This window comes from Oribacterium sp. P6A1, assembly GCF_000702885.1.
Lineage (GTDB): Bacteria > Bacillota > Clostridia > Lachnospirales > Lachnospiraceae > Oribacterium.
Window position 1 is genome coordinate 1 of sequence record NZ_JNKO01000005.1, and the last position, 57671, is coordinate 57671.

Consider the following 57671-nt stretch of genomic DNA (forward strand, 5'->3'; position numbering starts at 1 on the left):
TAGGTTTCCAACCTCAAATGTTGAAATAAAATCTGAAATTGAACAATTTATTTCTTCCTCTGTGTGCTGTCCCTGTGGTAAGATATGCATATGGCGTAAGTCCTTTCATGGTAAATGTTTTGTAGCAAATCCATTATACCTTATTTGAAAGTGACCTATGCCTATTTTATTTGTCTAAAGTATAGAGTTTTCAAGGTTCATCACACCTTTTGGGTGTGGGAAGTTTGAGTACCTAATAAATAGCCCTGAAGAACTCTTGATTTTCCGCCCAGCCGGCATGATTAAAGTTGCTACTATGGGTTTTGTTTTGACTAATAAACGATTTATTATTATTGATTCTGGTTTAATTTGTGAATTATCAAAAATCGAAAATACTTTAATTGAATATACTGCGTTCGGGTTCAAATATTTTATTATAGCTTATAATAAAAAAATTAGAGTATCAATTGATGGAATGAATGAAGAACAGTTACGATGTTTTGACTCATTTTTAAAAGCATATATCAAGAGATTTACTATCCCCAAAAATAATGATAATAAATCTTCGACAAATAAAATCAAGACTATAATACCGTCTTCTAAGGTAGAATCAAAAAATAATACAGTAAACAATTCTTGTTCTGCAAGTAGCAATTCATCAACATTATGGAAGTGTAAATGCGGAAAAGAGAACAATAGTAATTTTTGTACGGAATGTGGACAGCCTAATCCTATTTCTAACACATGGGTTTGTACAAAATGTGGAAATAAGAACGATAATAATTTTTGTACGGAATGTGGACAATCCAAACCTGCTTCTAGTACTTGGATTTGTACAAAATGCGGAAAAGAAAATGATTCGAATTTCTGTACAGAGTGTGGAAACAAAAGAAATGCTTAACTAACTGTATAGCACGGAGGAAGAAATGATTTGTAAAAAATGTGGTGCTGAAATAAGAGATGGAGCCCAGTTCTGTGGTAAATGTGGAACTTGTGTTTCCGAAACAATAAACCCGGTGCAAGCTACCGAAAAACGATCAGGCGTAGCATTTATTTGGATTGTTGTATGTGCACTTGTGGTAGTAGCGTGCGGAATCGGTGCTTTTTTATATTTTGATGGACAAAGTAAACCCGATACAAGTGAAGATATAATCGACATTTGGTACAAACTTAATAATGACACCGTTACTGACGATATAAAAGCTCGTTTTGATTTTGTTAACAGAAAGGACACATTAAAACCTAGATTCGGCACATCTAACGAGGTGGTAGAAAAATACAAAGAGCTCGTAAAGCGTGCTGAAAATGAGAATTGGAATACGGATACAGGCTATTTTGTTTTGGTATTGGATAATTCTGATCTATTAACAATCAATGAGGAAGAGGGCATAAAAAAGGCTATGATCCCGGTAACTAAATATGGTAATGCTGTTTTCATAACAACTGACGATAATTCATCAAGCGCTTCCGACTTTGCTGAGAATACATACTTCAACCTTATGGGGATAGATAGTGGTGCTTTATTCCTCATAGATATGAATAACAAAGAAATCTATATGCATATGGATGGAAAAATCTATAAGGAAATTGGAATTGAAGGTGCCGGTCGGATTATAGATAGTGCTTATATATCCGCAGATAAAGGGGAGTATTTTACTTGTGGTGAAAAAGCATTTGAACTTGTTTTGGAGGAATTAGAGAATTAAATAATGGTACACGGTACTTATTACGTTATGGGATATTTAATTATTTGATTTTTGGAACGCAGCATTATTTAGACCAATGTACTCTGCCCGGATAAAGAAGGAGCTTATAACCAATTATAAGAATATTCTTTTTTACATTCTTCCTCGTGAAAAATAAAATTATAGAAAAAAACAGAGGAGGCAACAAAATGGCAGAGTACAAATTATGGAATGCATTAAATGCAGCTAAGAATTACAAATGGATAGAGCTTTCACATTCATTGAACAATGACAGTCCATATTGGGCAGGGATTCCGGATGGATCGGTGGAACTTGCCAAAACAGTTTGGGACTGGGGAAAGCCTGAACTTGAATGCCTGATCCAGACGTTCAAATTTCCCGGACAGTTTGGAACTCATATAGATTTCCCCGGTCATTTTGCAAAAGGAAAAGACCTCTCAGAAAAATATGATGTTCAGAGTCTGATATTTCCCCTTGTGGTAATAGATATTTCGGAAAAGGCAAAACATAACCAGAGATATGCAGTCACAGTCGACGATATCAAAGAATATGAAGAGGAATATGGACAGATTCCGGATGGAGCATTTGTGGCGCTTAGAAGTGACTGGTATAAAAAATGGCCCGACATCGATGCCATATCCGGAATAGATGAAGAAGGAAAAGAGAATGCGCCAGGGTGGTCACTGAAGGCACTGGAGTACATCTACAAAACAAGAAATGCAGCTGCCAATGGTCATGAGACACTGGATACTGATTCCTCTCAGGTTGCTGAAGAACATCAGGATCTTATTTGTGAAAGATATGTTCTGGAAAATGAAAAAATCCAGGTAGAACTGCTCGCTAATCTTGATAAGGTCACTCCTGCAGGGGCTGTCATACTTGTTTCTTATCCAAGAATTGAAGGTGCCACAGGACTTCCGGCAAGAGTCTGGGCTATTTCCGAGTGATTTCTCATGAAATATAACATATAAGACGTTTATAAAAGACACGCCGGAGAAATGAATTTGACATTCTCAGACGTGTCTTTTTGTGTATTTCAGAGGAGGAAGAGACGTTATACTTAACGTAATAATGCCGATAATTTTTCTATATAATTAATTATCTTGAAAAATGGTCATTGATTTAATAGGAGGAAAATGATGAAAATCACAAGCTTTAACCCGCTGATATGTACGAGACACGCAGATGAAATTGTCAAAATATTTGAGGAACTGGGATTTGAGACGACCCACGTGAAAGAAAAGCTAAATGACGAGGATATTACAGAATTCCGCATGAAGGACGCAAATGGTTTCCATGTCGATGTCTCTTCGGCCGGCGATAAGCTTCCCATGCCGAATGACATTACGGTGATTCGTATCAATGTCGATGATTTTGACGAAGCAATGAAATATTTTACGGACAAAGGATTTTTTAATCCAATGGGAAACAGAATCATCGATGGTGGATCTTCAAAGGATGCGATTCTGTTTGCACCATCCGGGTTTGGAATCAGGCTCATTCAACATATCAAGAATCACGATTGAGGAAAGAAACATCATAATAGGAGGAGAATATTATTGTTATGTATGAGTTTTAACCGGAGTGCTTTTTTATATTCTCAGACGTGATCCAAATAAAAGCTACCGATGGAACTGTCTATCTTACCCACTCTGCAAACGTAATCCTCAGAACAAAATGATATAAGCAGATGTATAGCTTCAGCTTGCATCTGCTTCTTTTATATTGATGAGCTCAATCACACTGTAGTATCATTAAGTTAATGATACAATCCAAGAGGAGGGCTCTATGGATTTACGAAAGAAATGGATCACCAAAGAAGAAGAAAAAATGATCATCCGTACTTATAGGCTTCATAATCGAGAAATTGTTCCTTGGGGAGACCCCAGGGATCATCAGTATGAGATTCTACCTATTCGTAGGACCGGAAAAGACAGAGCCGCGATAATATCCATAAGAACCGAGTTTAACCCAGAAAAACCCTTTGAAGAAAAATCAAGAATCATTGTGTCTCATAGTGATTCATTTGGTAAAGTTACTTTTAGAGATATATGGGATAGGGACTCTTCTGGCAAACTATACTGGAGGTTCAGAAATCCTGTGAACGTTCCAATTTCCGACCGTGAAGAGATTGATAATCTTGAGTTCACCATAGAACAATTAGCCGAAAAGGTTGACTTCTGGGAAAAGAAATATCGCCATCTTTACAATACAATGATGGAGACTAAGCCAGCTGGAAGACCACCACATCCGGAGAAATTGGATGAACAAGCAGCGAAAGTCAAAGAGCTTCTCAATCAAGGACTTGGAGAGAAGGAAATAACTGAGCAGCTACAAATAAGCAGAGCGACTTTTTATCGGATGAAGAAAAGAATCTAATATATTTGGACTATCTCTAATTGAGGTATTCCTCTTTTTGTTTTGCAAGACTTAATGCTCATCTTTAAGGAAAAGGCGGATGTTTAGTCTTTTCCGATACATCATTTGCAACAGCAGTGCAACAGCTCTGATAAAGGCTGTCTATATAGGGGAGATCCAGTAATTGCAATACCGGCTTTACAGTCTCTTTTGATTCGTGAGACACATCCTTCTTATCCTTCTTTCTCTCGACCATCTGCAACAGGCACTCTTTGCATATTGGGAAGCATTTGTTCGCAAAACGATCATCGGAATAATATGCCTTAGATGACTGGAATTTTCCGCATTTCGGACAATACATGTAATCCTGATTGACTATCTTGGTGTAGTAATCAGCTATAGAGATATAGTCTTTCCTGATCTGAGCGACACCGGCTTCTTTAACTCCTTCTGGGGATTTAGCTTGTGGTAAATGTGCCATAGCAAATCCTTTCTTTTGTCATGTACCGTAAAGCACGATCACGTGAGAAACCCTGATACATGACTTTTGTTGTTAGTTTCCATTAGGGAATATATTAAGAGAGTTAGATTTCTTTTTTGCCGGATTCTTCAATAGGGACATCTTCTCCGGACTGAACAGCAGCTGTGAGAGTAAAAGGGATGTCTCCGAAAGCTACCGGAAAGATATCATCGAACTTGTATGAGTTTCCGTCGGCATCAGTGAACAATCCGTCACCGACGTAAATAATATCCTTAAGAGTTACGACGGACTTCCGTGTATTCTTTACTGTGATCATTCGATTCTACGTTTCATATTTTTGCATACTAAAAGACCCAGAGCCACACAGGACATCTGAGTTCAAACTATATAATATGGTTTTAAAATAGCTGGGATTGTGCTAGAATTTGGCAAGGTGCTTGCCAATACGGTAGCGGTTAGCCCTCCATCCGGAGGGATTTGTAATGCCCTCCAGAAAGGAGGACACCATGGTAACTTATTCTGATTTATTCCAGTTTGGAATTTTGATCGTTGCTATCATCGGTCTTGTATATAAGATTGCAAAAAAATAACCGCCTGTCCTGAGAAAACTTGCGGTTATTTTTATAACTAATTATGTTTGAGGGCTAACCGTCTATCGGCAAGCACTCTTTGTATGTTTATCTTAGTTTAGATAATGCAAAAATGCAATACCTATACAGCAGATTGTTTTCTACATTTTTATCTACAATAAACGTTTTTTCAAGAAGAGCTTTCGTGAAATAGATATGTTACTCTTCCCAAAACAAGTCATCCAGCGTCCTATCCAAAGCTTTACATATGGATATACATAAGGCGATGGTTGGATTATAATCTCCTTTTTCGATGGCACTGATAGTTTGTCTCGATACGTTACATATATCTGCCAGCTGTTGTTGAGAAAGATCCTTGGCAGCTCTTGCAGATTTCATTTTAAGGTTTTTCATGGATACCACCGAACTTATCTATAGCAAGCTTAATGAAATATGCTATCAGTACTAGACTAAAAGTAACAGTTATCAGAGCATTTACTGAGCTTCTGGTGACTAATCCATTAACAATAAAACCCTGTTCACATCCTCCGCTTATTGCGCAGTAACCATTGCTAATAATGACAAATAGAATAAGAGCGATCCACTTTGTCATCTTCTGTCCGACCTGAACATAGGCGTCATTAAAGATACAGTAAATAGTGTATACCAGTATTCCTATAAATACTATTGCAATCACTGCAAACTGAGGGGACACTATGTCTTTTGTTGGACCAAAGAAAAACAAGGCGTATAACAGGTTCAGTAAAATAACAGTGATAAAACTGATTTTATAGCCGGTTCCTCTGACCATATTCTGTCTTTCATCGTAGTGTCCGGAATTCTTTCCGGATTTTCTACTGCGAAAAAGGCAGCCTGTCAGAACAAGTGAAACAAACAAAAAGCCGAATATCACACCGTAGGTATATTTTCCCATCATTAACCTCCTTACAAATATATGTCTGCATAACTCCCAAAATGTTATGAAGCCATAATAAGTTGATTTTCTTTGTGCTGATAACGGATGGGCCTTGATCCTTGGAACAGATAATAATTTCTACTTTGTCTGTCAGGACTATCTTTCAGAAGAGAAGCCTCCTATGTATTCAGATGACGACCTTTACTGCTTAGCACATATTATAAATGCTGAGATGGGGTGTGAATCCTGGGAAGACAAGATCTATACCGGATCAGTGGTGCTTAACAGAGTTCATGGGGACCTTTGGTGGAGTAATGGCCAGCGGACAATAAGGGCAGTAGTCTTCAGAACAAAAATGACTCGGGCAGCGGAAAGTCCGGTGATTCTGCAGACAGTAACAAGGATTCCGGTTCAGGAAACTCAGGAAGTAATGGTGACAGCACTTCCGGTGATACTGAAGCAGGATCAGACAATGAAGATGATGCGAACGGAAATGTTTCCGGTGGATCAGGCGATTCATCAGGCAATAATGAAAAAGCTTCAGAAGATTCATCTGGAAACAATAAATCAGACAATGAAGATGATGTTAATTCCGGTGATAAAAAGGATTCAGATTCCGAAAATGAAAATACAGATAAGGATAATACAGATTCCGATTCAAACATAAAGGAAGGACAGGTATCTGATGAGTCTGAGAACCCGGAGGAAAAATCCGATGAAGATGAAGTTGTCGAAGGAGAAACCGAGGACAAAACAACAGAGGCAGAAGAAGTAAAGGAAAGCGAAACAGAACCGGAGGAGTCACTTCCCGAGGAGAGTCTGCCTGAAGAGACAAAGCCGGTGGAGACATTGCCTGAGACAACAGCGGCAGCTGCAAAGCAGAAGGTGAAGGAAAAAAGAGTATCTCACCATGGAAGACATCGCCGGAACGTGGACCATCGACGATATCACCACATATAGCTTTAAGGCAGACGGTACAGGAGCTCTCATTTTACCTAAGAACAAGTACAGCTTCAAGTACACTCTCGAAGAAGACGATTTGAATCAAAAGACAGCCATGTAATATCTATATCACTTTGGACAAATTTACATGGTTGTCTTTTCTTATGCTCTGATTTAACGTGACTTAGATTCATTATTTATAAAATAATTACATACTGTATACAGTGAAGTGAAGTGTGTTTACAAAAACGTTTTATGCGCGAAGCTCAAGAGCTTTTTACTATACATATTGCTATTAATTGAGAGACAGACTGAATTATGCTAGTATTAAGACATGTATATGAACGTAACGGAAAGAGGTGTGTTCGCATGCTAAAGACAGTTGGACTGGGTTTACAAGATTACGAAAAGGTCATAACAGAAAATGCTTTTTACATAGATAAAACTGATTTTATATCTGAATGGTGGAACAGCAAGGATGATATCACATTGATCACCCGCCCCCGCCGTTTCGGAAAAACTCTGATGCTGAGTACAGTAGAAAAATTCTTTTCTGTAAGACAAGGAAACAATGAGGAACTTTTTAAAGAATTGAATGTTTCCAAAGATATGGAAATGATGAAAGAGTGCGGTAAATGGCCGGTACTCTTTGTTTCCTTTGCTGCTATCAAAATGAACAATTTCAAAGGAGCTTTGGTACAATTCAATCAACTGTTTACTGATATAGCCTCAAGTTTGTCATTTCTCAAGGAAAGCCTTGACGAGAAGGAAAGAGAATTCTACGATTCCATATCAGATAACATGAATATGGATATAACAGTGAAATGCCTGAATCGGTATTCATCATGGCTTAGAAAATATTATGGAAAAAAGTTGATTATCCTTATTGATGAATATGACACTCCTATGCAGGAGGCATATGTAAATGGCTATTGGGATGAAATCTCCGGTTTCATGCGGAATATGTTTAATTCCACTCTAAAAACCAATCCAAACCTTCAGAAAGCCCTTTTGACCGGTATCACACGCGTAAGTAGAGAGTCATTGTTTTCAGATCTTAACAACTTGAAAATAGTAACTATTTCTTCTGATAAGTATGCTGATTGTTTTGGATTTACTGAGAAGGAAGTATTTGAGGCATTAGATGCTTACGGATACAGTTCTGAAAAGAAAAAGGTAAAAGAATGGTACGATGGATTTAAGTTTGGAAATACTGAAGATATCTATAATCCATGGTCCATCATTTCTTTCCTTCAAGAAGGAAAATATGAACCGTATTGGGCCAATACAAGCTCTAATTCACTTGTGTCAAAGCTCGTAAGAGAAGGGAGTGTTGAGATAAAGAAGGATTTTGAAGATCTGCTTAATGACGGAGTGATACAAACAAAAATTGATGAACAGCTTGTCTATGGCGAGATGACAGGTAATCAGAATGCCATATGGAGTCTATTATTCTCAGCGGGCTATCTAAAGCCGGTTTCTATAGATGGCGAAGGAAACATGGCGGTGTATAGCCTTAAACTCACAAACCACGAAGTTAAGGACAGCTTTAGTCTGCTTGTAGAGAGATGGTTTGAGAATGCAGGGGAGAATTACAGTTATTTCGTAAAAGCACTCCTGGAAGGCAACATAGATGACATGACGGATACATTGTCAGAAATCTGTGAAAGTATGATCAGTACTTTTGACGGAAGTGGTAAAGCGGCTCCGGAAAACTTCTATCACGGTCTTGTAATTGGGCTTCTTGTGGAACTCCGTGACAGATATGAGATAAAGTCAAACCGAGAAAGTGGCCTGGGCCGTTATGATGTCATGCTCCGTCCGAAGGATAAAAAGGATAATGCTGTAATCATCGAGTTTAAGTCCAAGCGTCGAAGCGATAATGGCAAGACTCTTGAAGAGCTTTGCGATATAGCACTTAAACAGATCGAAGATAAGAAGTATGAAATCGAACTTCTTGAAGCGGGATATAGCAAAGACAGGATAATAAAGCTTGCTTTTGCTTTTGAAGGAAAGGAACTTCTGATAAAACGTCAAGATTAAATGTAATCTGCCTCCATTGCATACTGTATACACACGAACATATGTTTGCGCTAAACTCAGGTTTAAAGAATAAATCGGCAATATTTAAATGTTGCCTGTTCCTAAATTGAAGAAGTTAACGAGACTTTTCATGTTTTTTTATGGCAAAAAGGTCTCATTCTTCACCAATCAAAAAGGACCCCATGGAGGGATCCTTTTTTGGTTGAATTAAACGGAAAGAATGGATATCCATATTACGTTCCGTAATGATCATCAACTATCTGATCAAGCAATTCGAAATTACGGAAATCACTGTAATCTGTTGTTCCGTCTGTATTCTTCTTTGTAATATCATAATCTGGTGATACACCGGCTTCTACATTTCCTCCATTCTGATAGTTAAATACTCTGAATGCTGATGCTGAATATTGAACACCCTGATTCATTTTAAAGAAAACAAGATTGCATGTTCCGCCAGCACTTTTCTCTCCTATTATCGGAATTCCGGCTTCCTTACACAGACAAGGGAACAGATTGCCGCTTGAAAATGAACCCTGGGAACACATAACGGCATAATTAAAGCCATAATCAAAGTCTTCATCGTCCCCTTCAAATTTACCATCCTGATCCATATCGTAATCTAACTTTTCATATGTCGCATTGCCGGTCATTGCACTTTCATAGTAGAATTCATCTCGCTTATCTTTGGTAACGGCATTAAGCATATACATACATGATTCTGTAGAACCTCCGCCATTATCCGAATCATCAAATATGAAATTCTTCATGCCATGCTCTTTCGCAAGATCAAGCGCTTTCTTAAAGTTCCTTACAGCATTATCGTCATAATTTGTATATACAAAGATTCCGGTGTCATCAAATTCATAGTAACGATAGCGTTGTCCTTCTTCTGTCTCTTCATCAAAAACAGCCTGATATTTATCAAACTCACTGCCGTACTCTTTGATTATCATCTTGGCTTCCATTTTACTTATATAATCGCCGTACCACTTCCGATAAAGAACAGTCCTTATATTGTCGGGTTCCTCTTTTACGATCCTGCCAAGTTCAGCAAACGCCGTTGTCCCATCAAGGTCAGTGAGAATATCCGTAGAAAGATCTGTATGACCGCCATCATATAACATAGTTGACAAAATTATGGTACCAAATAACAGATCAACAGTCTTATCAGAATTAAGAAGCTCTTTTACCTGCCTTGTCTCATCACTGTAGCTTTCAAGCGTGGCATCAAATCCTTTATCCATGATAGACTCAGCTAATATACAATGCGGTGCGTTGCCATATATATTATCCATAACAAAGCAAAGCTCCCCATAGGTATATGCTATCTCACCGGCATCCCTGACTTCTTTATTGAAATAGTCCTCCCAGTTAACAGTAGGTTTGTCGGAACTGTAATTCAGATAAATCTTATTATCATAATAAACAGTATTCAAATAAGAAACCCCTGTAAAATCAGCTGCTGTTGTAAGCGGAAAATATACTTTGTCGTCTTCTTCTATGATATCTATTCCGTAATTTGAAAGATCGATATCAAGGGCGTAGGGATCTTTTCTGTAATCAGTAGCAATGATATGTTCATATACATATTCTGTATCATCTGTCGGATTCAGCCTCTGATCGTTATATAAGAACTGCTCTATTTTATCAGAATGTAGTGTATCCTTAACCGTATCAACTGTCATATTGCCTTTGGCATTACTTATCTTATACACTCCACTGCCTTGTGATGATAAAGAGAATACATTGGCCGTATCATATACTTTATTCATATATTCAACAACATCAACATAAGGAACCGGAATGCCTTCTTTCATAAAGCCACTGATAGTTGAAGCTTTACCATCCGGATCGACTACTTCAAGCTGCGCCACATCATAAGCACCTGTCTCCTGCGCTTCATTCACTTCTTCCGGTGATTTCGTAGATTGCTTCGTTGTAGGTTCTGTCGTAACCTGTGCATCTACTACATCCGATGCTTCTATGGATGCGGAAGCCGTTGTTTCGTTTGAGCCTGATGATCCGCAGGCGACAAGGTTTATTGACAAAGCCGATACCAATGTCAGTGAAATCAATATTCTCTTCATAAAATCCTCTTGTTAAATCAGAAAAAATCATTGGGTGACAAATGATCAACTCCCAAATTTACCAGACAGTGATACGATCTTCAGGAGCAAGATACATGCCGTCCCCTTCTTTAATATCATAGAAATTCAGGAAATCATCGTAGTTCTGTAGCGGAACATTGGCACGATATGCTTCCACAGGATGATCATTGGTATCAACGTATTCTTTTTCCGCTTCCTCATAACGTGCCTGCTTCTGAATGATGGCAATCTGTTTGAAGAATGTGTCGTAATCGAAATCCTCCTGCTCCTTCGCAATGGAGAGCAGGCATTTTAAGGATCCAAGATCCGAAATGGCTTCTCCCTGAATCAACTGCGCGCCCTCTTCTCCGTAGGTGGCATCGGAAACCTGCGGCATAGGCGCCAGCTCACTGTAATACTTGAGCAGTTTATCCACCCGTTCCTGGAAAGCCTTCCCGTCTTCATCTGTCCACCAGATCGTCTGAGCTCCGTTTTTATCATAATTGGCACCGGTTGTATCAAAGGCATGGGTGAGCTCATGGCCAACTATCATGCAAAGGCCGCCCATCTTCTTTTCCAAAGGCCAGCTTTCATCATAATAGTCGCCACCGCAGATACCGGCTAAGATATTCATGGAATTATCCTGCGGCATATATATTGCCCCCAAAGTGCTGTAATACGTATCATATCTCCAATAGGTTCCGTCATTTTTACAGGATAACGGAGCCGCCTCTGACAGCCTGAAGTATCTTCTTCCCTTGATAATAGCGCTGAGTGCCGTTTCGCCTTCGGCAGCGGTTCCGATGGCATCGCATTTGACATCATACACTTTTTCCGGATAGCAGATATGCAGTTTAATGTTATCCAGTTTTTCGATGGCGATCGCCTTTGTCTCATCAGAAAGCCAATCCTCTTCCATAAGCATCTTACGGTAGGCTTTGACCATCATATCAGTCAGCTCCTCCACCTGGGGCTTGATGCTCTTATCAAAGCAATAATTGACGTACATCTGATCCACCATGGATGGCACAGTATCTTCCATCACTTTCAACGCATAGGTATCAGCATCGTTTATAGTCTTGGAGCCGTTCAATTTTGCTGTCTCTTCATATGTTTCAAAATCACAGTATTTCGTGAAATCCAAAAGTGTATTTACAAGCGTCCACGCTTTGATACCTTCAATATTTTCATCCGAATAATTCTCATCAAAGCTGTCAACAATCTTTGTATACCCTACCATGATCTTTCCTTTGAAATCGACATCATAACCTAAAGACCTGAAGATATCCGCAAAAGGAAGTTTTTTGTATTTCTCCTCAAACTCTGCGATTGTAAGCGTGCTTGTGGGATCTCCCGAAATGTCCGCCATGATGGCTTCTATCCCCGGAAGGAATTTACGTTCAAACCCTTTTGCAGTATCAAAGATATCGTTCGCCTCGCTTTCAGAGTATCCGAGACGTTTCAGCATGTACTCCGCAGTCTTATGCTTAATGGCAAGTCCATCGGTTTCCGGGGCTCCCTCCTGATAGTCATCGGGTTCATCCGACAGCAGAGAAACATTCTGAATACACAGCATATTAACAAAGGGATCCAGCGGTTCCGGTATAATTGAGACACTCACCATCGGCGTTCCATAGAGATTGCGTCCCGGATCAGAGTAGTATTTCGTCATCTCCTCAACAGAGGAAATAGACATAAGATCCTCCACATAGGGCTTTAATGGGTCAAGTCCTTCTTTATTTCTGGTATCCCAGTCCGTAAGCAGTGCGTAATAGTTTTGGAGTGATGTCAGATCCTGATCATCCTTTTTTTCGCCAGTCAGGACTGCAAGCTTTGCTTCGTTGATATTATCAGTCTGCTCTGTTCTTGCGGAAACATTTTCTGCGCCCTCTCTTATCTTTACGTTCTCAGCCCAGTCCCGGTTAATGGCTGCCGCAAAATCATCCTTAAGGCTGATATCGCCCATACCCTCATAGGTTCCGTAAATTCCGGAGTCAATCCACTTTGCACCGGGGCGATCAGCTACAGGTTTATATTCAGCTGCAGTTGTTTCCACTGAAGTATCTATCGGTTCAGATTCTTTGTTTTCATCACTCTCAGTCATGGTGCTCTGCTGTTCATTGGCACTGCCGGATGTTACGTTGGTAGTCCCTGTGCTTCCACATCCGGTAAAAAATGTACCAGCCACTATTATCAATGACAAAATACTACTGATCAGTCTCTTTTTCATAGGTAGCCTCCTGCTTGCATAAAAGAACGAAGGTATTTAGCTCATCCGGTCTTTTTGTTTAAGTTATATTCCCAGCAATCCATTGATGTATGTTGTGAGATACTGCCTGTCGTAGAACTGTTCTGGTTTGGGGATTACAAAGTCCGGTGTCACTCCCTGGTCTATATCATAGAAGGAACCGTTTTTCATGTATGCCAGGCGCTTTAAGCCCGATATCTGGAAAGGACATCCATCGGCGGTAGTGAGGTTCTGGACCACACATGCTCCACCACCTGAGGTCTGTCCGAGTATCATTACCCTGTTGGAATTCTTGAATACGCTGGGCACAAGATTGCCGCAAGAAAAGCTCTTGGATGTGGTCAGGCAGAACAGATTGTAGTTTCGCAGGCTGTCCTTCTCGTCAAACTTGCGGTCCAGGTTTGCATCAATCTTGAAATTTTGGGATACCAGAGCGCCGGAAAGAGGATTCATCATGCAGATGGATCCATCACCCAAAAACATACCTATCACATATGCGGCGGCATCCGCCATACCACCTCCATTGTTGGACAGATCCAGGACAACATTCTCAATGGGGCTTCCTTCTCTGGTGATCTCATTATAGGCATGGATCATCAGCCCCACCGTATCCTCCGGGTGATCCTCAGGTTTTTCTCCGCTGTAATAATCAACATCAGCAAAATAGAACTCGTCAAAGGTAATATAGGCCGTGTTTCCAACTTCCTCGTATCCGGGGATCTCGTCAGGATAGTATTTCTCCCTGGCTTTTGTATATCTTTCTTTGTCATCTCTTCTGTTGATTATAGATGGACCGAAATTCCTTTCAGGTTCCTGTTTCATCATATAGGATTTTGAAATAAAACCGCTGTGGCTGTCATCGAAATACTTGATAGTAAGATCCGCCAGCGCCTGACCCGCCACCTGTGGATCCGTACTAAGCATATCCACCGCCAGACCTGTCATCTGGAAGAGATTGTTGAAATTCTTGATATTATGCTGTTCTTTTAAGCCATAGAGAGCGTCCAGGGCGAAGCAGAGCTCCTTATAGTTAAAGGCTGCCAGCTCTTGGCTTCTTTCCGCAGGCGGGTTAGAGATATAGTATTTGTCTGCGATGGCATCCAGATTTCCCCCGGCCTGAGCAAAGACAGCCTCCCCATTGTAAAGCGTAGTGACACTGTACTGAGACAGGATGATATCGCTCACCAGCTGCAGAGGCAAATAGTATTCGCCGCCCTGAGCCACCAGGTCTATGCCGTACTCTCCGGGACTGAAGGTCACCGGATCACCGTACCGTTCGAAAGAGGAATCGCTCTTCTGGAACAGATGAGGCTTTCCGTCCTCATTGAACCCGGTGGAAGCGATGACGTCTAGCAACGGATCTGAATCTGATATTCGGATGAATGCATCGTAGTCATAGAATTTGATCGTGTCTTTTGCAAAGTCAATCCTTGCAGGATATTGGGTCTCCCTGGTCAGGGTTACCGTATCAGCGTCCTTTTCAATCTCCAGGGAATATTTCTCCCCTCCTTGTGCTCCATAAAACAGACCGGTCACCCTGGCAATCAGACTCTCCATGGTATCTAACGTGATATAGGGGATATCCGTCACTCCGTCCATAAACGCTACTTCAATTTCAAAGGTATTCTCCGGATCCGTGTCACCGATATATAGGGGCAGAGTCTTGGTCTCAATCTGATACTCTTTTTCCTTTACGGTAAAGAGCTCTCCTTTTCCCCATAAGGACAGTGCCGTCTCTTCTTCTACGGCTTCAGCATTATCCGGAGCTTCTGTAGTTTTTTTGACTTCAGATGTTCCTGCGTCTGCAGTTGTTTCTGCAGCTTCAGCTTCCTTAATGCCGGTAATGCTTCCCTCCGTGGAATCTGGTCCTTTTTCTTCACCTTTAGTCTCCGTAGTCTCTGTTACGGACGCCGCTTCGGGTGTGTCGAGAGCGCTGCATCCGGAAATGACCATACACACAACCAACGTTGCAGTCAGTAAACGGCTCATTGTTTTCTTCTTCATAATTTTAATCCTTTCGTTACCAAGGGCGGAAACCTGCTTGCTTTAGCAGGTGGAGCATCCCTGTGAATTGATACTCACAAACATATGTACCATACTGTATTAAGTGAATTTTAATAATTCCACTTATCTTCAATATATCGACAACTATGTATAAATAGTTAAGTTTTGGAGAGATAATGAACCTTTAGAAAAGTGCACCGGTTTCCTGGAACCCTCAGACATTTGAAAAAAGCCGGAGGTTTTTGCCTCCGGCTCATTTGTATACTTTTTTAGTTCTTAATATGCTGTATGAGATCAATGATAAACCCGGATGGAGATTTCATTATAGCGTACTTGCTTGACTCAGTGCTATTACCAAATCCCTCTACTTCTCTGAATCCCTTTTCCTTTAACAGTGCATATGCCTCATCAAAATCATCAACATTCATACGTATGGCTGTTATTTCCCTCGGTGTACCGGGTGCTTGCACTATATCAATATGAAATCCGTTAGAATCTTTCATACGATGTGTAGAAAACTCCACGTCTGAGCCTATCTTATTATGTGTCTGCTCAAATCCAAGTTCCTTAAACAGTTTGATAGTAGGCTCAGCATCTTTGGTATAAATCATCGGGTTGAATGTTGTTATTTTCATAATGTACTCCTTTTTATAATCTACTGTGGACCAATATAGGTTGAACCTCCAAATCCGATAATCAACGTACCAAGATTCGGAATAAGCATCGTAAGGATACGCATACCTACGCCGCAGCCAAAAGACTTGGCCAGTTTCCATAACATGATATACATTATTACAACATTTATAAGAGGAATGAGCATCAGCAGAAAAAGCCATCCGTTTCCCATAGCAATTTTGAAAAGATAATAAAAATCCACGATCGGGATCAGGCTCTTCCAGCCGGCTTCGCCGGCTTTTACAAAAATCTTCCACATTGCTATAACTAAAAGAAGATATACGATAAATGATACCAGCAAACTAAAATTATTTTGATCTTCCATTTCACACCCTCCTTTTCTTTCTATAAAAAGCATCGTCCTGAAAAATGTCGACAGATTCTTATCAGGAAATAAGCATTCAGCTTATTTAATATATAAAAACCCAAAACGTCCTCCGCATAATATGTCTCGTTTTCCGGGGCCACGTCAAAATACAGTGTCGGACGGTAAACAAGGATGCTGCCGTCGGGCTGAAGGATACTATCTTGCTATGCCAGAATAATATAAAGCCGGAGGCTTTTACGCCTCCGGTCTTTTTGATTCTATAATTTATCCTTCATCCTTCTTGATATGCTTAACGAGTGCGATACGGAACCCAGACGGAGAAACCATAGTCGCTGCTTTTGAGCTTTTAGTATCCAATGTATCATCTCCACGTGTATTTGTGAATCCGTGAGATTTCAGGATATTATACGCCTCCTCAAAGTCATCCACATTCATACGAATAAGCGTGTAATCTTTCGGAACACCCACCTGTGCAACATCAACGTGGAATCCTCCCTCATTTTTCATGCGGACAGTGGAAACATCTCCAGTTTCCGTTAATGTTACCGGGGCATGTGTCTTTTGAAATCCAAGCTCCTCGAAAAGCTTAATAGCTGCATCTGCTTCCTTAGATACAATAATTGGGTCAAAAGTCGTGATTTTCATGGTTCTCCTCCTGTAAAAAATAATCTCATTTCAATTAAACATCGACACGGTCTTATCGAAGCATAACCAAGAATTTTATTTCAGAGCCTCATCTATCCCTCTGATTCTAATGTCATTAATAATTGCTCGCTGTTCCGCATCTGGTCTATCCTTTATTATGTGCATCCATGTGTTTCAGGTGCACCTTTCGTATGTAACGGCTGCCCTTCCAGTACATCCCAGACCTGCCATTTCCCGAAGTTCAGTTACGATGCCAAGATGGCTCAGCAGGCCTATGAGGATAAGCTTAAAGAGTCCATAGAAGGCATTTCCATCTCTACTGAGGATATGACGGAGCTAGACAATCTTGTATCTCCGCTTTTGATGAATGGGCATTCTATATCCTCTGTATTTACCAATCACGAGGACGAAATCCCCGTCTCTGAGAGGACTTTATACTCTTTATTGCTGATCAAATGATTTCTGATCATCGATAATTTACCGGAATCGGTAACATCCAAAATTCAGTAATTTCTTACTCCTCCATAGGAAAGCTTATATATTCGTTTAATTTTTGCGGATATTATGTGTTGACAAATTGTACAAATACCCGTACAATGTAATCAAGTTAAAGAGATGTGGCGAGTGCTTCACAGATCTAAGATTATTCGTAAAGAACTAAGAACGGTAGATGATATGGCGTGTGCTTCATGGATTCGAGGTTCTTTTTTTGTACCCCTAATATCTTCCCTGTATTGAACCGAGTTATCTTATATGATAAAGAAAAACAATTTTAACGGAGTCGATTTATGGATACATTTCTTATGATTATCTTCTGCTTATCTCTGATAGCATTTATTATATTATTCACACTATTGATTCTTAATGTCGTTCGCAAGAAGCCTATTACAAAGGTTATTATCCCTCTTGGCATTTCCTTTTGGATTGCAGTTATTTCCTTGGTAGTTGCAGCACTATTAGACCCTGATTCTAGTTATAAAGGGATCTCTGTTGATGGAGTCAGGGTTAAGTAATCTTAGTTAGGAGGGTTTTATTATGTTTATAGCGAGTATCGTATCGTTCTTCATTGGTATTATCTTTATCATCTCATATCCGATCAACAAAGCTAAGAATGCCCGTTGTACAGCTCAGACCCAGGGAACACTCACTGAAGTTCGTGGGCGGTATAACTCTCAAGGCAGCCTCAAAGATATGCATGTTTATACCTACTATGTAAACAGCATTGAGTATAGGCTTGAAACCCTGGACCATAGCCTCCAAGTAAATAATATCGGAGATACTTGTACCATATGGTATGACCCTTTAAGGCCGGAGTACGCTCAAGCTTTTCATGGCTCTGATAAATACTTGTTGACTCTTCTATTTATTGGAATGGCTATGATTCTATTAGGCATAGTCCTCTTGTGCACAGGTTTCATACAACAATTTATTCTGTAAATATTGCTAACAATTACATTTCATCCATGCATTATTGAACACATCATCTCGTCTGTGTCTAATAATATATTCCTATTATTAAGATGCTATCATAATATTCTAGTGGCTTTCTAACACGTTACTTTGTTAAAATACCGCGCAGGGTTATCGTAGTGTGGATGGAAGGATATTTAATCATATGGCGAGAGAAACAGAAAGAAAATGCGATACTTGTCGACATAACATGCGTGACTATAGAGGCACCTATTGCGGTTGTCTTCAGAATTCAGAATATGGATTATACTCAATCTACGGTTGGTGTGAGCACTATGAGAAATATGTTCGATTTGGCGGAATTGATACAACAAGTCCTCGCAAAGAATTCTATCTTAACGATATGAGCATCACTTTCAAGGATTCACTGACTCATCAGCAGATGAAAGATTTATTTGAAAAGGCCCTGCAAACCATCGGTGTTATTCACCAGAAGGGTTGTCCAATGTAATATGGGTTTATTAAGTCGGTACTTTTTGTACCGGCTTTTTATATGACTTTTTTCTATAGCCTCCCACTTTTTTTCTATAACCTTTATGCAATGTTTCGATAGACAAGTTTGTACACCTACGTGTAATATTATGTGGCATCAGCAATATTATCAATGCATTTAAGCGTTTTTATAAGCCGTGTATCTGTTATTTGTACTTACAGAGGTAAACTATGATTCAGTTTGACGATATTCCATTTTCGCCCAAAATGTCCGCAGCTTTATCAGAACTTAAAATCAACTATGTGTTCCAGTCCATCTTCTATCCTGACGGGAAGACTGTATTTGCAAGAGAAGCTCTAATGAGACCTCTCAATATGACCGTCACTGAGCTGATAAATGAATATACCCATAGAAATGAGCTATATACCCTGGAGGTTGCCACTCTGTTTGGGGCTATGAAAGAATTCAGGGCTCGTGGATATTCCGAATTGCCTTCTATAAACTCATTCCCTTGCGAAACCTTTGCTGACGAGGAAATACAAGCTTTTGGGGATTATTTCTCCGCAAACCTTCCTCACTTTATTGTTGAGACTTTAGAATATCCTGAATTCGATCCTGTTATTTCCGCTCTGAAAAGAAAACATATATCTTTATGTGATAACTTTCTTGCATTGGATGACTTCGGATCTGGATTAAACACTGAAGAGATTGCTGAATTTATGAAACCTAATATCATTAAGCTGGATCGCTCTCTTTTGACCGGAGTAGATTCTGATGAGGCTAAACAGATGAATTGTAATAAAATCATAGAAGCTTCTCATAAATGCGGAGTTAAGATCGTTGCTGAAGGTATTGAGACTAAGGGCGAGTTCGATTGTATGAAACAGCTCGGTGCTGATTTCTTCCAAGGATACTACTTAGAAATGCCAGCATAAAAAAATCCACTTGATTTCTTAAAGATGGCGATATTCTGAATTAATATCTATAAATTCATTTCCATGTGAATTTTTCACTGATGAAGATTCCAAAACATTTTTCGACTATTTTGAAGGGCAAAAGATACCATCATGTATAGTTGAAACATTAGAGTATCCTGTATTTGACCATGTAGCCTCTGCATATAAGCGTAAACAAACTTCTCAATTCAATAATCTTCTTTCATTGGATGACTTTGGTTCAGGACTAAACACATGTGAAATCGCAGAATTTATGAAACCAGATATAATCAAGCTTGACCGCTCTCTTCTGATCGGTATTGATTCCAATAAAGAGAAACAAGCTAATTGCGATCATATTATTTCCGCTGCTCACAATCACGGTGTAAAGATTGTCGCTGAAGGTATTGAAACTAAGGCTGAGTTTGAGTGCATGAAGCAGCTTGGTTCTGATTTCTTCCAGGGATATTATCTGGGGATGCCAATTTGACTAATAGGTTTTATTTATATATAAAGACTTAAGACTGCGGAAATGCATAAGGTTATGGTCGGGTTGTAGTCTCTTTTTCGATGGTACTCATGTTGATAGATACATCGATACCTACTAATAATTCTCTTCTAATTAACCGATATAATACAATATGAGCGTAAAAACATCTTTTAACAGACTCATATTTCCAAAAAGATAAATTCACGAAGAGATGAGGTAATAATCTATGGAGAGAAAAGAACTGTTATTCGCAGTTAACCCTGTGTTTGCCACAGCAAAAGGATGTCTTGGACTGTTAAGTCACACCGGCATCAAGGAAGCAGCTGATCTTGCAAAGGTTATTGATTTAACAGTACCGCGATCTTCTGATACACCGTTTGAAATTATCAGAGCCTATATGGTGTCAAACGAGGCACGTTATCATATCGGTAATAAAATGGCCGAACAGTCTGGCTGCGATGTTGTTATAGATCTCCCTTGCGGATATGTTCCAAGGGGACTTGCCATATCTAAAGCAGGCAAACAGTTTTATGGCCTTGATCTGCCTGCAGTTGTTGAAGAACTTGAGCCGGCCATCCGTGGACTTGCATCCAAAGAGCAAAATGAACTGATGCATTATCACGCTGTTGATGCAACGAATCTTGATTCATTAAAAGAAGCTCTTAAAGATGCTAGCGGAAAGATATGTATCCTGATGGACGGACTTCTTGGATATTTCAACAAACCTGAGCTTGACACTGTATGCCATAATATCCGCGAACTTCTGAAAGAGCACGGCGGGATGTGGATCACTGCAGACAAGTACAGCAAAGAACTTGGAGCTGTAACATTCTCAGCATTAACAGACTCAGATGGAGAGATTGTGAAGGAGATGATGGAAAAAGGCGGCACCAGAGTCGCAGACATTCCCATCAATCATACAGTTATGCAAGGTTCTGTCCCTGAAGCCAAAAAGTATTTTGCTGACCTTGGATTTGAAATAAAAGAAGTCACCTATAAAGAAGTATTACCTGATCTTATGAGCCTTAAAGATCAACCGGAAGACATGGATAAACTCCGTAAGGCATATGATGATATTATACTTTGGGTGATGACTGTAAAGTCATGTAAAAAAACTGATACAGAAAATACTAAAAAGTTCGATGTCAACTTCCGCACAGATGGCGATCAACTTCAGTGCGGTATCGCAGGACGACTGGATACCATCACTGCCCCGGAGCTTCTGTCAGGATTCGAGGCTCATAAAGGAACCGATCTTAACGAGATCATAGTTGATCTTACAGATACAGAATATATCTCATCAGCCGGGCTCAGGGTTCTGCTCATCATGTGTAAATCTCTTCCGGATAAAAACAGATTCCATCTCAAGAATCCGTCAAAGGATGTACTTGAAATATTGAATGTCACAGGCTTTGCAGATATGCTGAATATTGATTGATCACCAATAAAATATTAAACACAATATTTCACATATGAAAAAGCACGAGTGGATGTATGTCCATCTCGTGCTTTTCAAACATACCGGCTTTTAGATATATTAGACGTGCCTATAAAATTATACACGTGCTAAAATATCAGTTTCATCAGATCTCTTTCACAGTATTTTCTCCTGCAACTTAACCTGTATGATAGTCACCGACAAACATGTACATTACTGCCAACACAGGTGTAAATAGGCATGATTTGTTCCTTGAATACACGCTCCTCTTTCTTGGAATCGAGCAGCGTAACACAATCATGTTTGATCTTGAAAACTTGGTAGGGACAAACCGATTACCGATCCTCTTAAACAGCTGAATGCTTAATTCATTTTCAATACGGGACAGATACATTTCATTTATAGTAGCAATTTAAAAGCAGATGTAATCCTACGCGATACATCTGCTTTATTTCATTTCAGTATTTAAATGTAGTATTGCTCTTTAATTAAACTCATTTTCCGGAAGTTCATCCAGAGATTTGAATTTATATCCTGCACTTTCCCATCCTGTGAGCAGTTCATCCAAAATTGAAGCATTGGTACTTGAAGTGGCATGCAAAAGCACGATGGCGCCGGGATGGATTCGCTTATTCAGAGTGGCAAGAGCGCTATCACGGGATGGCTGTGCTTTCTCGTCATAGTCCTTGTAGGCAACAGACCAAAGCATGGTCTTATATCCCATTGCCCTTGCTAACATCAGCTGTGCCTGGGAGCTTTTTCCTTCAGGCGGGCGATAATATCTGTTCATGGGATGTCCCGTCAGCGCCTCATACTGTTCCTCAACAGTATTAACTTCTGTAAAAAACATCTCCTTTGTGGTGACAGTAGACATGTTTTTATGATTCAATGTATGATTTCCTACTGTAAAGCCGTTCTTCGCTATGGCCAGTACTATCTCAGGGTTAGACTTAATGCAGGCTCCCGTCACAAAGAAAGTTGCCGGAGCATTATGCTTCTTAAGTGTCTCCATGATGGATACCGTATGTCCGTTTTCATAACCAAGATCAAAAGTAAGATAACATACCATGTCAGAAGTATTTTCCCTGGAATAAGTATCCAGGCTTCTAAGCCATATTTCATCTGCATTTCCAACCGGAACAGAGTTTGCCGAAGGATAATAATTCCCCCAATCCATGTTTGCTCCTCCGCCCGAAAGCAATGCAAAATCAGCCTGTATTGCTTCATCCGACTTGATCACGGCGGGCACACGTATACCGTCAATTATCGTAACTTTGCCGGTTTCTTTTTGGGTACTGTCTGTCTCCTGAACTGTACTTTCCGGACTTTCAACATTCTGTACACCGGGTCCTAAAACCTCTGAAGAAGCCTCCGATGGATTGTTTACAGCATCTACCCCTTTAAGAGTGGCGCCTGCAAAAGAAGATACAGCCACTGTCCCTGTAAATAAAAATGTCATCAGAACCCCGGCAACATATTTATCAAATTTCATGATTCCCCTTCCCTTCGTTTTTTTGAATGAAATTTTTTATACCATAATTCTATTTTACACTCGTCTTACTATATTTCCAGGCTTTTCAGTTTACCTTAAAGTCAATCGCTTCATCGGCACACAGTGGCTTGGAGAAGTAGTATCCCTGAATAGTGTCTGCATTAAATTCGGCAAGTTTTAAATATTGCCATTCATACTCAACGCCTTCTATGGTTATGGTCTTTCCGATATCATGAACAAGTAGAATTACGTCACGGATAAAATCTTCCTTACCATCCATAAGGTAGGTATCAACCAAAGACTTATCAAGTTTGACATCATCCACCGGTACATAGGTAAGATATGCCAATGATGAATAACCTGTTCCGAAATCATCAAGAAGAAGTTTGATGTTCATGTTTTGGAAACATTTGAATAGTTCTGAGGTTCTTGATGATTCTTCCAGTAAAAGAGATTCTGTGATTTCAATCTGTACATACTTAGGATCTACCTTGTACTGAAGCAAAAGCTTCTTCAGATAGTCGCAGTATCCCTGATCATGAATCTGCCTGCTGGAGAAATTTAATGAAATCGGATGAATGGTTTTTCCTTGTTCCGTCCACTGATGCAGCTGTTCCACAACCAGCTTTGTAATCAATCTACCCAGCTTTATGGTCCAGCCGCTTTTTTCGATTATAGGTATAAAGACTGCAGGTCCGTATGGGGAATCTTTAAGTCTGACCAGTGCCTCATAACCGATAACTTCCTTTGTTGATGCCGAGATCTTAGGCTGATACATCAGATAGAATCCATCCGAATCAAATGCACTGAGAAATGCAGTTTTGATATTGGATTCAAGTATGAGCTTGTTCTTCATATCCTCTGCATAAACAAAGACCATATTTTTACCTCTGACCTTTGCTTCATACATGGCTATCTCTGCATTGATGACATGTTGTTCAGGAGTCGTTTCTCCGTCAGAATTGGATATTCCTATACTTGCAGACAAAATAACATTGACAGTGTCTGCATTAAAAGGCTGGGTGAACAATGTCACTATATTTTTCACGGCCGCAGAAGTCTGATCCAGATTTTTACCTCTGTAAAGCATCAGGAATTCGTCTCCGCCGTATCTGCCTACTACCATGTTGTTTGCCAATGCATATCGCTTAAGAGCATTTGATATATTGACTAATATCTTATCTCCTATCTGATGACCGTAATTTTCATTAATGTCTTTGAAACCGTCTATATCAATCATCAGAACGGAATAGATATCATCGGATTTCAGATTATTGTTTAAAAACCTGACTATGGATCCTCTGTTCAGAAGTCCCAGTAGCTCATCATGATTTGCCAGATACATAAGCTTGTTCTGGGAGCTTACTATCTGTTCCTTGGATCTTCTCAGTATCTTAACCTGATCTTTTTCATTAATGAAGGCTGACAGTGCTGCAAGAATAAATGAAAGAAGTGATGTTGCCATGATGAATACTATAGGCAGCATATTCTTATAAAGCTCATAAAAAGTCACAGGCTTACCAAAGTATACGGTGTCCTCCGGCAGCTGCTTTTCTGTGATTCCATATCTTTTCATAAGCGGGTAATTGAATTCTGTTATCCCGGGAGTGTACATCGAAAGTGAATATGTGGATATATCCGCTCCATCATTTAAAACTTCTGATATAGTATGTGCAGCCTGCTTTGACTGTTCATAAAAGTCCATGTAAGTTCCGCCTAAAACGCCGGCATCTCTTCCCTCTGCATAATTTCTGAAAACAGGCACATTTACATTGTTTACTATAAGACTTGTGGAATCATATATCGAATGAACATTGCCATTTTTATCGTTGTAGCATGTCATGTAAAACAATAGCGTATCCGGTGAAAGAACCCTTAGATTTTCTACAACCTCTCTTTCGGTAAGAGCTTCTACATCTATATCATCAAAAGTGTAATCATTATACTGACGTTCCATTGCATAGAACTGTTCAACGTCTGCCATTCCTGCGGGGGATTCATCATGTACCGCCACAAGTTTTTTTGAGTCGGGAAATAAATCCATGGCAGTAATCATAGTCTGATGAAGATAATTCAGCTCATAAAAGCCCGTTATGTAAGGATTTTCTTCAGCTTTATAGGCCAGTCCCAGATCATTTACACCAAAAAATACCATAGGAAGCTTACTAAAAAGCTCATCCTGATGTTTCATTGCAAAAGCCAAAGCATCATCATCACCTAACAGTACGGCTTCATACTGCAGTTTGTTTTCCTTATATCTGTTTTTGAAAAACTTATAAAACTCATTTATGTCTTCATCGGACCTGAAATTCTTTGTATCCATGTAAATAACATCAAATTCGATGCCGTTGGAATATAGTTCATTTTCCAATCCGGCCATCTGATATCTGTATGTATAGAACATAGGTTCATATGAACAAAGAAAAAGAATCTTATGATTGGTTTCACGGGGTTTATTGATACGGAATGTATCTTTTTCATAAATCTCATATGCAAGCATAACAAGGGTGGTGAAAAAACAAACTATTCCGATCAGAAAAAATAAACCTCTTGCTATGGTTAATAACTTTCTTTTTTTCATAAGCTCTATCGGTAGAATAAAAAAAATACACCTACAAAAGTCGCTGCCCGGATTCGATGATGGTCTCATCGATTATTGGCATGGAATAAGGTATCAAAACCTCATATCTTATTAAACGACATTTGTGGTGTATTTTATTAGTATTTTAGGCAATATCCAAAGGAGATATACTGTTTATGATCAAATCATAAATCCCTGAAACAAGATTGCTTTCATATCTGCAATTAACATTGGTTCTCCGTGAGTTTATAGAGATACATATCTCACCGTTTGAATCTAAAAACGGATAAAAACGGCATATTTCATAACCGGTTGTATGGGAATTGATGTTGTAGGCACAAAAAGGTTCCAATGCTCTCATATCAGGTTCAACGGACCAGTGTCCTTTGATGCTTTTACTGATATTGTTGGCTATCTCCATAAGGGTAACTCTCAGTTCATCCATACCTACCCCATTGTTTTTTTGTAAATCTTCAAGTCTCATTATAGTTCTACCTTTCATTGGGATCGTCTGCGAATTGAATTACGCTCTGCAGCAGCTTGCGGCAAATATTACTGAATTTCATAAAACCGCAAAAACCATATGATTGTATCACAAAACATCTTAAATGTGTATTCTATTTTGATCCGAATGGCCATTTTGAATGGCCATTTTTGTATAAAAAGAGAGGGAGATACCGATACTCCCTCTCTTTTTATGCTGATATAACTTCAATTAAACTTGTCTTACAATGACGTGAGTATCAAAAGTATTGCCCCTCACTAATGATGTGCATCCCCACACACATCGGTGTGTAATGAATCAAAGAGCCGCTTTGTAAATCTTCTCAACATCCCCGGCAGAAAGCGGACGGATTCTCGAAAGCTTAACGGTATCCTGCATGGTTGCATCCATGGCAAGCTCCCTAATATCACTATCTGAAGGATTTACTCCCATCTCACTGATTCTTACAGGCATTCCTATGCTCTTGAAGAACTCTTCTGTTCTGTCAATGCCTAAAACCGCAGCCTTCTCGTCATCAGCTTCATCAATCTTCCATACATTTCTTGCATATCTTGCAAATCTCGGAACAGCGCCTTTGTAGAGCTCTCTTGCCCAGGAAGCCCAGACTGCAGCAAGTGAAGCTCCATGAGTCACATCATATTTTGCGGATAATGCATGTCCTATCTTATGAACCGAGAAATCCTTTCCTCTTCCGCACTCTGTAAGATTGTTATGTGAAAGGCTTGATGCCCAGAATACTTCACACATTGCATCATAATCTGCCGGATCCTTCAGAACCAGCTCACCGTTCTTTATAACTGTTCTAAGAAGACCTTCAGCAATCTCATCTGTCATGTCTGCCTTGATATCAGGGATGAAATATCTTTCCATGGTGTGCATCATGATATCGGTCACACCGGCTGCAATCTGATTCTTAGGGAGTGTTGCAGCAAGAGCAGGATTTACTATAGCGAAGCTGCATCTGTTCATATCTGTATTGATTCCGGCCTTCTTACCTATGGCCTCATTTGTAAGAACTGCGGAATCACTCATCTCACTTCCGGCAGCAGCTATGGTAAGAACCGTACCTACGGGAATTGATTTAACGAGATCCACTTTTCTTGTCCAGATATCCCAGAGATTTTTATCGGGATTTGCAGTTCCGTGGGCGATGGCCTTGGCAGTGTCAACTGTACTTCCGCCGCCAACTCCGATTACCATATCCGCACCGAAGGCAAGTGCTTCTTTAACACCCTCCTCCGCATGTGCAAGTGTCGGATTAGGCTTGGCTCCTCCGAAATCCTTGAACTGTACTCCGGCTTTCTCCAATGAAGCCTTAACTCTGTCCAGAAGTCCGCTCTTAATAACGCTTCCCTTTCCGTATACCAGTAATGCCTTTGATCCGTACTTTTTTGCTGTATCTCCGGTCTTGTTCTCCGCATCTTTTCCGAAGACTACCTCTGTGGGTGTGAAATACCTGAAATCATTCATTGTTTTGTGTCCCCTTCCAAAATAATTATGAAAATATCATAATATATTTACAGTTTTCAAATCAATCCTCAGGGACAAAAAATTCCTGTATTTTCTGAATGGCATAATCCATGTACTTTGGATTAGAGAATGGATGGTCTGCATTTTCGACCTTTATAAGCTCTATCACATTGTTCTCGGAAAATTCTTCTGCAACACTTACAGGTGCCATCTCATCCTTTGTTCCGTGAATCATGATGATGTCGTCTGCATAATCCATGTAATCATAGGTGCTGACATCATTGTTTTTCAGATCCTGCAGGAATTCCAAAGAGATCTTTATCTTTCTGTCATAACCCCGAAGGATTTCTTTACCTTTATTCAGATTGTTCCAGTCATCTTCTGTTACGTGAGCAGCCATGGAATCATACATCTTAATGGCCGGACAGCGGAATGCTGTCTTTCTGAAAGGATTTTCATGATCGTGGAGATAACGGAGAGTGACGTATGCTCCGAAGCTTGAAGAATAGTTATATATGTCTTCCGCCCCCATTTCATTCTTTATATGTGAGATGACAAGATCCATATAAGTCAGGCACTCGTCAAGAATAAGCTTGTTACGGGCATCTTTTCCATGGCACGGCCAGTCAAAACAGACAACACCGAAACCTTTGTATTTGGTTGTTATTCTGTCTGCAAATTTTTCAATGGCCTTATTATCTTTATTTCCGCCGAAACCATATGTGGCGAGGACAATGTGCTTTAAATTATGTATATCTTTTTCAAAATAGACCTTACATCTGATGCTGAATCCCTGTTCATTTAGATCGAAATATTTTTCCATTAGCCTGCCTTTCCTGTCGCCTTAAAACCTTACTTCCCTCAGTTGATCCGGGAAGCTGATATTAATCTGAAATCATTCAGAGATACCTGTATCTTTTGACCGAAGATTATAGCATAAATTAACTTAAGGTGCTAAACTTAATTTTATGCGACGTAAAATAACATTCAGGAGGTAATATTATGGCAGACGAGATGTCAAAGGATTTTGATGCGGTAAAGGAGCTTGGACTTTGCGTACTTCATGTAGGTATCAATGCAGACGGCGAGGAAGATGCATTACGCATTGCTGATGAATTCCATACTCTTATGGCATTCATTCCAAGAGTAGGAAACAGTTCTATTTTTGCTTCAGATCTTATCGAGATTATGAAGAAGGACGGTCCCGGAGAAAAGGGCCACATCGCCATCGGTGCTCATGATGTAGCAAAGGCCGCTCAGTTCTTTGAGAAGAGAGGCATGGGATTAAAGAAGGAAACTGCCCAGTATAACGAGGACGGCAGCATGAAGTTCATCTATCTTGATAAGATGATCGCAGGCTTCGCTATCCATCTCAAGCAGTATTGATAATTCTTTTTATAAAAAAACTGCTTAAGTAATGAACTTAAGCAGTTTTTTATTATCTATTGTCAATCTTCTCGGGATACATGTCGTGCTGTGTCAGTCTGTCCCATGCGACCTTCTCCCACGCAGTACCGGGCTTTCCGTAATTGCAGTAAGGATCGATGGAAAGACCGCCTCTAGGCAGAAATTTTCCCCATACTTCGATGTACTTAGGATCCATCAGTCTGATAAGATCCTTCATGATTACATTGACAACATCCTCATGGAAATCTCCGTGATTTCTGAAGGAAAAAAGATAGAGCTTCAGGCTCTTGCTTTCTACCATCTTCTTGTCCGGTACGTATGAGATGTAGATGGTTGCGAAATCAGGCTGTCCTGTAATAGGGCATAATGATGTGAATTCCGGACAGTTGAACTTTACAAAATAATCATTTTCCGGATGCTTGTTGTTGAAGCTCTCAAGAACAGACGGATCGTACTCATATTTATATTTTACCTGCTGGTTTCCAAGCAGTGTTAAATCTTCGTTTTCTCTCATGGTTTCTCCTTTTTCAGTTATCATTTTTCATGACACAGGTATCAAAAACCGATAGTGGACCTCTTTAAAAGGTCTGTTGCTGTATTCCAAATTCCCGGGAGCCGGTTATGTCACTTCAGTGCCGGATCCTCTACTCCGTTCGCTGCAAATGCTGCAGCCCTGTCGATACATGTTCCGCATTTTCCGCATGGCTTTTCACCGCCTTCGTAGCAGGACCATGTAAGCTCATAAGGAACCTTCAGATCGAGACCCATCTTTACGATATTTGATTTATTCACCTTTACAAAGGGAGCTTCGATCTTTAACTGATGTCCGGAGCCTTCCCAAATGGCTTCGTTCATAGCATTAACAAAGGCATCGGAGCAGTCGGGATATGCAAAACCTGCAGCATCATCCGCATGAGCTCCGTAATATATAAGACTGCAGCCTTTACTGAGGGCAATGCTGGCTGCGGAAGAAAGGAACAGGCCGTTTCTAAACGGTACATAGGTACTTACAGGAGTCTCACCCCCGGTTTCCTTTATCTGTTCAGCATAGGAAATCTCAGGAATAGCCTCGTCAGACTGCTTAAGCAGTGAACAGTCACTGTACTGAAATATCTTGCTGAGATCGAGATAAAGATGCAGAACACCGTAGTGCTTTGCCACAGCTTCTGCTGCTCCGATCTCCTTGTCATGCTTCTGACCGTACATAACAGAAAGTGCGATGACATTGTCCTTTCCATATTTATCAACTGCTATACCGAGAGCGGTTGTGGAGTCAACTCCTCCGCTCAGTAGAACCATAACTTTCATCATTGCCTCCATGATTTTAAAAAACTATTTGAGATACAGCTGAAGAGCCGGGTCTGTCTTGAAGCTGCCACGGAGTTCAGCCGTAAAAGTTTTTGTATTTGTCTTTTTAATGCCTCTTGCGGTCACACAGCTGTGACAGCCTTCGATGGTCACGGCAACATCCTCGCTTCCGGTTATCTCGGTCATGATATCTGCTATATCCTTTCCGATTTTTTCCTGAAGCTGCAGGCGTCTTCCCACCATGTCACATACTCTTGCCACCTTTGAAAGTCCGATAACTTTTCCCTTTGGCACATAGGCCACATTGACCTTCATGTCATACATAAGAGCAAGGTGATGCTCACAGTATGAGAAAATGTCTATGTCCTTCATAACCACAATGCTCTGGGAATCAACATTCCTGTCAACACCATCCTCAAAAGTCTTGTCGAACATTTCGGCTATTTCATGATTTGTGTAATTCATACCCGCAAAAACTTCCTCGTACATCTCGGCAACACGCTTTGGGGTTTCCAAAAGTCCCTCCCTGTCAGGATCATCTCCAAGCGCGATAAGAATACCGCGGATATGCTCTTCTATTGCTTTTTTATCTATCATCAGACACCTCGTTTATCCGGATCCCAGATGACTTTATGCATCTGTATCTGCAATCTGACATCATTCATTTTATGTTCAATCATATAATCAACTATGTCTTTTGGCTCAATGCTTCCGAACACAGGACTTATGTAAACATGGCAGCGCTCTGTAAGCCGGTACTTTTCCGTGAGACATCTTGCACGTTCAAGATCCTCACGGCTTCCGGATACGAATTTCACCGTATCCCTGTCATCCAGAAGTTCAAAATTCACAAGAAGCATGCCGGCTTCACAGTTACTGCCAGGCAGTTTGTAGTCCATAGTGAATATAGGACGTCTTCCTTCTGTAAACGGAGTAAGATCTACGCTTCCGTTTGTCTCTATCTCTACAGAAAGTCCTTTTTCCAGAAGAAGCTGTATGAGCTCATGAACTCCCTTCTGAAGCAGCGGCTCGCCGCCTGTAAGAGTAACATTTTTAACCCCGGTTTCCATGATATATGCAGCTATCTCTTCCCCGGACATTTCGGTATAGGGACAGTTACCTTCATTCGCCCACCCGGTGTCACAGTAGCTGCAATTTAGATTACAGCCCTTAAAACGGATAAATACGGCAAGCTCTCCGGCTCTTGTGCCTTCTCCGTTGATACTTACAAATTTTTCTACTACTTTCATTTCTGCTCCTCAACACAATCGCCTGTCCATCAGGAAATGTTATTCTGAAAATACAGTATGTTGTAAATTTCAGAATTTCTCACCAAATGCCTTAGTCCATTGCAAAGCTCGCACAGTTATTGGGAGTTTCATAGACATCAACTCTGTGAACATTAAAACCTTTTTCCCTGAGACTTGTGAAAAAGAACTCTGAAAAATTCTCAGCCGTAGGACGGAAAGGAACTTCATTTAATCTGAAGTTTTCATCTTCAAGGGCCTTTATGGTTGTTTCCTTCAGAGAGTCCTTTTCATATATGAGGCTGTGATCAAAGAAATCGCACGCATCCTTAACAGCCTTCTTTAAATCTGAAAAATCTATCAGCATGCCTCTTGTCTGGGTTTCTTCGCTCAGAGCTTCTCCCTTAATCTCAACAACAACTCTCCATCTATGTCCATGAATGTTTCGGCACTTTCCCTCATAGTCCTTCAAAAAATGAGCGGCATCGAAACTTGCTTCGGATTTCAAAAAATACATGTAAAATACCTCGATGTTTTTTTGTAATAAAAAAGCTCTGCCAACGCAGAGCTACACTAACATAAATATGATGCCTTGATCTAAAGACCATCTTAAGCATCGTATCTCAAAAGAATCCTATCTTTTTATGTATATGCAGTCCTGGTTTTATTTAGTGACAGGAAGGTACAAATGAACTGTCATCGGTGATTCCCGATAATCAGGAATCACACTTATTAAATTAAATGCCGGATAATATTATCACCTAATTCTGCTGCACGCAAGATAAAATATGATGATATGTGTGTTGAAAGTAAGCTGCAAATACTGATGACACTCACTTTCATCGACCCGGGGTTATCTGTTTACTTCAATGCCGAATTCCTGAGGCATGAATCTCGGGCAGACATTGTCTGTGGTTGAGATAACAGAGTTTGCAAGTCTGGTTCCGATCTGGCAGGCCTCACCGAGAGACTTTCCGTAGGTGAGACCGATGGCAACACCTGAGAAAAAGGCATCTCCGGCACCTGTGGTATCGATAACACCTACAGGAATACTTGGACAGTATCCGGGTTCTCCCTCCATTGAAGCGTAAACAGCTCCCTTTGAACCCATGGTGACTACCATACGGGGATACTTGGCGGATTTAACCTGTCTGTCGAGGATATGCATGAATTCTTCAGGTGTCATGCTGCAGTAGTCATCTGAAAAAAGCATGCCTGCTTCCTGTTCATTACAAACTATCACACCTGTACGCTTGAGGAGATCCCGTCTCTGCATAGCGATGGACATGTTTGAAACAACTGCATAAACCTCTTTATGATACTTTTCGGCCAGCTCGAAAATCTGCTTCAGAATAGATGAATCCATATCTATCTCAACTACCACACTGTCAGCATTGCCTATCAGTTCATCACCCTGCTCCTTAAGGATACTGGAAATCTCACTGAGGTCCGGTCTTCTGGAAATAGATGCGATAACATCACCCTCATTTGAGAAAATTGCAAGCCATGTTCCGAGACCGCCTTCAACTCTGCGGATATATTTTGTATTTATCTTATGACGAATGAGTTTGTTGACAACATCGGTGCTTGTTCCGCTGTTATCTACGATGCTGACAAATGTAGGCTTAAGCTCAACATTAGCAATATCCTCAGCTACATTACGGCATACACCGCCATGAACTTCCATTACAGTACCGGCATTTCTGCCGTTCGGTACATATACCTCCAAAGGATAGCCCTTTATATCTACGAATGTTGCTCCTATAACCACGATTCCATTTGTCATGCTATGTGTCCTCTTCAAAAAAGATTTTATATTACCGGTTTCCGTATTCCACTATATTAGGATAAAAACAGTGAATTAAAAACCAGGTCACTTTATAGAAATGTTTTTGCATTATACAACCATGTAAGGACTGAGACAAGATGCCGTAACTTAAATCCATGTATTTTTCTGAGTTTTTTAGAAAAATTTTATCAGCTTTCCCGAAGCATCAAAATAGTAGTTCTGACCATCCAGATAAAGATAGCCTGTTTTCATGGTTCCGTCAGGATTGAGATAGTATCTGTCTCCTGTTGCAGTATCCACGAACCAGCCTGTATCCATTACACCGTTTGTGAAATGATACCAGTCCCCATCCTTAAGCTTGAGCCAGCCGTTGTTCATGCTTGGAAGAGAATACATAAGACCGGAAGCATTGGCAGTATTATAACCGGGTTTGATACGGGCGTAGGCCGGCATGGTCATAGACTCCATAACTGCAGTAAAACACATAAGTACCATAAGCAGTATTCCGGCAATCCGTACATTAAAAATCATTTTTTCTTTATCATTATTTCTGCTTTCAAATCTCATATCAATTCTCCTATTCCAAGTTCCTTCACATATAGTTTCGATCTTTACCTTCGGTCAGCCATAGGGATGGAAATGATGACATATTACTAAGCCCGGTTACGATCTGTATATTCAATTCAGATTCATGTCCGGAATGCATCAGCCCTCAACAGGAAGCAGGATTTCATATTCTGTACTGTGGTCAGTTTCGGAACGTTCTCTCAGGTGTATGTAACCTCCGTGTGCCTCAACTATTTTCTTTGAAATCGCAAGTCCGAGACCTGAACCCTTTCCGGATTTTCTGGATTCGTCTCCTGTAACAAAAGGATCAAATATGTTCTTTCTCACATCATCTGATATCCCGACACCGTCATCACTGAAAAGTATCCTGATCATCGGTGACGCGTCACCGGATTCTCTTCCCTTTTCATCCTGCTGTGTATCGGAAACCCTATTCATATTTTTATTCAGAATCAGGGCGTCCGGCTTCTCTAACTCAATGTAGACGGTAGTGCCACCGGGATTGTGCCGGATGGTGTTATTGATAAGATTTTCAAACACCCTTTTCAGCTCAAACCTGTCAAAAACCGCGTATATGCTTGAATCAGGGATGTTTACTTCCAGTGTAAAGCCTGCGATTGCCAGTTCATCATAACGGTTGGCAATGTATTCCCTCAGATATTCACTGAGATCACCCTTTGTCTTTTTTAAGGCAAAATCAGGATGCTCAAGACGACTGTACTGGTGGAATGAATTTATCAGTTCCGAAAGTACCTGGGATTTTTTATATATAGTCTCCACGTAGGTCATCAGGTTCTGAGGAGAGATTGTGCCGTCCAGAATAGCATTGGCATAGCCCTGAATTACGGTGACAGGAGTTTTAAGGTCATGAGAAATGCCTGCAAGCATACGCTCACGTCCTTCTTCAAGACGTTTTCTCTCTTCATCGCTCTTTCTCAGAGCCTCTGCCATGTCATTGTATGACTCGCAGATTTCCTCAAGCTCCTTTGCTCCAGAGTAGCTTATAGGCTCAAGCCGGTCTGCCTTGTCATTATATTTTTCCATTGCATTTTTCAGGAGATTGACCGGACGGAGAACAGATTTGTTTATTCTGAAAACGAAGAACATCATGAGAAGTATCTCCCCCGCAACAAGAAATACTGCTGTTGCTGTATCGATACTGGTCTTCATTTCCCTGTATTTTCTGAACATGGATACATAGTTGGAATCATCCAGGGATTCGTCTATAAGTTTTTTGAATTCCTCCAGACTTAAATCTGAGTTTGAATACAGAATATTGCCTTTATTATCAAGAATTGTCATGTATTTTATGAAAGAATCGGAATTTCCGTCTTCGTTTTCAGTATAACGGTACTCTACCATGAAGGTGTTTTTTTTACCGTCTTCTGTCAGAAAATCCTCTTCATAGGCATAATGATCGGAAAATGTGTCGATGAGATATTTTTCATCAATCTTTTGAGTGGCCAGATAATTTCCGAAATACAGGCATAGTATCAAAAGGACTGTTCCCGAGATAAAGCCCAGATAACCTCTCATGATGAGGAAATACAGACTCCCTCTTTTATTATTCAGTGCAAATGCTTTCATAGTTTTCTCCGGTGGCTTTTACCGTACAGTTTCTTCTTGTATAAGCCACATTTTTGAATCTTTTCACTCCGAAGGATTTATATCTGTCAGACCTGTTTTTTCTCCATTTTGTAGCCCAATCCTCTTATGGTTTTGAGATATTCAGGCATCTTTGGATCCTTTTCGATTTTCTCCCGGAGATTTGACATATGAACCATGATGGTATTTTCATCATTTTCAATGTATTCTCCGCTGGCATGCTGGTATATCTGAATTTTTGTAAATACTTTGCCCGGATTTTGCATAAGAAGATTCAGTATCTTGAATTCCATCGGGGTCAAAGCTATATCCATATCACCTTTTTTGAGTGACATACTGTTGGTATCCAGTATTAGTTCACCTACACGAAGCTGCCCGTCATCCTCGGTTGTCTGATCATTGAGATGATAATATCTGCGGAGATTCGATCTTACCCTCGCCACCACCTCAAGGGGGTTAAAGGGTTTTGCAATGTAATCGTCCGCTCCGAGATCAAGTCCCAATATCTTATCGCTGTCTTCGGTTTTGGCGGAAATGATTATAACAGGAAGATTGTGATGTTCCCTGACTTTACGTATAAGCTGGTATCCGTTCATTTCCGGCATCATGATGTCCATGATCACAAGGTCTATATTCTTTTCCTTTTCAAGGCATTCCCATGCGAGAAGTCCGTTTTCGGCTGTCAGAACGTCGTACCCCGCATTTTCAAGATATAATTCAAGAAGGTCGATGATATCTTTGTCATCTTCTGCGATAAGTATTCTGTAATTGTTCTCTTTCATAATCTTTCTCCCTGTCATCTTTAATGTCCCTTTGTGAATCATGATGTAAGAATAAAAGTACCAAATCAGGTGCTTGCACGTTGATTTGAGACTTTTTGACACTTATGTCAGCATATCATTCATATCTCAATGCTTCTATAGGGTTCATCTTTGCAGCCTTGTTGGCAGGATAGTATCCGAAAAACAGGCCGAAAGCCATAGAAAACAGAACGCATGCAAGAATTCCGGTAATTGAAGCTGTTCCATGATAACCCATGACCTTTGTTGCAGCCATCCCGAAGATAAGTCCTGTAACTATACCTATCACTCCTCCTAAGAGGCAAATAACCATAGCCTCGATGATAAACTGAAGGCGTATGTCATTGTTGGTGGCTCCAAGAGCCTTACGGGTTCCGATCTCCCTGGTTCTTTCCGTAATGGAAACAATCATGATATTCATGACACCGATTCCCCCCACCAGAAGGGCTATGGCACCTATAGCCATGAAAGCATTTTTCTGGGTGTTCAGCATGGAATTCATCTGCTTCAGCTGTGCTTTCATACTGTAGGCATAGCTCTCATAGGCATCATTTTCTTCATAATATTTTGTATTTATATAATCCTGTACCTCTGAGCATAGGACATCCGGGTCTGTTCCTTCTCCGGCCTTCAGGGAAAAAGCATCATAGAGATCCCCCTTATCAACCTGCAACTTAGCCACTTCGAAAGGGATATAAACATTGGTGGAAATATCATTCTGAGAGAAGCCCGCAGATATACCTCCGTCAATGTACTGATAAACACCCACTATAGTGTAGGTGTAATACTTGCTGTCTACAAGTACCTCTATTTCTCCGCCCAAAGCAGCCTTATAATCTCCGTCAAAGAGCTTTTCTACGTATTTATCCGACACCAGAGCGATTTTTGATAATGCTTCTTCATCTTTTTCGCTGATGCTCCGTCCTTTAAGTATCGTTAGATTTTCAGACTTTAAAGCCGTCGGATTTAAACCTTTAAGCTGGATGTTTGCATAGCTTTTGCCCTTTTCCACACGGGAAGAGCCTATATCCTTAGAAAGAGCTATTCCTGAAATCCTGTTGCCGAATTTTTCCTTCAGATCCTTAAGCATCTCGTCATTGAAATAGTCTTTAGTTTTCATTTCTCTGCTAGTGGTCTCATCGTAGCCTTTCTGCATAATAAAAACCTCGATTTTATCCGCTCCCATGCTTCCCATGGAATTCATGACTGAACTGTTCATGGCATCACTCACAGTCATGATGGCTATCATGGCGGCTATACCAATTATGATTCCCAACATGGTGAGAAAGGTTCTTATTTTGTTGGCCATGAGCCCTGTGATGCAGAGCTTAATGTTTTCAACCAGCATATCTCTGACCGGCCCTTTCCGTTATGATGTGTCCGTCTCTCAATGTCACCACTCTTTCTGTTTCTTCCGCAAGCTCATTAGAGTGGGTGATAAGGACTATGGTGATTCCATTTTCCTCATGAAGCTTATGAAAAAGATCCATGACTATACGTCCTGTTGCAGAATCAAGTGCTCCTGTGGGCTCATCGGCAAGTATCATTGAAGGATGATTCACCAGGGATCTTGCTATAGCTACACGCTGCTTCTGTCCACCCGAAAGTTCATCAGGTGTATGGTTCATTCTTTCCTTCATGCCAACCAGCTCCAGAAGCATTTCCGCCCTTTCTCTTCTCTCCCTTTCGGGAACCCTTGCATTATGAAGAAGGAACTGCCAGAACATCCTTTGCTTCATTCTCAATTATCTTTATCTTTGCAGTCATACCTATACGAAGCCTGTCACTGGGATCCTGTATGGTAACTTCTATGGGATAGTTATTGGAAGAAGTTTTGGTTGTGGATGTGGAATCCTTTGAATTATTGGTAACTCCCGGAATCGGTGAAACAAACGTGACTTCTCCCGTCATTTCTGTATCTCCGGTGGTCTTTGTACTGATGGAGGCTTTCATATTCTTTGCAATATCACTTACATCTATCTGATCGGCCTCGGCACTGGCCTTGAATCCAGAAGTATTCTGGACCACGGCTATCACATCTCCTTTGTAGATCTCACCGGCGGAAACATTGAGATTTGTCACTATACCGTCTATAGGCGATATGATAACTGCCTCCTTTATCTGATCCTTAATCTTTTCAACATCATTCTGAGCATTTTTTTCATTGTAATCAGCATTTCGCCTGGCCATCTCAATATTTGACTGTCCATCCTGAATGGTTTTCTGATTGTTCAGGTTTGTCTCGTTTAAGCTGAGCTGTGATTTCTGCAGGCTCTGCTTGCAGCTTTCAATGTTTTCCTTTGCTGTCTGAAGCTTACTCTCAGCTTCTTTTCTCTTTGACTGTGCCTCTGAAAGCTTTGTCTTAAGCTCACTGATATGATTCTGCCTGTCGCTCTGAGAGTTTGTGATCTGATCTATGTCAAGCTGAAGCTTTGTGGTACTGCTGTCTCCGGCATCCTCACCGTCATCTTCACCGTTCTGCATTCTGGTTGTTCATGGAATTCTGAGCATTTGCAAGGGATCGTCCCGCCTCATCTATATCCATTTTGCTTTTCTGGACTGTATTATCAAGAGAAGCCTCAGCAAGCTCCAGCTGTTTTTCAAGCTTTTCTGTGCCTAGGATTGCAATGACATCTCCCTTTCTGACCGAATCTCCCACCTTGACATTGACAGCCTTTACTTCTGCATCACTTATTGTTGAGCTTATGCTTTTACTTTCCGCACTGATAATGGTTCCGTTTAGGGTGATGCTCTTCTGAAGATCCATTTTTTCAACCGTGGCTGTTTCCTCTACGGCTTCCGACATTGCCGCAGCAGCATTTATCTTATGATGAATAACTCCTCCTGTTGTTATGACCAGGGCGGCTGCCGCAGCAGCTATGATCTTTATTTTTCTTTTGGATCCGAGCCCTCTCTTTGAATTTGATCTTTTTATAAACATTAAAAGCCTCCATGACAGAACATTTTCGATGTTCACATCATAGAGGCTTAACCTTTATTGTCTACTAAAGAATTCTAAAGATTTCTTTAGATAGAAAATTAACATTTTGCTTATATTTAAATGCTGTCTGTGCCTGTATTTAGCAGAATACCTTGAAAAAGCAGCCTATGACTCCGGCTTTTCAAATTCCTCAGCCACATCCTTCAAAAGCCTGCGAATAGGAAGATGCTGAGGACAGACTCTTTCACAGCCGCCGCAGGATATACAGTCGCTGGCCTTACCGTGATTTGCGGTAAGTACATCTTCATAGTAGTAATCCTCATTCCAGCTGTGGAATATCTGTTTCTTATTCATGCAGGAGAACATGTCCGGAATCAGTATATCCTTAGGACAGTGATTCTCTTCTACACAGTATCTGCAGCCTGTGCATGGTATGGAATTGAGCTTTGCATAGATTTCCTTCACCTTCCTTACTGCATCGAACTCTGACTCACTAAGGGGCTTGAAATCCTTCATGGTACCGATGTTGTCCTCCATCTGCTCCATGTTGCTCATACCGGAAAGCACCATCTCCATGCCATCAAAGCTTGCGGCAAATCTTACCGCATAACTTGCATTGGAACCGTTTTTAAGGTTCTTCAAAAGCTCAGATGCTTCTTCCGGAAGGTTCACAAGATGCCCGCCCTTCACAGGCTCCATAACAAGAAGAGGCTTGTTATGCTTTCTGGCAACTTCATAGACTTTCTTTGATTGAACGGAATCATCGTCATAGTCAATGTAATTGAACTGTATCTGAACTATCTCGATATCCGGATATTCCGTAAGTATCTGATCCAGAACTTCAGCCTTGTCATGGAAGGAAAGACCCACATGACGGATCTTTCCCTCCTTCTTTAATTCAAATGCGGTTTCATAAGCACGGCATGCCTTGAAATGCTTGAAATTGTTGGCATTCTGAGAATGCATAAGGTAGAAATCAAAATAGTCTACTCCGCAGGCTTCAAGCTGGCTTGAAAAAAACGGACGTATGTCAGCTTCCTTTTTGAAATACTGGCCTGTCAGCTTGTCTGTCAGGAGATACTCGTCCCGGGAATGTCTTTTGGTCAGACATTCTTTAACCGCCAGCTCAGACAGCCCGTTTATATATCCATGGGCTGTATCAAAATAATTAAAGCCGTTTTCAAGGAACAGATCCACCATATTTTTGACCTGTTCTGTATCTACCTTATCGCCATTCATGGGAAGACGCATCATTCCAAATCCAAGATGCTTCTTCATTTCAGGAAATATACGATTTTCCATGTTCACCAACCATTTCTATGTTTATCAGCCTTCGAAATTCATCTGATTATCGGTATCGTCAGTGATAACCTCTTCATCCTTCATCTCTTCCGCTGAAGGAACATAAACAAATTCTGAAAGATAAGCACTTTCATCAAGTCCACTGAGAAGAGCAGGAAGATTGATGATGATTCCGTCCATACTGTATGGAAGTGTCAGACCTACCTGAAGTCTTGTGGGATCTTCACCCTTCTCCTTTGTAACAAGAAGCTGCATGTTGAAATTCTGTCCCATGGTATCTGCCATACCACGTTCGCCGGATTTAAGCTTTGCCACACTCTTTCCGGCCACAACTACTTCAATCTTATAGGGAACATTTACTTCTGTTCCCACATTCTCAGGCATTTTATTATCAAAATACACTGTATGACCACGTCCGATAACAAACATGGCTGCGGCGATCAGGAGAACCACCGCGAGAGCTGCGATACGATATATAAGTCTCCGCTTCTTAGATTTATCCATTTGCTTCCTCCTGCTCCTGAGCCAAAGCAAGCTGCATTCCTGCCTTGCTCTTGTTCTTTCTCTTATTTGTCTCATACATGATGAGGGCAATAGTGATAACGGCATAGGAAACAAATACTCTGAAGTATTCACCTATCATGGAATCGCCTGTTATGACGGTACCTGCCTTCGGTGCAACAATGAACATGGTATGGAAAAGGATGATTCCCAGGAAAACATTTCCGATGGAAGCCTTATCAACAGAAGCACCACCTACAAGAAGTGCCGCAATACAGAACATACCGATCTGTGAATGAGAACTGTAGGTTGCGATATTACCCATGTTCTGAAGGTAAATGATCATACCGATTCCGGCAAAGACTGTTGAAAGAATCATTGAAATGATTCTGGTACGCTCAACATCGATACCTGCATCCTTTGATACTTCCATATCCTGACCCACTGCTCTCATATCCTGACCGAGTTTAGTCTTTCTGAACCATATGATAACAAGGCAGAGAAGGAAGATAACGATAAATGTGGCAACAGGAATCTTTACACCCATGATATTCAGCGGAATCAGATTATCGAGACGCTGACGCATACTTAAAAGAGATACGGTATTTCTGATACCATAGCCTCTCGGAAGTTTTATAGTGCTGTGGGCAATAGGGATAACAGGTCCCATAAGGTAAAGCACTACAAGCTGATAAATACCGTTGATAAAGAAACTGATGATATAGCTGGTTATCATCTCTCTGCCCTTAGCCATATTAAGTACTTTTCCGCAGAAAAGACCGAGAAGAGCAGAAATAGGTATGGAAACGATCATGGCAAGTATCATTCCCGGGATGCCTACTATCTGCCAGTCACTGACAAGGATAAGTCCTATCTCTCCGGCCATAGCGCCCAGAGTCATACTGAAATTAAGGCCCATACCTGCCATGATGGGGATAAGGAGACTTAATATAAGGAATGCGTTTCGTCCGATTCTTGTGACGATCTCATTGATAAGATAATTTGGTGAAAGACCTGAGATCGGCGCGCAAATAAGGCAAATGATCACAAACATGATAGGAACGGAAAACCTTCTCAGGTAATCACCTATAGATTTATTTTTCATCTTGTTCCCTCCGTTTTTCTTGTAAGTGCATAAAGGATCATACCGTTAGAAACAATGATTCTTATAACCTCACTCATGTCGAGATGAATCAGGTTGTTCATAACTGTAGGAGTCATGGTAACGATTCCCTGGAACAGAATAGTTCCTACCACAACATTCATGATGGTGGCCTTATTTACAGTTGCGCCTCCGATAAGGATAGCTGAAACTGCGGGAAGTGCCATGTAGAAAGGTGCCATGTAAAGCTGTACAAAACCGAAGCCCTGCTCGTAAACAAGAATTCCGATAGCTGCAAGCCATGTAGACATTACAACTGAAATCATACGGATTTTGTCAACATTGATGCCGGCGGATCTTGCGAAATCAGGGTTTGAACCTACAGCTGTCATGGCAGTACCTGTCTTTGTATGAAGGAATGCCCACATACCGAAAGCAAGGAGTGCAAAGAACAGGATCGCTCCGGTAGGGATGGAAAGGTTGCCAATGTTTATCTGAAGAAAACTTGCAAGCGCCTGTGTGTAGTATCCCTCCAGGGAAATGGTGGTTCTGAGACCCTTTCCTGCCATACCCCAGACCATGTTTGGACTGTGGTAAGGAAGAAGAAGCCACATCATACACATCATGGAAACAGATGAGAAACCTACATAAGTGGCAATCATCATCTCTCCTCCCTTGATCTTGTTCAGAAGCCATCCGTAGCCTGAACCGAATACAAGGGCAAAAGGTGTGGCAAGAAGAGCTGCCATGATAAATGAAAGTGGTCCCTGAAAGCCAAGTTCTATGGACAGGGTGGCTCCCAAAAGACCTGAAATGATGCCTAAAGGAAGACCAAAGTTAAGTCCGCATCCGGAATGGATCATGGGTACCATCGCAAGTACCAGAATGCCGTTCCAGCTGAATCTGTTAATGATATTTGAAATCTGTGTAGGAAGATCCGCACCAACTATAGGTGAAAGCACCAGCAGCAGTAAAAGGAAGCCTGTGATGATAAGTCTTGGCAAACCGAATTCCTGAGCCTTTGTTTTGATCAGATCTGTAAATGTCAGTTTTTGTTCGTTCATTTTCTAAATGCTCCTTTTGAGGAAATCAGCAATTCATAAGCATAAGCTCACCGAATTTTTCAAGTGGATCGCCTGCAGGTAAAATGCCTGAAACTTTTCCGCCTGAAACAATCGCTATACGATCACATGTCTGTCTGAGTTCTTCAAGCTCGGAAGAAACCATGACTATGGTTACGCCCTGCTCTTTGTTTAACTTCTTAAGTGCATCAAGTACCAGTGCCTTGGCGCCTACATCGATTCCTCTTGTAGGTTCACTTACAAACAAAAGCTTCGGATTGAGTGCAAATGCCTTGGCAAGACAAATCTTCTGCTGATTTCCGCCTGAAAGCTCCTTTGCCTTCTGCTTTGTGCCGGTACACTTTATCTTAAGTTCGTCTATATATTTTTCTGTGACCTTTTTAATGGCTTCATCGTCTCTCCACTTAATGAGACCTCCCAAAAGCTTTTTCAAAAACTTGTCCTGTACCTGCATGGCAGCAAAGGAAACATTCCACTCAAGGGATTCGTCGAGTAAAAGTCCCACATTACGTCTGTCTTCCGAAACGAAAGCAAAAGAAGCATCAAGACATTTTCTCGGACTGTTAAGCGGGATAGTGTTTCCATCGAAGTTAATCTCACCACCGGCATTGCAGAGTCCCATGATACCGTTAGGTATACCAAGCTTACCCTGTCCTGCAAGACCACCTATGCCGAGGATCTCGCCTTCTCTTATATCGAGATTTACATTTTTAACTGTCTCTCCGGCCATGTCAACCCAGAGCTTACGGATAGACATAATGACTCTTTTATCCTTGCCAATATCTTCTGTCACATAATTGACTCCGGCTTTTTCTACACTTCTTCCTACCATCCAGCTGGTTATCTCAGGTACGGAAGTTTCGGATGCAGGAGATTCATTCACTATGTAGCCGTCTCTCATGGTGACAACTCTGTCACATACTGAAAGAATCTCCCCAAGTCTGTGGGTAATGAATATTACGGCGATGCCTCTCCTGGACATACCTCTAATGGACTCAAGAAGGGCCTCAGCCTCTTTTTCTGTAAGTACCGCAGTAGGCTCGTCAAGGATCAGTATCTTTAACTGCTTCTTGGAAAGCTCTCTTGCGATCTCGGTAAACTGTTTATGACCTACAGGCATGTCATTGATGACCATGTCCTTATCTATGTTCACGCCCATCTGCTGTATAGCATCCTGAGCGATTCTATTCATTTCATTACGGTCAAGTGTGTCGAGTCTGTCTGAAAACAGATCTGAAAGTACACTCTTCTTCTTTGACTCTCTGTTAAGCAGGATATTTTCTGTTGCCTTGAAACCCGGTATCAGTGAAAATTCCTGGTGTACCATACCTATTCCTGCAGCTATGGCATCAAAAGGGGATTGAAAAGAAACTTTTTCGTTATTGATGAGGATATCTCCGCCGTATCCTCCTGTTTCCCTGATGACATCCGCGCCAAACAGAATCTTCATCAAGGTAGATTTTCCGGCACCGTTTTCTCCGCAGAGTCCGATAACTTCACCTTCTCTTAAAGTAAGATTAATATCTGTGAGAACCTGATTACCATTGAAATCTTTTTTTATGTTACGCATTTCAAGCAGTGGCGCATTTTCCATTGTAAAACCTTTCTCCCATGTTGGAACATCAGTCCATAAAGATACCGACGTTACAAGATAAACGTGGGGAGATATTGTCTCCCCACGATGGTAAAACTAAATCTTATTTTGTTGTGAAATACTTCTCAGGAACCTCTATTTCAGTTGAACCCATATACTTTCCAGGATCGCCCATAATGTATGTATCCTGATATACAAGGAATGTATTGTCAGACTTTACACCTGTATCAACATTTGTGTACTGTGAACCATTCCATGAAGCCTTTGGAGAAAACTCTTCATAAGCCTTTGAAATATCATCGATATCTGTAAGCTCGCTCTTTCCGTCGATAACGTTCATTGCGTGCTGTGCAAGACCTGCTGAAACAGTGTAGCCATATGAATAAGCCCATGTTCCGAATCTTCCTGCACCGCCTTTTTCTACTACAGCGCTCTCAACCTTTGAAAGGATCTTCTCGAAGTCTCCTGCTTCCTCTGTAAGATCGATTCCAAGTGCTCCGGGATATCCCATAAGAGGTGATGGAAGATCTGCCTCGATGAAGTAACCGCCATTCTCAAGAAGACCTCTTAAAAGAGGCTCTGTGTGAGCATCATTAGTACAGAAGTAAGCTGAATCCTTACCATACTTCTCAATCCACTCAGGAACATGCTCGGCGATGTATGCCTGTGCACCCGGAACACCAACGTCTGTTGTAGGATCCGGTGCAGACTCCATAACGAAATTCATACCGAACTCCTCACAGGCTGCCTTCATGATAGCAACACGACGGCTCATGGTCTCATATGAGAGGTGACGAGGGAATGAGATGTGTACAAATGTCTTACATCCGAGCTCATGAGCTGTACGGATGATAAGATAACCACGGGCTACGAAATCGTTGTTACAAACGAGATCAGCTGCGCTTCCGATCTCAGGAAGGTCCTCATGAGACTCACCTGCGATACAAAGGATGTCAGGTCTTCTCTCCTTGATCTGACGGAATGCCTCTGTTGTTCCCGGAATAGCCTGATTTACGATGATAGCCTTCATCTCAGGGTCATCTGAAAGGTTTACGATGGTCTGAACAGTTGTCTCAAGCTCCTCAGTGAAGTTGTCAGGGTATGTAGCAAGGATAACTCTGTCCTCACCTACCTTTGCCTGGAATGCCTCAGCTCCACGTCTGTCATCCTCTGACTGTGAAACTGAACCGGTTACGATACCGATGTGATAATCACCGGCAGCATCATTCTCTGCAGCAGCGGTAGTTTCATCCTTCTGCTCTGCGGCTGCAGCAGTTGTAGCCTTCTCTTCAACAGTCTGGATGGTTGCTCCGCCTGAGCTTCCACAGCCTGCAAGCACGCTTGAAAGCATAACGGCTGCTGTCATAAAGCCAATAAACTTTCTCATATACTTTCCTCCTTTAATGCTTTAAAGTTATGATACTGTTGAATAATATAGCATAATATCAGTCATAAACAAATATAATATTTAAAATAAGCATAAAAATTTTTTATCCCATTTCGTTTTTAATAAAATTATGAAATCCACATATTACCCGGGTTTACACATAGGATTATCACAATCTGTATGCTATTATCTTTAGATATACTAATTAGTGAGCGTCAGAAGTATTTGCAACCCACTAATTAGCGCCTACGCACACATTCGTGTGAATGTGCTGCACATATATTAAAGTTAGTTCATAAAACCGAAAGTGAGTAGAATATGACCTTAAAGGATATAAATATCGGGGAAAGCTGCGTTGTAACAAGGGTTGGCGGTGAAGGTGCCCTTCGTCAGCATTTCCTGGATATGGGGATAATACCGGGAGCTGAAGTATCGGTTGTAAAGTATGCGCCTCTCGGGGATCCGGTGGAACTTATGATACATGGGTATCAGCTTACACTGAGACTGGACGATGCCGGCCAAATTGAAGTATCAAAGAAAGAAACAGGTTCTGAGTCCGGTATTGAACATACCAGCAGCCATAATTCCGTACATCCCGGACTCGGTGAGGGTGGAAAATTTCATCCGAAGGGAAGCGGTAATCTTCTTCCTGAGGGCACTACTCTCACATTTGCACTTGTTGGCAACCAAAACTGCGGAAAAACCACTCTTTTCAATCAGCTTACAGGTGCCAATCAGCATGTGGGTAATTTCCCGGGAGTAACGGTTGACCGAAAGGACGGTGTGATAAAAGGTCATCCTGATACCTTAGTAACGGATCTGCCCGGAATCTATTCCATGTCACCATACAGCAGTGAAGAAATCGTATCCCGTAATTTCGTCATGAACGAAAAGCCGAAAGCAATCATTAACATTGTGGATGCAACAAATATCCAGCGAAATCTTTATCTCACCATGCAGCTTCTCGAGATGAATATTCCTATGGTGGTTGCCCTCAATATGATGGATGAAATAATGCAGAACGGCGGAACCATTGATGTAAATGAAATGGAAGCTGCTCTCGGTGTTCCGGTAGTTCCCATCTCGGCAGCAAAGAATCAAGGCATAAACGAGCTGATCGAACATGCTATCCATATAGCACGCTATCAGGAAAAACCTTTAAGACAGGACTTTTGTGATCAGAACACTCATAACGGAGCTGTTCACAGATGTATCCATGCTGTTATCCATCTTATCGAGGATCATGCATTAAATGCCGATATTCCGGTACGATTTGCAGCAAGCAAGGTGATCGAGGGTGACATGCTGGTACTCGATAAGCTTAAGCTTGATGAAAATGAAATAGAGACCATTGAGCATATTGTTCTGCAGATGGAAAAGGAACGTGAGCTTGACAGAGGGGCAGCCATTGCTGATATGCGTTACTCTTTTATAGAAAAAATCTGCTCGGCCTTTGTAAGTAAGCCCAAAAAAAGCAAGGAAAGCATCAGAAGTGAAAGAATTGACCGGATTCTTACGGGAAGATGGACAGCTATTCCGCTGTTCATTCTGATAATGTTTATCATATCCTGGCTTACATTCAATACAATAGGAGGAACTCTTCAGGGATGGCTTGAAGAACTGATAGGTGCATTAACTGAAATGACCGATACCGGCCTTGCTGCACTCGGCGTTAATCCGGTTCTTCACGGACTTATCATAAACGGAATCTTTGCAGGTGTGGGAAGCGTGCTCAGTTTTCTTCCTATTATAGTGACACTGTTCTTCTTCCTGTCGCTGTTGGAGGATTCAGGTTATATCGCAAGAGTTGCCTTCTTTATGGATAAGCTGCTTAGAAAAATAGGCCTTTCCGGAAGAAGTATCGTGCCCATGCTCATCGGTTTCGGCTGTACAGTCCCTGCAGTCATGTCAACCAGAACTCTTCCAAGTGAACGTGACCGTAAGATGACTATACTTCTTACACCGTTTATGAGCTGTACTGCAAAGATGCCTATTTACGCCTTTTTTGTGGATGCCTTTTTCCCGAGATATAAAGCACTGATTCTCATAGGTCTTTATCTTCTCGGTATTATTATTTCCATACTTGTGGCCATGCTTTTCAAGGGTACACTTTTTAAAGGGGAAGCTGTTCCTTTTGTTATGGAGCTTCCGAATTATCGTCTTCCCAGCCCGAAGAATGTATTCCGGCTCTTATGGGAAAAAGCAAAGGATTTCCTTCAGAGAGCATTTACAGTCATATTTATCGCTACTATCATCATATGGCTGCTTCAAAGCTTTGATATTCACTTTAATCTGGTAGACGACCAGAAAGACAGTATCCTTGCCATGTTTGCAGGAATACTTGCTCCTTTAATGGCACCTGTAGGACTCGGAGACTGGCGTATCTGTACAGCCCTTATCAGTGGTTTCATGGCAAAGGAAAGTGTAGTTTCGACTTTGGAGATTCTTTACGGACAGGATGTTCATGCATTTTTAACTGAAGCGGCTGCGGCCTCACTTCTGGTTTTCTCACTTCTGTATACACCATGTGTTGCCGCAATAGCTTCTATCCAGAGAGAACTTGGGAAAAAATGGGCATTGGGCGTGGTATTCTGGCAATGCTTCCTTGCCTGGATTGCGGCTTTTGTAACCCATTTTCTGATGTGATGAAATGATCAAAATGACGCAGCACATTGCACACGAATGTGTGCGTGCTTAGCATCATCAGTGAGTGGCAAATATATATCACTTAATCCGGAGGAAAAATCATGGAACAGGAATTTACGATCAGAAAGGCTTCTGTTATTGACGCAGCCGCAATACTTGCTATATATGCACCTTACGTAGAGGAAACTGCCATTACCTTTGAATATACAGTTCCCACTCTTTCCGAATTCAAAGAACGTATACGAAATGTTCTGAAAAAGTATCCGTATATCGTTGCGGAAAAAGGCGGAACCATCGCAGGTTACGCCTATGTAAGTTCCTTCCATGAAAGGGCTGCCTACAGCTGGGCTGTTGAAACCTCCATATATTTAGATAAGAATCTCCGAAAGACGGGTCTCGGAAAACGTCTTTATAACGCACTTGAAGATATTCTTAAAAAGCAGGGGATACTGAATCTCAATGCCTGCATAGCATATCCTGAAAAAGAGGATCGTTATCTAACCAAAAACAGCGTTGAGTTCCATGAGCATCTCGGATACAGTATGGTCGGTGAGTTCCATAAGTGTGGTTACAAGTTCAACCGCTGGTACAACATGGTGTGGATGGAAAAAATCATCGGAGATCACCTTTCAGAGCAGCCTCCGGTAAAAAGCTTTGATGAAGTTCTGGGTGAAATTGATTTCAGTAAGTACTGATTAGAGTATAAGGTGCTCTTAACCCCAATGTGTATGTTGGGGCTTCTTTGCTTCAACAAAAGCCTTAAGGTATCTTTCCTGAAGCCTGCTGCATAAGAAATAAACAGAACATATCAGTGCCTGTTTATAGACTCCAGAAATTCCCTGGCTCTTTCTGACTTAGGTGATGTAAAGAATTTCTCCGGTGTGTTCTCTTCCACGATAGCTCCGTCAGCCATGAACACAACTCTGTCGGCAACACGGCGGGCGAAGTTCATCTCATGGGTAACCACGATCATGGTCATGCCTTCATTGGCAAGCTCGATCATGACATCCAGAACCTCCTGAATCATTTCAGGATCCAGCGCACTTGTAGGCTCGTCAAAAAGCATAACCTTGGGATGCATGGCGAGAGAACGTGCGATGGCAGCTCTTTGCTGCTGTCCGCCCGAAAGCTGCGCAGGCATTTTCTGAGCCTGTGAGTCAACACCTACTCTCTTAAGAAGTTCCATGGTCTCCTTCTTTACTTCCTCCTTCGGGCGATGAAGAACATCCACCGGTCCCATACAGACATTGTCGAGGATAGATTTGTGGGCAAAAAGATTGAAAGACTGGAATACCATACCTATTTCAGCTCTGAGTCCTGCAAGCTCGGCACCGCCCTCAGGAAGCTTCCTGCCTTCTATCAGTATTTCTCCCGAATTAATGCTTTCCAGGCGGTTGATGGTACGGCACAATGTCGATTTGCCGGAACCGGAAGGCCCGATAAGTACAACTACCTCTCCCTTTTTGACCTGAAGATTTATATCCTTAAGAGCATGGAGCTCTCCGTAATATTTTTCAGCAAGTGTGACAGAAGCTTTATTCAAAAGATAATTTATAAGTACATAGATCACCGCTGCCATGAGATATACAGAAAGCATGGCATCATAGTTTGAAATCAGAACCTTTGCGTTCTGCATAAGGTCCGGGAAGTTCACTATATATATGAAAAGGTCGTATCCTTCACAACGATTACCAGATCTGAGACCAGTGCCGGAATCACATATCTTATGGCCTGAGGGAAAATGATTTTCGTAAAAACCATGGTTTCCCGCATCATCAAATACCTTTCATCTGCACCTATGGTAAAATCTTTTTTTTACCTGTATAATAAACGGACTTGAATGACAGAACGGAGTTTATTATGGAAATAAGACAGCTTATCACATTCCAAAAGGTAGCTGAGCTTGAGAGCTTTTCCAGGGCAGGTCATGAGCTTGGGTATTCTCAGTCTACAGTGACTGTACAGATAAAAGCCCTGGAAAATGAGCTCGGAACTTTGCTGTTTGACAGATTCGGAAAAAATGTAAAGATCACAGCGGACGGGAAGCTTCTTTTAAAATATGTAGAAAACATAATGAATCAGATAAATTCCCTGAAGGGTACTCTCGGCAATGAATCTGCCAGAACTCATACACTTCATATCGGGACGCTGGATTCACTATGTATGTTCACACTTACAGAAATTCTGAAGCTTTTAAGAGAGCATCACCCGGAATACCATATCAAGATAACCAGAGGTTCACCTTCTGAGCTCACAGAAATGATGGAAAAGAACGAGGTTGACATCATATATATTCTGGATGCTCTGTATTACAATGTTCACTGGAAAAGAGTCATCGAGAAAAAGGAACCCTGCATCTTTGTCTGCGGACCTCAGAATCCAATATTAAAGAAGGATGACATTAAGCTCAGTGAACTTGTGAAGGAACCTTTTTACCTTACTGAGGCTGATGATAACTATCAGTTTGCCCTGGCACAGTATCTGGCTTTTCAAAATCTTTCTATTGACCCTGTCCTTGAAGTAGGAAGTACAGAGGTCATATCAAAGATGATACATGAGACCGGCGGCTGTTCATTTTTGCCATACTTCGCCATAAAAGAACATCTGGAGAGCAATTATCTTTCTCGGATTCCCGTAAAAAATTTTCATATAGACATGTTTCATCAGGTCATATATATGGAAAACAAGTGGGTGACCGGAGAAATGCTTGAATTCATACGAATCGCAAAAGCGACTTTGCTGTAAAAAAAGGTCCCCCAACCGAAGGTACGTACATGTACCCTGGTGGGGGACTGTTCTGTTTTTAAAGGAAAAATATTTATATACTTAGTTTTTGATATGCTGTATCAGGTTAACTGCAATTCCTGATTGGGATATCATTATCGCAGACTTCGAACTCTTCATATCCACAGTCTTATCTCCGTAGAAATTTTTGAATCCATGGTCTGTAAGCAGTTTGTAAGCCTCATCAAAATCATCTACATTCATGCGGATGGCAGTGACGTCCTGAGGGAGCTTCATGTCCGGAACAGAAATGTCAAGATAAAATCCGTTTGCATCCTTCATCCTGATACCTTCAACATTCAGATCACCTATTCCCTGCGGATTATGATGCTTCTCAAATCCCAAAGCCTCAAATACTTTTACTATGGAGTCTCCGTCGTTGGTAATAATCTGTGGATTAAAAGTTGTTATTTTCATATACATACCCCTTTCAAGGTTCAGTAGAACTTATTTTCGGGCTTTATTTATAATGCAATTAACACTATAAAAATCAGTCCTTTTAAGGATATCGACAGCTTTTAATCTGATATAACATGTTATTCCATCAGATTACTTTCAAATTGACTTTTTTTCTCTTCTCCGTAGTCCTCATAAGAAAGCTTCAGGAACTTATCAAGAGCTGTTGTACGGAATTCTGCCCAGCTCTCGGCCTCATGCTTTACAAGTATGGGGTAGAACAGAACTTCATTTTCTTCTGCGGCCTTTCTGTCTCCCGGAGCGTCTCCCACCATCAGTATATGATCCTTTTCATATCCCTTTTCAGATATCATCTTAATGCAGGCGCTTTTACTGCCCACCTCCTGAGTACATATCACATCCACCATTTCAAGAAGTCCGAATCTTTCCCATTCCTTCCTTACAGCTTCAGGATTGGCACTGGAAACTACAGCGATGTCAGCAGATTCATGGATAAGTGAAAATGCTTCCTTCACTCCTTCAAAAGGCTTTATCTCCTCCTGAGGAAGCTTTTCTATTTCTTCATTGACACTCCGGCTCCAGTTGAGAGCCTTTTCGAAAACAGGTGATGTTCCGATCTTCGACACTAAAGAGGAATTACTTAATTCAGGAGCTGTTTCACTCCATACACGCAGTTCTTCTACACCATCGATCTTCCTGTATTTCTCATTTATCTCTGAAAGAGCCATGCTGAGCCCCTTGAATCTGTTGATCCCGCGGGTGAGGGAATAGAGATTTATCTCATTCCATCTCTCAAGTATTTTCTGCTCCCACTCTGAAAGCTCCCATTCCTTCACCATGCATGGACCAAAGCATCTTATATGCTTGATATTCATAGTGTCCATGGCACATCCATCTGAATCTATACACACTATATGATTGTGTTTTTTCTTAAAATCCAAAACAGACATTAAAACTCCTTTTACATCACATTTTCTGTAAACAATGTCACTCTATGATAATCAGGACCCGTACATTTTCATGTAACGGGCCCGGTATCATACTAAAATCTCTTTTTCAAAGTCTTGTATCCCATCTGTCACACCATACAAGGTCATTGTACCTGCCCTTGAACTCTGATTTACCTGTAAGCTTCTCGACCAGCTTACGGATGTACTCAGGAGTCGAGCCGTAAGCATTGACAAAGGTCTTCATCATAGGAACGTCATAGAGGTGATTGGTGTAGTTAAGGGAAACAGCCACTGTGGGTACCTCCCGTACGAACCATGGAATCTCATGGGAGTGTGAAACTGAATAGGTGAGCCTTGTGTTATTTTCCTTCGCATAGCCCTTCATGTCGATGACAAAAAGCACCAGATTCGTGTTTTTCTTGAACTCTTCCCTGCTTTCATGCTCCATCATCCTGAATTTGTTGAACTTAGAGGGAGATTCCATCTCATACTCGTAGTAGTCTTTGGGAGCAGTGACCTCGAAGCCAGCCTTTTCCAGTTCCTCAACAAGAAGTTTTTTAGCCGGATCAGCCCCGTCAACTGATGAAACAGGTGCGCTTTCGATAAAATAAAGGAGAACCCGCTTCTTCTTTTCAGGGTCCACAGGCAGTATCTTCTGGGTGTCCTTTACAAGTGTAATGCTTTCGTCCGCAGCCTGTTCGGCAAGCCTGTGGTGCTCTTCACAGCCTACTATCTTAAGATCTTCCCTATTCGGGAACACAAGCTCATCAAGACCGAGATGTGCCTTTAGTCCGAGGATCCTGTGAAGTGCATCGTCAAGTCTTTCCTCAGTGATGGTGCCGTCCTCTATACCCTCTCTTAGGTATGCTATATCCTCTTCATGATCGTTGAAGAAAAGTATCATGTCACAGCCTGCCGCCACAACTCCCTGCACCGCATGCTTTCTGTCCGCTGCTGAAGTAAGACCTGCCATATGAGTGGCATCGGTAACGATCAGTCCGTTAAATCCAAGCTGTCCTCTGAGAAGTCCCTGTAAAAGTTCGGGTGAAAGAGTTGCGGGAAGTATATCTTCATCCTTTATCTCCGGATTAAACTTCTTCGTATAAGCTCTTTGACAGATGTGACCAACCATGACACTTTGAAGTCCTGCATCGATGAGCTTCTTATATACTTTGCCGAAACTCCGGTTCCACTCTTCTGTAGACAAGTCATTGCAGCCCATGACAAGATGCTGGTCTCTTTCCTCACTTCCGTCTCCCGGGAAATGCTTAGCTGCACAAGCCAGACCTGCCCTGTTCATTTCTTCCATATATGCAAGGGATCTTTCTGCAACAAGCTCAGGGTCATTCCCGAAAGCTCTTGTATTTACGATTGTGTTTCTCCAGTTGGACACCACATCGCATACAGGTGCAAATGTCCAGTTGCAGCCCACACTTCTTGCCTCCATGGCACCGACTCTCGCCATAGCTCTTACAGTATCGGAAGTTTTGCTCGCACCGCAGGCAGCACCTGTAGCTATGAATGTTCCTTCGGATACTGCTCCGTTTCCGCCTGCTTCACAGTTTGCTGCAATAAGAACCGGAATCTTGCTGTGCTCCTGAAAATACCTGTTCTGTTCGTATATTTCCTCAAGAGTTCCACCCTGCCAGCGAACTCCGCCTATGTGGTATTTATTAATAAGCTTATCAAGAGTCTCAGGATCTCTTTGAAGTGTCAGATTGATGAAAAGCTGTCCTATCTTTTCATCAAGAGTCATGTTTTTTATTGTATCTTCCACCCACTGGATCTTTTTTTCACTGAGGTAAAAGGGCTTTGCTTTAAGATCTACCATTTTTTTCATCACACTCCGGTCTTATAACACAGATCGGAGGCTCCTTTCCTTTTTTATATTTTAAAGTCAACTATCTATATTCTTGATTTTCGAAAGCTATAAAGGAAATAACCTTTGAAAATCCATACATCCGCAGGGACCCTTATAGAAAACTGTCTTTATCAGTATTTCCTCAGGGTCCCAAAATGGCTATACATTTATTTTGTCTTGTAATCGAAATCCGGAATCTTTGTCCATCTTTCTTTGAAGTAATGAGCTGCAAGCTTTGGCTTTCTGTCTCTTGTGAAAAGTCCCTTCTTGTTGCCCTGCACTCTCATGATGCTCTGACTTGTGGCAAAATCAGCAAAGTTCCATACCTGCTCTCCCACAACAAAGTCGAATTCATCAAACACAGCGTTGTTCATCTTGTAATACTCAAGCTGATACTCCTCTGTAAACATTACCGGAGTCGTATCATGGAATCCCATGACCGTATCCGCTCCATATTCTGTGAACATCAGTGGCTTTCCGGTCTTCGCCCACTCTGAAAGCTCATTTCTCAATGCTTTTTCCGAGCCTTCGAGATCAGGGCCACCGAAGTACCATCCGTAATATCTGTTCAGGCAGATAACGTCTGAGAGTTTTCCGGATATGTCTTTATCAGGGCCTCCCGCAAACTGTACACTTGTGAGTGTACATGGACGCTTCTCAGGATCAAGCTCCTTCGCCAGCTTAAACAGTGGCTCAAAGTATTCATATGCCCCTTCGGAATATGAATCCGGCTCATTTGCGATATTCCACATGACAACTGAGCAGTAGTTTTTGTCCCTTTTTATGAGATCACGGATCACATCCTTATGATGTTCAAATGTCTTTACACCATGCTCCTTGTCAAAGGTCTTTACCTTCTTCCCATGAAAGTTCGCACCGCCTCCGAAATCAAAGTTAATGCCTACCGCCGTTGTCTCATCGATGACAACCAGGCCTTCCCTGTCCGCAAGTCTCATCATTTCCTCACTGTAAGGATAATGACTGCAGCGGAAACTATTGGCCCCCTGCCACTTCATAAGGGAAACATCCTTTACATACATGGGAATATTTATTCCTCTTCCTGCAGGGAAGGTGTCCTCATGCTTTCCATAGCCCTTGAAGTAGAAGGGCCTTCCGTTAATGAGGAATTTATCGCCCTTTACCTCAACACTTCTGAAGCCGTAAGGAAGACTGTAAACATCTTCTTTAAAGGTGACCTCTATATCATATAGATAAGCGTTAAGAGGCTGCCAGAGGTGTACATCCTTTATATCTATACTTCCCTTTGTGCCGAAGCTTTCAGCTACGAGCTTTCTTTTTTCGTCATAGATTCTTACTGTACATTCCTCTTTGCTTGAAGATGTTTCACATTCAGACTTTTTTGTTTCTTCAGAATCTGAGTCCGGCATGGGTGATGTTACCGGGGCTTTAACATTTCCTTCTTCAGACTCCGTACATCTGACAGCTATCTCATATAGAAGACCTGCATCCTTCCCTTTTATCAGAGGCTTCAGAGTGATGTCATCGATGTAAGCCTTTGGGGTTGTATATATGCGGACAGGTCTTGTGAGTCCACAGTAATTGAAGAAATCAAAGTTCGGATTATTTATCTTCCGCTCACTCTTAAATGCATTTCCGACAGGTGAACCACCGCCCATCATACTGCTTTCCCCGCCTACAGGAAGAGTCGAATAGTCTATGATATTTGAAACAGCTATCGTTAAGAGATTGTCGCCGTCATGAAGCTCCTGACCGATCTCAACTTCAAAGGGGAGGAAACCGCCTTCATGTCTGCAAAGTTCTTTACCGTTCAGATAAACTATCCCGTGGTGTGTGACGGCATCACATCTCAGCATAATCCTCTGGGTATCCCTGATGAGCTTCGGGACAGAGATGTTTCTCTGGTAAAATACCCATCCGTAATGATCTCTGAATGAAACGCCTTCCTTTAAATCATTGTAGGATGAAGGTACGGGCATGGTCATGGGATTTTCGAGAGGCCTTTCATACCACTTTTCAGTGAAGCCCTTTCCGTTATCCAAAGCAAAATTCCATATACCCGAAAGGTCAACAACCATTCTTGATGATGTATTCACAGGATAAAGCATTTTTTCCTCCCTATATTGTAAAATGATATTCCTTGATCATAATTTGATTTAAGTTTCATATCCGGTTCCTATTTCCCTTTTTAGACGAACCCATTTCGTTTTTGTTACTCAATGAAAGATTTTTATGTGAAGATTTTCTTCTCATGCAACATCTTTCTTTTCCGAGATGGTTTTTCTTATCTCAGCCATCTTTTCAGCAGAAAGAGGATAATATTTCATTGCAACTATATTGGCTATAAGTCCCAGGGAAACGAGACCATACATCAGAAATATACCTACGCCCTTCAGAGCCGGTGTATATGGTGTATCCACATCAGGCATCTGCGTAGTGAATCCGATGGCAGCAAGGCAGATACTTGCGATAAACGGAGCCAGTGAAGAAACCATTTTATCAATGAAACTGAAAAGTGTTCCCATAAGTCCCGGAACGTAACGGCCTGAACGATAGGTTTCATAATCTGTACAGTCTGCGATCATCGGAATAACGATATTTGAACTT

At 41.2% G+C, this 57671-nt stretch carries 59 protein-coding genes (1 of these 59 running past the window's edge); 19 read left to right on the top strand and 40 right to left on the bottom strand.

What is annotated here, in order from left to right:
• Nucleotides 1-295 precede the first annotated feature (295 nt).
• The 5 genes from T515_RS04595 to T515_RS04615 all read left to right on the top strand — a co-directional run bounded on the left by T515_RS04595 (nt 296) and on the right by T515_RS04615 (nt 4064).
• Nucleotides 296-880, top strand: a complete 585-nt coding sequence (locus tag T515_RS04595; protein WP_155988263.1) for a zinc ribbon domain-containing protein — start codon at nt 296-298, stop codon at nt 878-880.
• 25 nt (nt 881-905) lie between these two features.
• Nucleotides 906-1685, top strand: a complete 780-nt coding sequence (locus tag T515_RS04600; RefSeq protein WP_036608199.1) for a zinc-ribbon domain-containing protein — start codon at nt 906-908, stop codon at nt 1683-1685.
• Nucleotides 1686-1873: 188 nt separating this feature from the next.
• Nucleotides 1874-2632: a cyclase family protein gene (locus T515_RS04605; protein ID WP_036608201.1), complete on the top strand. Its 759-nt coding sequence runs from the start codon at nt 1874-1876 to the stop codon at nt 2630-2632.
• Between the two features lie 189 nt (nt 2633-2821).
• On the top strand, nt 2822-3211 hold the full coding sequence (locus T515_RS04610) for a hypothetical protein (protein ID WP_155988265.1): 390 nt from the start codon (nt 2822-2824) through the stop codon (nt 3209-3211).
• Nucleotides 3212-3473: 262 nt separating this feature from the next.
• Entirely contained in the window at nt 3474-4064 is a 591-nt protein-coding gene (locus tag T515_RS04615) for a helix-turn-helix domain-containing protein (RefSeq protein WP_036608205.1), read from the top strand.
• Between the two features lie 64 nt (nt 4065-4128).
• Here the strand turns inward: T515_RS04615 and T515_RS04620 are convergent, their stop codons facing one another.
• Both T515_RS04620 and T515_RS04625 read right to left on the bottom strand, forming a co-directional pair.
• Nucleotides 4129-4524: a hypothetical protein gene (locus T515_RS04620; protein ID WP_036608206.1), complete on the bottom strand. Its 396-nt coding sequence runs from the start codon at nt 4522-4524 to the stop codon at nt 4129-4131.
• Between the two features lie 103 nt (nt 4525-4627).
• Nucleotides 4628-4840 carry a hypothetical protein gene (locus T515_RS04625; RefSeq protein WP_036608209.1) on the bottom strand — a complete coding sequence of 71 codons (213 nt, stop codon included), beginning with the start codon at nt 4838-4840 and terminating at the stop codon, nt 4628-4630.
• A gap of 190 nt (nt 4841-5030) precedes the next feature.
• On the opposite strand from T515_RS04625, the gene T515_RS18415 reads away from it, so the two are divergent.
• Entirely contained in the window at nt 5031-5114 is an 84-nt protein-coding gene (locus T515_RS18415) for a putative holin-like toxin (RefSeq protein ID WP_242839332.1), read from the top strand.
• Between the two features lie 198 nt (nt 5115-5312).
• On the opposite strand, the gene T515_RS04630 is transcribed toward T515_RS18415, so the two are convergent.
• The gene (locus tag T515_RS04630; protein WP_036608211.1) at nt 5313-5507 is read right to left on the bottom strand and encodes a helix-turn-helix transcriptional regulator; all 195 of its coding nucleotides are present in this window, start codon (nt 5505-5507) and stop codon (nt 5313-5315) included.
• Nucleotides 5494-6030, bottom strand: coding sequence for a hypothetical protein (locus tag T515_RS04635; RefSeq protein WP_155988266.1), 537 nt, complete (start codon nt 6028-6030; stop codon nt 5494-5496). The genes T515_RS04630 and T515_RS04635 overlap by 14 nt, the downstream gene beginning before the upstream one ends.
• A 91-nt stretch (nt 6031-6121) precedes the next feature.
• Here T515_RS04635 and T515_RS04640 point away from each other — a divergent pair, with 91 nt between their 5' ends.
• The 3 genes from T515_RS04640 (at nt 6122) to T515_RS04645 (ending at nt 8994) form a co-directional block, all read left to right on the top strand.
• Nucleotides 6122-6676, top strand: coding sequence for a hypothetical protein (locus T515_RS04640; protein ID WP_036608215.1), 555 nt, complete (start codon nt 6122-6124; stop codon nt 6674-6676).
• A 243-nt stretch (nt 6677-6919) separates the two neighbouring features.
• Nucleotides 6920-7072, top strand: coding sequence for a DUF5640 domain-containing protein (locus tag T515_RS17340; protein WP_155988268.1), 153 nt, complete (start codon nt 6920-6922; stop codon nt 7070-7072).
• Nucleotides 7073-7320: 248 nt separating this feature from the next.
• The gene (locus T515_RS04645; protein WP_036608217.1) at nt 7321-8994 is read left to right on the top strand and encodes an AAA family ATPase; all 1674 of its coding nucleotides are present in this window, start codon (nt 7321-7323) and stop codon (nt 8992-8994) included.
• A 233-nt stretch (nt 8995-9227) separates the two neighbouring features.
• Here the strand turns inward: T515_RS04645 and T515_RS04650 are convergent, their stop codons facing one another.
• From T515_RS04650 to T515_RS04675, 6 genes are all read right to left on the bottom strand, one after another.
• Nucleotides 9228-11081 (bottom strand): S41 family peptidase, encoded by a 1854-nt coding sequence (locus T515_RS04650; RefSeq protein WP_036608219.1) that lies wholly within the window; start codon nt 11079-11081, stop codon nt 9228-9230.
• A 58-nt stretch (nt 11082-11139) separates the two neighbouring features.
• A complete protein-coding gene (locus T515_RS04655; protein WP_036608222.1) occupies nt 11140-13311 on the bottom strand; it encodes a M13 family metallopeptidase in 2172 nt (723 codons plus the stop codon).
• A 63-nt stretch (nt 13312-13374) separates the two neighbouring features.
• A complete protein-coding gene (locus T515_RS04660; protein WP_036608225.1) occupies nt 13375-15333 on the bottom strand; it encodes a S41 family peptidase in 1959 nt (652 codons plus the stop codon).
• 269 nt (nt 15334-15602) lie between these two features.
• The gene (locus T515_RS04665) at nt 15603-15968 is read right to left on the bottom strand and encodes a VOC family protein (protein WP_036608227.1); all 366 of its coding nucleotides are present in this window, start codon (nt 15966-15968) and stop codon (nt 15603-15605) included.
• Nucleotides 15969-15988: 20 nt separating this feature from the next.
• Nucleotides 15989-16333: a DUF5684 domain-containing protein gene (locus T515_RS04670; protein ID WP_036608230.1), complete on the bottom strand. Its 345-nt coding sequence runs from the start codon at nt 16331-16333 to the stop codon at nt 15989-15991.
• A 267-nt stretch (nt 16334-16600) separates the two neighbouring features.
• Nucleotides 16601-16981, bottom strand: coding sequence for a glyoxalase/bleomycin resistance/dioxygenase family protein (locus T515_RS04675; RefSeq protein ID WP_036608233.1), 381 nt, complete (start codon nt 16979-16981; stop codon nt 16601-16603).
• Between the two features lie 788 nt (nt 16982-17769).
• Here T515_RS04675 and T515_RS04685 point away from each other — a divergent pair.
• The 6 genes from T515_RS04685 (at nt 17770) to T515_RS16415 (ending at nt 21747) form a co-directional block, all read left to right on the top strand.
• Nucleotides 17770-17994, top strand: a complete 225-nt coding sequence (locus T515_RS04685) for a hypothetical protein (protein ID WP_036608238.1) — start codon at nt 17770-17772, stop codon at nt 17992-17994.
• 22 nt (nt 17995-18016) lie between these two features.
• Entirely contained in the window at nt 18017-18418 is a 402-nt protein-coding gene (locus tag T515_RS04690; RefSeq protein WP_036608240.1) for a DUF3592 domain-containing protein, read from the top strand.
• Nucleotides 18419-18596: 178 nt separating this feature from the next.
• The gene (locus T515_RS04695; RefSeq protein WP_155988271.1) at nt 18597-18902 is read left to right on the top strand and encodes a hypothetical protein; all 306 of its coding nucleotides are present in this window, start codon (nt 18597-18599) and stop codon (nt 18900-18902) included.
• A 212-nt stretch (nt 18903-19114) separates the two neighbouring features.
• Nucleotides 19115-19819, top strand: coding sequence for an EAL domain-containing protein (locus tag T515_RS04700; protein WP_036608245.1), 705 nt, complete (start codon nt 19115-19117; stop codon nt 19817-19819).
• A 136-nt stretch (nt 19820-19955) separates the two neighbouring features.
• Nucleotides 19956-20309 carry an EAL domain-containing protein gene (locus T515_RS17025; RefSeq protein ID WP_242839333.1) on the top strand — a complete coding sequence of 118 codons (354 nt, stop codon included), beginning with the start codon at nt 19956-19958 and terminating at the stop codon, nt 20307-20309.
• A 226-nt stretch (nt 20310-20535) separates the two neighbouring features.
• Nucleotides 20536-21747: an STAS domain-containing protein gene (locus T515_RS16415; RefSeq protein ID WP_051671438.1), complete on the top strand. Its 1212-nt coding sequence runs from the start codon at nt 20536-20538 to the stop codon at nt 21745-21747.
• 484 nt (nt 21748-22231) lie between these two features.
• Here T515_RS16415 and T515_RS04715 read toward each other — a convergent pair whose 3' ends face one another.
• The 5 genes from T515_RS04715 to T515_RS04735 all read right to left on the bottom strand — a co-directional run bounded on the left by T515_RS04715 (nt 22232) and on the right by T515_RS04735 (nt 28618).
• Nucleotides 22232-23239 carry a polysaccharide deacetylase family protein gene (locus T515_RS04715; RefSeq protein WP_051671439.1) on the bottom strand — a complete coding sequence of 336 codons (1008 nt, stop codon included), beginning with the start codon at nt 23237-23239 and terminating at the stop codon, nt 22232-22234.
• 85 nt (nt 23240-23324) lie between these two features.
• Complete coding sequence (locus tag T515_RS04720; protein ID WP_036608247.1) at nt 23325-25820, bottom strand: bifunctional diguanylate cyclase/phosphodiesterase; 2496 nt, start codon at nt 25818-25820, stop codon at nt 23325-23327.
• A 145-nt stretch (nt 25821-25965) separates the two neighbouring features.
• A complete protein-coding gene (locus tag T515_RS04725; RefSeq protein ID WP_155988273.1) occupies nt 25966-26322 on the bottom strand; it encodes a hypothetical protein in 357 nt (118 codons plus the stop codon).
• Between the two features lie 300 nt (nt 26323-26622).
• Complete coding sequence (locus tag T515_RS04730) at nt 26623-27795, bottom strand: iron-containing alcohol dehydrogenase (protein ID WP_036608253.1); 1173 nt, start codon at nt 27793-27795, stop codon at nt 26623-26625.
• A gap of 61 nt (nt 27796-27856) precedes the next feature.
• A complete protein-coding gene (locus T515_RS04735; RefSeq protein WP_036608256.1) occupies nt 27857-28618 on the bottom strand; it encodes an alpha/beta hydrolase family protein in 762 nt (253 codons plus the stop codon).
• A 179-nt stretch (nt 28619-28797) separates the two neighbouring features.
• On the opposite strand from T515_RS04735, the gene T515_RS04740 reads away from it, so the two are divergent.
• Nucleotides 28798-29181 (top strand): hypothetical protein, encoded by a 384-nt coding sequence (locus T515_RS04740; protein ID WP_051671440.1) that lies wholly within the window; start codon nt 28798-28800, stop codon nt 29179-29181.
• A gap of 52 nt (nt 29182-29233) precedes the next feature.
• On the opposite strand, the gene queF is transcribed toward T515_RS04740, so the two are convergent.
• The 19 genes from queF to T515_RS04835 all read right to left on the bottom strand — a co-directional run bounded on the left by queF (nt 29234) and on the right by T515_RS04835 (nt 46427).
• Nucleotides 29234-29716 (bottom strand): preQ(1) synthase, encoded by a 483-nt coding sequence (gene queF / locus T515_RS04745; RefSeq protein WP_036608259.1) that lies wholly within the window; start codon nt 29714-29716, stop codon nt 29234-29236.
• A 110-nt stretch (nt 29717-29826) separates the two neighbouring features.
• On the bottom strand, nt 29827-30510 hold the full coding sequence (gene queC, locus T515_RS04750) for a 7-cyano-7-deazaguanine synthase QueC (protein ID WP_036608261.1): 684 nt from the start codon (nt 30508-30510) through the stop codon (nt 29827-29829).
• 24 nt (nt 30511-30534) lie between these two features.
• Complete coding sequence (gene folE / locus T515_RS04755; RefSeq protein ID WP_197026397.1) at nt 30535-31110, bottom strand: GTP cyclohydrolase I FolE; 576 nt, start codon at nt 31108-31110, stop codon at nt 30535-30537.
• Nucleotides 31107-31760 carry a putative 7-carboxy-7-deazaguanine synthase QueE gene (queE, locus tag T515_RS04760; RefSeq protein ID WP_036608266.1) on the bottom strand — a complete coding sequence of 218 codons (654 nt, stop codon included), beginning with the start codon at nt 31758-31760 and terminating at the stop codon, nt 31107-31109. The genes folE and queE overlap by 4 nt, the downstream gene beginning before the upstream one ends.
• A gap of 91 nt (nt 31761-31851) precedes the next feature.
• Nucleotides 31852-32274, bottom strand: a complete 423-nt coding sequence (gene queD, locus T515_RS04765; protein WP_036608269.1) for a 6-carboxytetrahydropterin synthase QueD — start codon at nt 32272-32274, stop codon at nt 31852-31854.
• Nucleotides 32275-32610: 336 nt separating this feature from the next.
• A complete protein-coding gene (locus T515_RS04770; RefSeq protein WP_036608272.1) occupies nt 32611-33543 on the bottom strand; it encodes a carbohydrate kinase family protein in 933 nt (310 codons plus the stop codon).
• A 177-nt stretch (nt 33544-33720) separates the two neighbouring features.
• Nucleotides 33721-34113, bottom strand: a complete 393-nt coding sequence (locus tag T515_RS04775; RefSeq protein ID WP_036608274.1) for a hypothetical protein — start codon at nt 34111-34113, stop codon at nt 33721-33723.
• A 138-nt stretch (nt 34114-34251) separates the two neighbouring features.
• A complete protein-coding gene (locus tag T515_RS04780) occupies nt 34252-35700 on the bottom strand; it encodes a sensor histidine kinase (protein WP_051671441.1) in 1449 nt (482 codons plus the stop codon).
• Nucleotides 35701-35786: 86 nt separating this feature from the next.
• Nucleotides 35787-36500 (bottom strand): response regulator transcription factor, encoded by a 714-nt coding sequence (locus T515_RS04785; protein ID WP_036608276.1) that lies wholly within the window; start codon nt 36498-36500, stop codon nt 35787-35789.
• Between the two features lie 115 nt (nt 36501-36615).
• On the bottom strand, nt 36616-37866 hold the full coding sequence (locus T515_RS04790; protein WP_036608278.1) for an ABC transporter permease: 1251 nt from the start codon (nt 37864-37866) through the stop codon (nt 36616-36618).
• Nucleotides 37856-38257 (bottom strand): ABC transporter ATP-binding protein, encoded by a 402-nt coding sequence (locus tag T515_RS04795; RefSeq protein WP_081832670.1) that lies wholly within the window; start codon nt 38255-38257, stop codon nt 37856-37858. The genes T515_RS04790 and T515_RS04795 overlap by 11 nt, the downstream gene beginning before the upstream one ends.
• Nucleotides 38220-39002: an efflux RND transporter periplasmic adaptor subunit gene (locus tag T515_RS04800; protein WP_036608281.1), complete on the bottom strand. Its 783-nt coding sequence runs from the start codon at nt 39000-39002 to the stop codon at nt 38220-38222. The genes T515_RS04795 and T515_RS04800 overlap by 38 nt, the downstream gene beginning before the upstream one ends.
• Nucleotides 38989-39459, bottom strand: coding sequence for a biotin/lipoyl-containing protein (locus T515_RS04805; protein ID WP_036608282.1), 471 nt, complete (start codon nt 39457-39459; stop codon nt 38989-38991). The genes T515_RS04800 and T515_RS04805 overlap by 14 nt, the downstream gene beginning before the upstream one ends.
• A gap of 165 nt (nt 39460-39624) precedes the next feature.
• Nucleotides 39625-40761 (bottom strand): aldo/keto reductase, encoded by a 1137-nt coding sequence (locus tag T515_RS04810; protein ID WP_081832671.1) that lies wholly within the window; start codon nt 40759-40761, stop codon nt 39625-39627.
• 24 nt (nt 40762-40785) lie between these two features.
• The gene (locus T515_RS04815; RefSeq protein WP_036608284.1) at nt 40786-41265 is read right to left on the bottom strand and encodes a DUF6672 family protein; all 480 of its coding nucleotides are present in this window, start codon (nt 41263-41265) and stop codon (nt 40786-40788) included.
• Nucleotides 41258-42367, bottom strand: coding sequence for an ABC transporter permease (locus T515_RS04820; RefSeq protein WP_036608287.1), 1110 nt, complete (start codon nt 42365-42367; stop codon nt 41258-41260). The genes T515_RS04815 and T515_RS04820 overlap by 8 nt, the downstream gene beginning before the upstream one ends.
• On the bottom strand, nt 42364-43428 hold the full coding sequence (locus tag T515_RS04825; protein ID WP_036608290.1) for an ABC transporter permease: 1065 nt from the start codon (nt 43426-43428) through the stop codon (nt 42364-42366). Before T515_RS04825 ends, T515_RS04820 begins: the two co-directional genes overlap by 4 nt.
• A gap of 25 nt (nt 43429-43453) precedes the next feature.
• The gene (locus tag T515_RS04830) at nt 43454-45040 is read right to left on the bottom strand and encodes a sugar ABC transporter ATP-binding protein (protein ID WP_036608293.1); all 1587 of its coding nucleotides are present in this window, start codon (nt 45038-45040) and stop codon (nt 43454-43456) included.
• Between the two features lie 103 nt (nt 45041-45143).
• Complete coding sequence (locus tag T515_RS04835) at nt 45144-46427, bottom strand: DUF3798 domain-containing protein (RefSeq protein ID WP_036608295.1); 1284 nt, start codon at nt 46425-46427, stop codon at nt 45144-45146.
• Nucleotides 46428-46745: 318 nt separating this feature from the next.
• Here T515_RS04835 and feoB point away from each other — a divergent pair, with 318 nt between their 5' ends.
• The gene (gene feoB / locus T515_RS04840; protein WP_036608297.1) at nt 46746-49073 is read left to right on the top strand and encodes a ferrous iron transport protein B; all 2328 of its coding nucleotides are present in this window, start codon (nt 46746-46748) and stop codon (nt 49071-49073) included.
• A 101-nt stretch (nt 49074-49174) separates the two neighbouring features.
• Complete coding sequence (locus tag T515_RS04845; RefSeq protein ID WP_036608300.1) at nt 49175-49768, top strand: GNAT family N-acetyltransferase; 594 nt, start codon at nt 49175-49177, stop codon at nt 49766-49768.
• A 113-nt stretch (nt 49769-49881) separates the two neighbouring features.
• Here the strand turns inward: T515_RS04845 and T515_RS04850 are convergent, their stop codons facing one another.
• On the bottom strand, nt 49882-50652 hold the full coding sequence (locus T515_RS04850; RefSeq protein WP_051671471.1) for an amino acid ABC transporter ATP-binding protein: 771 nt from the start codon (nt 50650-50652) through the stop codon (nt 49882-49884).
• 281 nt (nt 50653-50933) lie between these two features.
• On the opposite strand from T515_RS04850, the gene T515_RS04860 reads away from it, so the two are divergent.
• Nucleotides 50934-51818 (top strand): LysR family transcriptional regulator, encoded by an 885-nt coding sequence (locus tag T515_RS04860; RefSeq protein ID WP_036608302.1) that lies wholly within the window; start codon nt 50934-50936, stop codon nt 51816-51818.
• Nucleotides 51819-51899: 81 nt separating this feature from the next.
• On the opposite strand, the gene T515_RS04865 is transcribed toward T515_RS04860, so the two are convergent.
• From T515_RS04865 to T515_RS04885, 5 genes are all read right to left on the bottom strand, one after another.
• Nucleotides 51900-52274: a hypothetical protein gene (locus T515_RS04865; protein ID WP_036608304.1), complete on the bottom strand. Its 375-nt coding sequence runs from the start codon at nt 52272-52274 to the stop codon at nt 51900-51902.
• 119 nt (nt 52275-52393) lie between these two features.
• Nucleotides 52394-53224, bottom strand: coding sequence for an HAD family hydrolase (locus T515_RS04870; RefSeq protein WP_036608307.1), 831 nt, complete (start codon nt 53222-53224; stop codon nt 52394-52396).
• A gap of 106 nt (nt 53225-53330) precedes the next feature.
• The gene (locus T515_RS04875) at nt 53331-55064 is read right to left on the bottom strand and encodes a glycoside hydrolase family 3 protein (protein ID WP_242839326.1); all 1734 of its coding nucleotides are present in this window, start codon (nt 55062-55064) and stop codon (nt 53331-53333) included.
• 188 nt (nt 55065-55252) lie between these two features.
• Nucleotides 55253-57172 (bottom strand): beta-glucuronidase, encoded by a 1920-nt coding sequence (uidA, locus tag T515_RS04880; protein WP_036608309.1) that lies wholly within the window; start codon nt 57170-57172, stop codon nt 55253-55255.
• 141 nt (nt 57173-57313) lie between these two features.
• Nucleotides 57314-57671 carry the end of an MFS transporter gene (locus T515_RS04885; RefSeq protein ID WP_036608311.1) on the bottom strand. Its footprint extends 1118 nt past the window's final position, so only the last 358 of its 1476 coding nucleotides appear in the window; its start codon lies off the right edge, out of view; its stop codon occupies nt 57314-57316.

What these genes read in the sequence shown, in the direction of transcription:
- T515_RS04595 (WP_155988263.1), top strand. Translation starts at nt 296, where the DNA reads ATGGGTTTTGTTTTGACTAATAAACGATTTATTATTATTGATTCTGGT.
- T515_RS04600 (WP_036608199.1), top strand. Translation starts at nt 906, where the DNA reads ATGATTTGTAAAAAATGTGGTGCTGAAATAAGAGATGGAGCCCAGTTC.
- T515_RS04605 (WP_036608201.1), top strand. Translation starts at nt 1,874, where the DNA reads ATGGCAGAGTACAAATTATGGAATGCATTAAATGCAGCTAAGAATTAC.
- T515_RS04610 (WP_155988265.1), top strand. Translation starts at nt 2,822, where the DNA reads ATGATGAAAATCACAAGCTTTAACCCGCTGATATGTACGAGACACGCA.
- T515_RS04615 (WP_036608205.1), top strand. Translation starts at nt 3,474, where the DNA reads ATGGATTTACGAAAGAAATGGATCACCAAAGAAGAAGAAAAAATGATC.
- T515_RS04620 (WP_036608206.1), bottom strand. Translation starts at nt 4,524, where the DNA reads ATGGCACATTTACCACAAGCTAAATCCCCAGAAGGAGTTAAAGAAGCC.
- T515_RS04625 (WP_036608209.1), bottom strand. Translation starts at nt 4,840, where the DNA reads ATGATCACAGTAAAGAATACACGGAAGTCCGTCGTAACTCTTAAGGAT.
- T515_RS18415 (WP_242839332.1), top strand. Translation starts at nt 5,031, where the DNA reads ATGGTAACTTATTCTGATTTATTCCAGTTTGGAATTTTGATCGTTGCT.
- T515_RS04630 (WP_036608211.1), bottom strand. Translation starts at nt 5,507, where the DNA reads ATGAAAAACCTTAAAATGAAATCTGCAAGAGCTGCCAAGGATCTTTCT.
- T515_RS04635 (WP_155988266.1), bottom strand. Translation starts at nt 6,030, where the DNA reads ATGATGGGAAAATATACCTACGGTGTGATATTCGGCTTTTTGTTTGTT.
- T515_RS17340 (WP_155988268.1), top strand. Translation starts at nt 6,920, where the DNA reads ATGGAAGACATCGCCGGAACGTGGACCATCGACGATATCACCACATAT.
- T515_RS04645 (WP_036608217.1), top strand. Translation starts at nt 7,321, where the DNA reads ATGCTAAAGACAGTTGGACTGGGTTTACAAGATTACGAAAAGGTCATA.
- T515_RS04650 (WP_036608219.1), bottom strand. Translation starts at nt 11,081, where the DNA reads ATGAAGAGAATATTGATTTCACTGACATTGGTATCGGCTTTGTCAATA.
- T515_RS04655 (WP_036608222.1), bottom strand. Translation starts at nt 13,311, where the DNA reads ATGAAAAAGAGACTGATCAGTAGTATTTTGTCATTGATAATAGTGGCT.
- T515_RS04660 (WP_036608225.1), bottom strand. Translation starts at nt 15,333, where the DNA reads ATGAAGAAGAAAACAATGAGCCGTTTACTGACTGCAACGTTGGTTGTG.
- T515_RS04665 (WP_036608227.1), bottom strand. Translation starts at nt 15,968, where the DNA reads ATGAAAATAACAACATTCAACCCGATGATTTATACCAAAGATGCTGAG.
- T515_RS04670 (WP_036608230.1), bottom strand. Translation starts at nt 16,333, where the DNA reads ATGGAAGATCAAAATAATTTTAGTTTGCTGGTATCATTTATCGTATAT.
- T515_RS04675 (WP_036608233.1), bottom strand. Translation starts at nt 16,981, where the DNA reads ATGAAAATCACGACTTTTGACCCAATTATTGTATCTAAGGAAGCAGAT.
- T515_RS04685 (WP_036608238.1), top strand. Translation starts at nt 17,770, where the DNA reads ATGGATACATTTCTTATGATTATCTTCTGCTTATCTCTGATAGCATTT.
- T515_RS04690 (WP_036608240.1), top strand. Translation starts at nt 18,017, where the DNA reads ATGTTTATAGCGAGTATCGTATCGTTCTTCATTGGTATTATCTTTATC.
- T515_RS04695 (WP_155988271.1), top strand. Translation starts at nt 18,597, where the DNA reads ATGGCGAGAGAAACAGAAAGAAAATGCGATACTTGTCGACATAACATG.
- T515_RS04700 (WP_036608245.1), top strand. Translation starts at nt 19,115, where the DNA reads ATGATTCAGTTTGACGATATTCCATTTTCGCCCAAAATGTCCGCAGCT.
- T515_RS16415 (WP_051671438.1), top strand. Translation starts at nt 20,536, where the DNA reads ATGGAGAGAAAAGAACTGTTATTCGCAGTTAACCCTGTGTTTGCCACA.
- T515_RS04715 (WP_051671439.1), bottom strand. Translation starts at nt 23,239, where the DNA reads ATGAAATTTGATAAATATGTTGCCGGGGTTCTGATGACATTTTTATTT.
- T515_RS04720 (WP_036608247.1), bottom strand. Translation starts at nt 25,820, where the DNA reads ATGAAAAAAAGAAAGTTATTAACCATAGCAAGAGGTTTATTTTTTCTG.
- T515_RS04725 (WP_155988273.1), bottom strand. Translation starts at nt 26,322, where the DNA reads ATGAAAGGTAGAACTATAATGAGACTTGAAGATTTACAAAAAAACAAT.
- T515_RS04730 (WP_036608253.1), bottom strand. Translation starts at nt 27,795, where the DNA reads ATGAATGATTTCAGGTATTTCACACCCACAGAGGTAGTCTTCGGAAAA.
- T515_RS04735 (WP_036608256.1), bottom strand. Translation starts at nt 28,618, where the DNA reads ATGGAAAAATATTTCGATCTAAATGAACAGGGATTCAGCATCAGATGT.
- T515_RS04740 (WP_051671440.1), top strand. Translation starts at nt 28,798, where the DNA reads ATGGCAGACGAGATGTCAAAGGATTTTGATGCGGTAAAGGAGCTTGGA.
- queF (WP_036608259.1), bottom strand. Translation starts at nt 29,716, where the DNA reads ATGAGAGAAAACGAAGATTTAACACTGCTTGGAAACCAGCAGGTAAAA.
- queC (WP_036608261.1), bottom strand. Translation starts at nt 30,510, where the DNA reads ATGAAAGTTATGGTTCTACTGAGCGGAGGAGTTGACTCCACAACCGCT.
- queE (WP_036608266.1), bottom strand. Translation starts at nt 31,760, where the DNA reads ATGAAAGTAGTAGAAAAATTTGTAAGTATCAACGGAGAAGGCACAAGA.
- queD (WP_036608269.1), bottom strand. Translation starts at nt 32,274, where the DNA reads ATGTATTTTTTGAAATCCGAAGCAAGTTTCGATGCCGCTCATTTTTTG.
- T515_RS04770 (WP_036608272.1), bottom strand. Translation starts at nt 33,543, where the DNA reads ATGACAAATGGAATCGTGGTTATAGGAGCAACATTCGTAGATATAAAG.
- T515_RS04775 (WP_036608274.1), bottom strand. Translation starts at nt 34,113, where the DNA reads ATGAGATTTGAAAGCAGAAATAATGATAAAGAAAAAATGATTTTTAAT.
- T515_RS04780 (WP_051671441.1), bottom strand. Translation starts at nt 35,700, where the DNA reads ATGAAAGCATTTGCACTGAATAATAAAAGAGGGAGTCTGTATTTCCTC.
- T515_RS04785 (WP_036608276.1), bottom strand. Translation starts at nt 36,500, where the DNA reads ATGAAAGAGAACAATTACAGAATACTTATCGCAGAAGATGACAAAGAT.
- T515_RS04790 (WP_036608278.1), bottom strand. Translation starts at nt 37,866, where the DNA reads ATGCTGGTTGAAAACATTAAGCTCTGCATCACAGGGCTCATGGCCAAC.
- T515_RS04795 (WP_081832670.1), bottom strand. Translation starts at nt 38,257, where the DNA reads ATGAAGCAAAGGATGTTCTGGCAGTTCCTTCTTCATAATGCAAGGGTT.
- T515_RS04800 (WP_036608281.1), bottom strand. Translation starts at nt 39,002, where the DNA reads ATGCAGAACGGTGAAGATGACGGTGAGGATGCCGGAGACAGCAGTACC.
- T515_RS04805 (WP_036608282.1), bottom strand. Translation starts at nt 39,459, where the DNA reads ATGTTTATAAAAAGATCAAATTCAAAGAGAGGGCTCGGATCCAAAAGA.
- T515_RS04810 (WP_081832671.1), bottom strand. Translation starts at nt 40,761, where the DNA reads ATGGAAAATCGTATATTTCCTGAAATGAAGAAGCATCTTGGATTTGGA.
- T515_RS04815 (WP_036608284.1), bottom strand. Translation starts at nt 41,265, where the DNA reads ATGGATAAATCTAAGAAGCGGAGACTTATATATCGTATCGCAGCTCTC.
- T515_RS04820 (WP_036608287.1), bottom strand. Translation starts at nt 42,367, where the DNA reads ATGAAAAATAAATCTATAGGTGATTACCTGAGAAGGTTTTCCGTTCCT.
- T515_RS04825 (WP_036608290.1), bottom strand. Translation starts at nt 43,428, where the DNA reads ATGAACGAACAAAAACTGACATTTACAGATCTGATCAAAACAAAGGCT.
- T515_RS04830 (WP_036608293.1), bottom strand. Translation starts at nt 45,040, where the DNA reads ATGGAAAATGCGCCACTGCTTGAAATGCGTAACATAAAAAAAGATTTC.
- T515_RS04835 (WP_036608295.1), bottom strand. Translation starts at nt 46,427, where the DNA reads ATGAGAAAGTTTATTGGCTTTATGACAGCAGCCGTTATGCTTTCAAGC.
- feoB (WP_036608297.1), top strand. Translation starts at nt 46,746, where the DNA reads ATGACCTTAAAGGATATAAATATCGGGGAAAGCTGCGTTGTAACAAGG.
- T515_RS04845 (WP_036608300.1), top strand. Translation starts at nt 49,175, where the DNA reads ATGGAACAGGAATTTACGATCAGAAAGGCTTCTGTTATTGACGCAGCC.
- T515_RS04850 (WP_051671471.1), bottom strand. Translation starts at nt 50,652, where the DNA reads ATGGCAGCGGTGATCTATGTACTTATAAATTATCTTTTGAATAAAGCT.
- T515_RS04860 (WP_036608302.1), top strand. Translation starts at nt 50,934, where the DNA reads ATGGAAATAAGACAGCTTATCACATTCCAAAAGGTAGCTGAGCTTGAG.
- T515_RS04865 (WP_036608304.1), bottom strand. Translation starts at nt 52,274, where the DNA reads ATGAAAATAACAACTTTTAATCCACAGATTATTACCAACGACGGAGAC.
- T515_RS04870 (WP_036608307.1), bottom strand. Translation starts at nt 53,224, where the DNA reads ATGTCTGTTTTGGATTTTAAGAAAAAACACAATCATATAGTGTGTATA.
- T515_RS04875 (WP_242839326.1), bottom strand. Translation starts at nt 55,064, where the DNA reads ATGAAAAAAATGGTAGATCTTAAAGCAAAGCCCTTTTACCTCAGTGAA.
- uidA (WP_036608309.1), bottom strand. Translation starts at nt 57,172, where the DNA reads ATGCTTTATCCTGTGAATACATCATCAAGAATGGTTGTTGACCTTTCG.